General features: G+C 67.2%; 55 protein-coding genes, 1 tRNA gene and 1 pseudogene (1 of these 57 cut by a window edge). 27 read left to right on the top strand and 30 right to left on the bottom strand.

Features of this window, described 5'->3' with window-relative positions:
* Positions 1 to 31: pseudogene (locus RXV88_RS09515) on the bottom strand (transcriptional repressor) (its annotated part extends 146 nt beyond the left edge of the window); the annotation flags it as partial.
* Positions 32 to 69: 38 nt separating this feature from the next.
* Positions 70 to 480 carry a Fur family transcriptional regulator gene (locus RXV88_RS09510; protein ID WP_316292307.1) on the bottom strand — a complete coding sequence of 137 codons (411 nt, stop codon included), beginning with the start codon at positions 478 to 480 and terminating at the stop codon, positions 70 to 72.
* 334 nt (positions 481 to 814) lie between these two features.
* Here RXV88_RS09510 and RXV88_RS09505 point away from each other — a divergent pair, with 334 nt between their 5' ends.
* Positions 815 to 2053 carry a DEAD/DEAH box helicase gene (locus RXV88_RS09505; RefSeq protein ID WP_316292305.1) on the top strand — a complete coding sequence of 413 codons (1239 nt, stop codon included), beginning with the start codon at positions 815 to 817 and terminating at the stop codon, positions 2051 to 2053.
* On the opposite strand, the gene RXV88_RS09500 is transcribed toward RXV88_RS09505, so the two are convergent.
* Both RXV88_RS09500 and RXV88_RS09495 read right to left on the bottom strand, forming a co-directional pair.
* A complete protein-coding gene (locus tag RXV88_RS09500; RefSeq protein ID WP_316292304.1) occupies positions 2050 to 2913 on the bottom strand; it encodes a DMT family transporter in 864 nt (287 codons plus the stop codon). The genes RXV88_RS09505 and RXV88_RS09500 overlap by 4 nt on opposite strands.
* A 64-nt stretch (positions 2914 to 2977) precedes the next feature.
* Positions 2978 to 3832 (bottom strand): DUF533 domain-containing protein, encoded by an 855-nt coding sequence (locus RXV88_RS09495; RefSeq protein WP_316292301.1) that lies wholly within the window; start codon positions 3830 to 3832, stop codon positions 2978 to 2980.
* A gap of 138 nt (positions 3833 to 3970) precedes the next feature.
* On the opposite strand from RXV88_RS09495, the gene RXV88_RS09490 reads away from it, so the two are divergent.
* Positions 3971 to 4864, top strand: coding sequence for a DMT family transporter (locus RXV88_RS09490; protein WP_316292300.1), 894 nt, complete (start codon positions 3971 to 3973; stop codon positions 4862 to 4864).
* A 76-nt stretch (positions 4865 to 4940) separates the two neighbouring features.
* Here RXV88_RS09490 and RXV88_RS09485 read toward each other — a convergent pair whose 3' ends face one another.
* The 5 genes from RXV88_RS09485 to RXV88_RS09465 form a co-directional block, all read right to left on the bottom strand.
* On the bottom strand, positions 4941 to 6359 hold the full coding sequence (locus RXV88_RS09485) for a protein adenylyltransferase SelO (protein WP_316292299.1): 1419 nt from the start codon (positions 6357 to 6359) through the stop codon (positions 4941 to 4943).
* A 39-nt stretch (positions 6360 to 6398) separates the two neighbouring features.
* Positions 6399 to 6845 carry a GNAT family N-acetyltransferase gene (locus tag RXV88_RS09480; protein WP_316292297.1) on the bottom strand — a complete coding sequence of 149 codons (447 nt, stop codon included), beginning with the start codon at positions 6843 to 6845 and terminating at the stop codon, positions 6399 to 6401.
* A gap of 7 nt (positions 6846 to 6852) precedes the next feature.
* Positions 6853 to 7386, bottom strand: coding sequence for a hypothetical protein (locus tag RXV88_RS09475; protein WP_316292295.1), 534 nt, complete (start codon positions 7384 to 7386; stop codon positions 6853 to 6855).
* A 19-nt stretch (positions 7387 to 7405) separates the two neighbouring features.
* On the bottom strand, positions 7406 to 8347 hold the full coding sequence (locus RXV88_RS09470) for a nucleoside hydrolase (RefSeq protein ID WP_316292293.1): 942 nt from the start codon (positions 8345 to 8347) through the stop codon (positions 7406 to 7408).
* 62 nt (positions 8348 to 8409) lie between these two features.
* Positions 8410 to 9357: a radical SAM protein gene (locus RXV88_RS09465; protein ID WP_316292292.1), complete on the bottom strand. Its 948-nt coding sequence runs from the start codon at positions 9355 to 9357 to the stop codon at positions 8410 to 8412.
* 188 nt (positions 9358 to 9545) lie between these two features.
* On the opposite strand from RXV88_RS09465, the gene zwf reads away from it, so the two are divergent.
* From zwf to pgi, 3 genes are read left to right on the top strand one after another with little or no spacing between them, the layout of a single operon-like run.
* On the top strand, positions 9546 to 11000 hold the full coding sequence (zwf, locus tag RXV88_RS09460) for a glucose-6-phosphate dehydrogenase (protein WP_316292290.1): 1455 nt from the start codon (positions 9546 to 9548) through the stop codon (positions 10998 to 11000).
* Entirely contained in the window at positions 10997 to 11674 is a 678-nt protein-coding gene (gene pgl, locus RXV88_RS09455) for a 6-phosphogluconolactonase (RefSeq protein WP_316292288.1), read from the top strand. The genes zwf and pgl overlap by 4 nt, the downstream gene beginning before the upstream one ends.
* 5 nt (positions 11675 to 11679) lie before the next feature.
* Positions 11680 to 13260: a glucose-6-phosphate isomerase gene (gene pgi / locus RXV88_RS09450; protein ID WP_316292286.1), complete on the top strand. Its 1581-nt coding sequence runs from the start codon at positions 11680 to 11682 to the stop codon at positions 13258 to 13260.
* A 33-nt stretch (positions 13261 to 13293) separates the two neighbouring features.
* Here pgi and RXV88_RS09445 read toward each other — a convergent pair whose 3' ends face one another.
* Complete coding sequence (locus tag RXV88_RS09445) at positions 13294 to 13710, bottom strand: cupin domain-containing protein (RefSeq protein ID WP_316292285.1); 417 nt, start codon at positions 13708 to 13710, stop codon at positions 13294 to 13296.
* An 89-nt stretch (positions 13711 to 13799) separates the two neighbouring features.
* On the opposite strand from RXV88_RS09445, the gene RXV88_RS09440 reads away from it, so the two are divergent.
* The 6 genes from RXV88_RS09440 (at position 13800) to RXV88_RS09415 (ending at position 19001) form a co-directional block, all read left to right on the top strand.
* A complete protein-coding gene (locus RXV88_RS09440) occupies positions 13800 to 14423 on the top strand; it encodes a holin-associated N-acetylmuramidase (RefSeq protein ID WP_316292284.1) in 624 nt (207 codons plus the stop codon).
* Positions 14420 to 14944, top strand: a complete 525-nt coding sequence (locus RXV88_RS09435; protein WP_316292282.1) for a holin family protein — start codon at positions 14420 to 14422, stop codon at positions 14942 to 14944. Before RXV88_RS09440 ends, RXV88_RS09435 begins: the two co-directional genes overlap by 4 nt.
* Before the next feature lie 76 nt (positions 14945 to 15020).
* Positions 15021 to 16982, top strand: a complete 1962-nt coding sequence (locus tag RXV88_RS09430) for a heme lyase CcmF/NrfE family subunit (protein WP_316292280.1) — start codon at positions 15021 to 15023, stop codon at positions 16980 to 16982.
* Positions 16979 to 17452, top strand: a complete 474-nt coding sequence (locus RXV88_RS09425) for a cytochrome c-type biogenesis protein (protein ID WP_316292278.1) — start codon at positions 16979 to 16981, stop codon at positions 17450 to 17452. The genes RXV88_RS09430 and RXV88_RS09425 overlap by 4 nt, the downstream gene beginning before the upstream one ends.
* A gap of 174 nt (positions 17453 to 17626) precedes the next feature.
* The gene (locus RXV88_RS09420) at positions 17627 to 18127 is read left to right on the top strand and encodes a DUF2087 domain-containing protein (RefSeq protein ID WP_316292277.1); all 501 of its coding nucleotides are present in this window, start codon (positions 17627 to 17629) and stop codon (positions 18125 to 18127) included.
* A 76-nt stretch (positions 18128 to 18203) separates the two neighbouring features.
* On the top strand, positions 18204 to 19001 hold the full coding sequence (locus tag RXV88_RS09415; protein WP_316292274.1) for an enoyl-CoA hydratase-related protein: 798 nt from the start codon (positions 18204 to 18206) through the stop codon (positions 18999 to 19001).
* Positions 19002 to 19014: 13 nt separating this feature from the next.
* Here RXV88_RS09415 and RXV88_RS09410 read toward each other — a convergent pair whose 3' ends face one another.
* The 3 genes from RXV88_RS09410 to gltX all read right to left on the bottom strand — a co-directional run bounded on the left by RXV88_RS09410 (position 19015) and on the right by gltX (position 23186).
* Positions 19015 to 20208 carry a hypothetical protein gene (locus RXV88_RS09410; protein ID WP_316292272.1) on the bottom strand — a complete coding sequence of 398 codons (1194 nt, stop codon included), beginning with the start codon at positions 20206 to 20208 and terminating at the stop codon, positions 19015 to 19017.
* A gap of 177 nt (positions 20209 to 20385) precedes the next feature.
* Positions 20386 to 21681 (bottom strand): citrate synthase, encoded by a 1296-nt coding sequence (gene gltA / locus RXV88_RS09405; protein ID WP_316292270.1) that lies wholly within the window; start codon positions 21679 to 21681, stop codon positions 20386 to 20388.
* Between the two features lie 101 nt (positions 21682 to 21782).
* On the bottom strand, positions 21783 to 23186 hold the full coding sequence (gene gltX, locus RXV88_RS09400; RefSeq protein ID WP_316292268.1) for a glutamate--tRNA ligase: 1404 nt from the start codon (positions 23184 to 23186) through the stop codon (positions 21783 to 21785).
* A 77-nt stretch (positions 23187 to 23263) separates the two neighbouring features.
* Between gltX and RXV88_RS09395 the strand changes: the two genes are divergently transcribed.
* Positions 23264 to 25336: a ComEC/Rec2 family competence protein gene (locus tag RXV88_RS09395; protein WP_316292267.1), complete on the top strand. Its 2073-nt coding sequence runs from the start codon at positions 23264 to 23266 to the stop codon at positions 25334 to 25336.
* A gap of 7 nt (positions 25337 to 25343) precedes the next feature.
* Here RXV88_RS09395 and lexA read toward each other — a convergent pair whose 3' ends face one another.
* The 7 genes from lexA to RXV88_RS09360 form a co-directional block, all read right to left on the bottom strand.
* Complete coding sequence (gene lexA, locus RXV88_RS09390; RefSeq protein WP_316292265.1) at positions 25344 to 26039, bottom strand: transcriptional repressor LexA; 696 nt, start codon at positions 26037 to 26039, stop codon at positions 25344 to 25346.
* A gap of 85 nt (positions 26040 to 26124) precedes the next feature.
* Positions 26125 to 27291 (bottom strand): gephyrin-like molybdotransferase Glp, encoded by a 1167-nt coding sequence (glp, locus tag RXV88_RS09385; protein ID WP_316292263.1) that lies wholly within the window; start codon positions 27289 to 27291, stop codon positions 26125 to 26127.
* Positions 27288 to 27764 (bottom strand): cyclic pyranopterin monophosphate synthase MoaC, encoded by a 477-nt coding sequence (gene moaC / locus RXV88_RS09380; RefSeq protein ID WP_316292262.1) that lies wholly within the window; start codon positions 27762 to 27764, stop codon positions 27288 to 27290. Before moaC ends, glp begins: the two co-directional genes overlap by 4 nt.
* Positions 27761 to 28564, bottom strand: a complete 804-nt coding sequence (gene trpC / locus RXV88_RS09375; RefSeq protein ID WP_316292260.1) for an indole-3-glycerol phosphate synthase TrpC — start codon at positions 28562 to 28564, stop codon at positions 27761 to 27763. The genes moaC and trpC overlap by 4 nt, the downstream gene beginning before the upstream one ends.
* On the bottom strand, positions 28561 to 29205 hold the full coding sequence (locus RXV88_RS09370) for a uracil-DNA glycosylase (protein WP_316292258.1): 645 nt from the start codon (positions 29203 to 29205) through the stop codon (positions 28561 to 28563). Before RXV88_RS09370 ends, trpC begins: the two co-directional genes overlap by 4 nt.
* Positions 29206 to 29211: 6 nt before the next feature.
* A complete protein-coding gene (gene trpD, locus RXV88_RS09365; RefSeq protein WP_316292257.1) occupies positions 29212 to 30231 on the bottom strand; it encodes an anthranilate phosphoribosyltransferase in 1020 nt (339 codons plus the stop codon).
* On the bottom strand, positions 30228 to 30809 hold the full coding sequence (locus RXV88_RS09360) for an aminodeoxychorismate/anthranilate synthase component II (protein ID WP_316292256.1): 582 nt from the start codon (positions 30807 to 30809) through the stop codon (positions 30228 to 30230). Before RXV88_RS09360 ends, trpD begins: the two co-directional genes overlap by 4 nt.
* A 146-nt stretch (positions 30810 to 30955) precedes the next feature.
* On the opposite strand from RXV88_RS09360, the gene RXV88_RS09355 reads away from it, so the two are divergent.
* Positions 30956 to 32581: a divergent polysaccharide deacetylase family protein gene (locus tag RXV88_RS09355; protein ID WP_316292255.1), complete on the top strand. Its 1626-nt coding sequence runs from the start codon at positions 30956 to 30958 to the stop codon at positions 32579 to 32581.
* Positions 32582 to 32597: 16 nt separating this feature from the next.
* Here RXV88_RS09355 and RXV88_RS09350 read toward each other — a convergent pair whose 3' ends face one another.
* The 3 genes from RXV88_RS09350 to RXV88_RS09340 form a co-directional block, all read right to left on the bottom strand.
* Complete coding sequence (locus RXV88_RS09350; RefSeq protein ID WP_410468812.1) at positions 32598 to 33197, bottom strand: DUF1638 domain-containing protein; 600 nt, start codon at positions 33195 to 33197, stop codon at positions 32598 to 32600.
* A gap of 25 nt (positions 33198 to 33222) precedes the next feature.
* Positions 33223 to 33396 (bottom strand): hypothetical protein, encoded by a 174-nt coding sequence (locus RXV88_RS09345; RefSeq protein WP_316292251.1) that lies wholly within the window; start codon positions 33394 to 33396, stop codon positions 33223 to 33225.
* Positions 33397 to 33493: 97 nt separating this feature from the next.
* Positions 33494 to 34198 (bottom strand): B12-binding domain-containing protein, encoded by a 705-nt coding sequence (locus RXV88_RS09340; RefSeq protein WP_316292249.1) that lies wholly within the window; start codon positions 34196 to 34198, stop codon positions 33494 to 33496.
* A gap of 188 nt (positions 34199 to 34386) precedes the next feature.
* Between RXV88_RS09340 and RXV88_RS09335 the strand changes: the two genes are divergently transcribed.
* Positions 34387 to 35472, top strand: coding sequence for a PA0069 family radical SAM protein (locus RXV88_RS09335; RefSeq protein WP_316292247.1), 1086 nt, complete (start codon positions 34387 to 34389; stop codon positions 35470 to 35472).
* A gap of 147 nt (positions 35473 to 35619) precedes the next feature.
* The gene (locus tag RXV88_RS09330) at positions 35620 to 37683 is read left to right on the top strand and encodes a calcium-binding protein (protein WP_316292245.1); all 2064 of its coding nucleotides are present in this window, start codon (positions 35620 to 35622) and stop codon (positions 37681 to 37683) included.
* 67 nt (positions 37684 to 37750) lie between these two features.
* Here RXV88_RS09330 and bmt read toward each other — a convergent pair whose 3' ends face one another.
* The 3 genes from bmt to RXV88_RS09315 form a co-directional block, all read right to left on the bottom strand.
* Positions 37751 to 38767, bottom strand: a complete 1017-nt coding sequence (gene bmt, locus RXV88_RS09325; protein ID WP_316292243.1) for a betaine--homocysteine S-methyltransferase — start codon at positions 38765 to 38767, stop codon at positions 37751 to 37753.
* A 36-nt stretch (positions 38768 to 38803) separates the two neighbouring features.
* Entirely contained in the window at positions 38804 to 40633 is a 1830-nt protein-coding gene (locus RXV88_RS09320; RefSeq protein WP_316292242.1) for a phosphatidylglycerol lysyltransferase domain-containing protein, read from the bottom strand.
* A 169-nt stretch (positions 40634 to 40802) separates the two neighbouring features.
* Complete coding sequence (locus RXV88_RS09315) at positions 40803 to 41117, bottom strand: DUF1476 domain-containing protein (protein ID WP_316292240.1); 315 nt, start codon at positions 41115 to 41117, stop codon at positions 40803 to 40805.
* Between the two features lie 161 nt (positions 41118 to 41278).
* Between RXV88_RS09315 and purC the strand changes: the two genes are divergently transcribed.
* From purC to RXV88_RS09285, 6 genes are all read left to right on the top strand, one after another.
* Entirely contained in the window at positions 41279 to 42040 is a 762-nt protein-coding gene (purC, locus tag RXV88_RS09310) for a phosphoribosylaminoimidazolesuccinocarboxamide synthase (protein WP_316292238.1), read from the top strand.
* Positions 42041 to 42128: 88 nt separating this feature from the next.
* Entirely contained in the window at positions 42129 to 42359 is a 231-nt protein-coding gene (purS, locus tag RXV88_RS09305) for a phosphoribosylformylglycinamidine synthase subunit PurS (RefSeq protein WP_316292237.1), read from the top strand.
* A 97-nt stretch (positions 42360 to 42456) separates the two neighbouring features.
* Complete coding sequence (locus RXV88_RS09300; RefSeq protein ID WP_316292235.1) at positions 42457 to 42855, top strand: hypothetical protein; 399 nt, start codon at positions 42457 to 42459, stop codon at positions 42853 to 42855.
* A gap of 51 nt (positions 42856 to 42906) precedes the next feature.
* On the top strand, positions 42907 to 43575 hold the full coding sequence (gene purQ / locus RXV88_RS09295) for a phosphoribosylformylglycinamidine synthase subunit PurQ (RefSeq protein WP_316292233.1): 669 nt from the start codon (positions 42907 to 42909) through the stop codon (positions 43573 to 43575).
* 71 nt (positions 43576 to 43646) lie between these two features.
* Positions 43647 to 45410 carry an ATP-binding protein gene (locus RXV88_RS09290; RefSeq protein WP_316292232.1) on the top strand — a complete coding sequence of 588 codons (1764 nt, stop codon included), beginning with the start codon at positions 43647 to 43649 and terminating at the stop codon, positions 45408 to 45410.
* 5 nt (positions 45411 to 45415) lie between these two features.
* Positions 45416 to 46750, top strand: a complete 1335-nt coding sequence (locus RXV88_RS09285) for a sigma-54 dependent transcriptional regulator (RefSeq protein ID WP_316292230.1) — start codon at positions 45416 to 45418, stop codon at positions 46748 to 46750.
* Positions 46751 to 46848: 98 nt separating this feature from the next.
* On the opposite strand, the gene RXV88_RS09280 is transcribed toward RXV88_RS09285, so the two are convergent.
* Together RXV88_RS09280 and rocF are read right to left on the bottom strand one after the other, a co-directional pair.
* Positions 46849 to 47904 carry an ornithine cyclodeaminase gene (locus tag RXV88_RS09280; RefSeq protein ID WP_316292229.1) on the bottom strand — a complete coding sequence of 352 codons (1056 nt, stop codon included), beginning with the start codon at positions 47902 to 47904 and terminating at the stop codon, positions 46849 to 46851.
* Between the two features lie 15 nt (positions 47905 to 47919).
* Positions 47920 to 48843, bottom strand: a complete 924-nt coding sequence (gene rocF / locus RXV88_RS09275) for an arginase (protein WP_316292228.1) — start codon at positions 48841 to 48843, stop codon at positions 47920 to 47922.
* 118 nt (positions 48844 to 48961) lie between these two features.
* Between rocF and RXV88_RS09270 the strand changes: the two genes are divergently transcribed.
* Together RXV88_RS09270 and RXV88_RS09265 are read left to right on the top strand one after the other, a co-directional pair.
* Positions 48962 to 49408: an Lrp/AsnC family transcriptional regulator gene (locus tag RXV88_RS09270; RefSeq protein WP_316292226.1), complete on the top strand. Its 447-nt coding sequence runs from the start codon at positions 48962 to 48964 to the stop codon at positions 49406 to 49408.
* Positions 49409 to 49490: 82 nt separating this feature from the next.
* Positions 49491 to 49619 (top strand): hypothetical protein, encoded by a 129-nt coding sequence (locus tag RXV88_RS09265; protein ID WP_316292224.1) that lies wholly within the window; start codon positions 49491 to 49493, stop codon positions 49617 to 49619.
* Positions 49620 to 49677: 58 nt separating this feature from the next.
* Here the strand turns inward: RXV88_RS09265 and RXV88_RS09260 are convergent, their stop codons facing one another.
* Complete coding sequence (locus tag RXV88_RS09260; RefSeq protein ID WP_316292222.1) at positions 49678 to 50136, bottom strand: disulfide bond formation protein B; 459 nt, start codon at positions 50134 to 50136, stop codon at positions 49678 to 49680.
* The gene (locus RXV88_RS09255) at positions 50133 to 50711 is read right to left on the bottom strand and encodes a YqaA family protein (RefSeq protein WP_316292220.1); all 579 of its coding nucleotides are present in this window, start codon (positions 50709 to 50711) and stop codon (positions 50133 to 50135) included. Before RXV88_RS09255 ends, RXV88_RS09260 begins: the two co-directional genes overlap by 4 nt.
* A gap of 131 nt (positions 50712 to 50842) precedes the next feature.
* Here RXV88_RS09255 and RXV88_RS09250 point away from each other — a divergent pair, with 131 nt between their 5' ends.
* The 4 genes from RXV88_RS09250 (at position 50843) to RXV88_RS09235 (ending at position 54224) form a co-directional block, all read left to right on the top strand.
* On the top strand, positions 50843 to 51883 hold the full coding sequence (locus tag RXV88_RS09250) for a TRAP transporter substrate-binding protein (protein WP_316292219.1): 1041 nt from the start codon (positions 50843 to 50845) through the stop codon (positions 51881 to 51883).
* Between the two features lie 188 nt (positions 51884 to 52071).
* Complete coding sequence (locus tag RXV88_RS09245) at positions 52072 to 52653, top strand: TRAP transporter small permease (RefSeq protein ID WP_316292218.1); 582 nt, start codon at positions 52072 to 52074, stop codon at positions 52651 to 52653.
* Positions 52650 to 54002 carry a TRAP transporter large permease gene (locus RXV88_RS09240; protein WP_316292216.1) on the top strand — a complete coding sequence of 451 codons (1353 nt, stop codon included), beginning with the start codon at positions 52650 to 52652 and terminating at the stop codon, positions 54000 to 54002. Before RXV88_RS09245 ends, RXV88_RS09240 begins: the two co-directional genes overlap by 4 nt.
* 138 nt (positions 54003 to 54140) lie before the next feature.
* A tRNA-Leu gene (locus RXV88_RS09235) sits at positions 54141 to 54224 on the top strand.
* Positions 54225 to 54784 lie beyond the last annotated feature (560 nt).

The raw sequence follows: 54784 nt of genomic DNA, 5'->3' as shown, positions 1-54784 counted from the left end.
CCTCGCCGCAGTTCATGTTGATCAGGTGGTCTGGGGTATACATGACCAGATGAGCAGGGCGGCGGGGCGCTATTTCTTGAGCGGGACGCCGTAGAGTTCGAGGCGGTGGCCCTTGAGCCGGTAGCCCAGTTTCTCGGCGATCTTTTCCTGCAGGGCCTCGATTTCGGGGTCGAGGAATTCGATCACCTCGCCGGAATTCATGTCGATCAGGTGGTCGTGGTGGTCGCGTTCGGCATCCTCGTAGCGGGCGCGGCCGTCGCCGAATTCGACCTTGTCGAGAATGCCCGCCTCTTCGAAGAGCTTGACCGTGCGGTAGACGGTCGCGATGGAGATGCGCGGATCGCGCGCAGAGGCGCGGGCGTAGAGCTCTTCGACATCCGGGTGATCGGTCGCCTCTTGCAGCACCTCGGCGATGATGCGGCGCTGGTCGGTCATGCGCAGGCCTTTTGCCTCGCAGCGGCTGGTGATGGTGTCGGCCATGCGCCGGATGTCCTCGCGTCTGTCGGTCGTCTTACGCTTTTGCCAAATGCGGCGGGCGAGGCCAACACCTCATTGCGTGCATTTCCGCATAGGTGGTTGACTTTGGTACGCGCGCGGCCCATGTCCCTACCAAGTTTCCTGTTGGCCGCGTGAGCCGCCCCAGAGCCTTATGCGGCGGGGATGAGGAAACGCAAGCTTCCAACATCACGCGTGGAGCAGGGGCGGGCGCCCGCGACCGGCACGAGGCCGGCGGGGCGGACATCGCTTTTCCACCGAGACGGCCCGGGGGGCCGTGTGGCCCCGTTTTTCGATACGGGGTAGAGAGAGACGAATTTTGACTGATTTTACCACGATGGGTCTGCCGGATGCAGTGTTGCAGCGGCTGAACGACATGGGGCTGACCCAGCCCACCCCGATCCAGGCGCGGGCGATCCCGCTGGCGCTGGAGGGGCGCGATGTGATGGGGCTGGCGCAGACCGGCACCGGCAAGACCGCCGCCTTCGGCGTGCCGCTGGTCACGCGCATCGCCGAGATGGGCCGCCCCGCGCCGAAAGAGGTTCAGGGGCTGGTTCTGGCGCCCACGCGCGAACTGGCGGGCCAGATCGTCGCCGTGCTGCGCGCGCTTACAGAAGGCACGCGGATGAAGATCGGGTTGGTCGTGGGCGGCCAGTCGCTGAATGCGCAGGCCAACCGGCTGGAGAAGGGCACCGATATCCTGGTGGCGACGCCGGGCCGGCTGATCGACCTGCTTGAGCGCCGCGCGGTGCGGCTGGGCCAGGCGAAATACCTGGTGCTGGACGAGGCCGACCAGATGCTCGACATGGGGTTCATCCATGCGCTGCGTCAGATCGTGCCGCATCTGCCGGACGACCGCCAGACCATGCTCTTTTCGGCGACGATGCCCAAGATGATGGCCGAACTGGCCGGGTCGTATCTGAAAAACCCCGAGCGGATCGAGGTTTCGCCCCCGGGCAAGGCCGCCGACAAGATCACGCAGTCGCTGCATTTCATCGCCAAGGCCGAGAAATCGGCGCTGCTGGTCGAACTGCTGGACAAGCATCGCGACGAGCTGGCGCTGGTCTTTGCGCGCACCAAGCACGGGGCCGAGCGGCTGATGAAGTCGCTACAGAAGGCCGGCTTTGCCGCCGGGTCGATCCATGGCAACAAGAGCCAGGGGCAGCGCGACCGCGCGCTGAAGGCCTTCCGCGATGGCGAGCTGCGGGTGCTGGTGGCCACCGATGTGGCGGCGCGGGGGCTCGATATTCCGGCTGTGCGGCATGTCTACAACTACGATCTGCCGAATGTGCCGGACAATTACGTGCACCGTATCGGTCGGACCGCGCGTGCGGGCATGGACGGGCAGGCGGTGGCCTTTTGCGCGCCTGACGAAGTCAAGGAGCTGCGCGCGATCCAGAAGGTGATGAAGACGGAGATCCCCGTCGCCTCGGGCCGACCCTGGGAGGGTGTCGACACGCCCGCGCCCAAGCGCGGCGGCGCGCCCCGCAGGGACGGCGCCAAGCCTCGGTCCCAGCGGCGCAACCGTCCGGGCCGTGCGCGGCGCAAGGCCGCCTAGCGGCGCAGCTGGCGCGAAAGGTAAAGCGCCAGCGTCACGATCACGACCGCGCCCCCCGCGATCATGCGGGGGGTCGGCGCCTCTCCGGTGCCGAGCCAGACCCAGACCGGGCCAAGCGCGGTTTCCAGCAAGAGCAACAGACTGACATTGGCCGCCGCCGTGTGGCGCGCGGCGAAGGACAGCGAAAAGAACGACACCGGCAGGATCACCAGCCCGGTCACGAGGATCGCCCAGAGCGTGCCTTGGGTCATCTGCGCGGGTCCGGTGGCGAGCCAGCCGGTCGATCCGGCAAGCAAGGCGCCGATGCCGATGGCCAGCAGCAGCGGCACCTCAGGCGCCTGGCGCAGCATGGTGAAATTCGTGGCCAGCGACAGCGCCACGCCCAGCCCGCAGACCGCCCCCGCCAGAGCGCCGGGGCTGACCGCCAGGTCGCCCTTGCCGCTGACGGCGAGGGCAATGCCCGCCAGCACGAAGAGGATCGCGACCCAGGTGGCGCGCGGCGTGCGCTCGCCGAAGATCAGCCCCGACAACAGCGCGGCCCAAACCGGCGCGGTGGCCACGCCCAGCAGCATCACCGCGACCGGCGCGGTGGCGATGCCCACAGGAAACAGCAGGGCGTTGAAATATTGCGCCGCGATCACGATCAGGCCCGGGCCTGTGAGCGCCGCGCGCAGATCGAAGGCACGCGCGCGGCTCGTCATCAGCCAGAGTAGCAGAAAGAGCGTGCCGAGGCAGAGGCCGCGCCAGCCCAGCATCTGCAATCCCGCCATGCCCGACCAGCGCATGAAGAGCGCATCCGGCGTCAGCGTCAGCGCGCCGAAGGTCGCGAGGGCAAGCCCGAAGGCGGGGGTGCGTGTCATGGGCGGTGCGATCCGAAAGACGCGGCCCTAGGGCGGGCCGCGCGCCTGTGTCGTATCGCGGGCGTCAGTTGTAAAGCGGCTGAAGGCCCATCTGCATGTGCAGCGTGTTCACCGTTACCTCGTCCAGCCCCATGGCCCGCGCCAGCGCGTCGAGATATTGCGCCTCGGCGGCGGTGTCGACGCGGATGGTCATCAGCGAGGCGGAATAGACCTGCATCCGCTGCTGCTCGGGTGTGTCGGCGGCGAGCGCGTCGGCATCCACCGGCGCGTCGAGCTGGGCTTTGACGAAAGCGATGTCCTCGGCATCGGCATCGTCGCCCAAAGTGTCGAGGATCCGGGCCTTTTCGGCGGCGTCGATTTCGCCATCGGCCTTGGCGGCCTGGATCATCGCGCGCAGCATCAGCCCGGCGGTGGCCTCGGCCTCGGGGGCGGTGTCGCGGGTGTTGAACTGGTCGAGCATCGCGCCGACGCCCTTGCCCTGCAGCGCCGCCGCGCCGCCCGCCGCGGCCAGAAGGCCCGCAAGCCCGGTGCCGCCGGTCGGAACGCCGGACAAGAGCCCGCCTTTCTGGGCGTCCTGACCCGGTGACGCCGCGCCGCCCATGAGCGACGAAAGGTCGAAGCCCCCGGCCTGCATCTTGTCCATCATCGCGGCCATCGGGTTGTCGGCGCCACCGGCGCCGCCCATCATCGCGCCCAGGCCGTCTTGTTGCATCTGGGCCATCAGGTCCTGCATCGGATTGCCCGAGGCCCCGCCGCCCGACATCGCCTGACCGAGCTGCGCCTGCGCCGCCGCGGTGGGGTCCTTGCCCTTGATCTGCGCGCCGCCGCCCAGCAGGCCCTGCAAGCCGCCGCCGCCCGACAGCCTGTCGACGCCGCGCGCGGCGGCATAGCCGATGGCGACCTTCGCCAGAGTTGACATGAGACCCATTCCTGTTCCTCCCGATCCGGACGCGGCACCTTGCCGACAGCATGACAGATCGGGCGCGGCTGTAAACCTTTGGCCCCCGCGCGGCGTTCCGGGATTGACGCCGCGGCCGCAAGGCAGTCTAGGAGAGGCATGCAAAGACGGAGCTCCATCGATCTGGCGGGCGCGGCGGGGCTGGTGACCTTCGCCACGGTGCTGGCGTTCAACCAGGTGGTGATCAAGGTCACCAACGGCGGCTTTGGCCCGGTCTTCGCGGCCGGGCTGCGGTCGGTGCTGGCGCTGGGGATCCTTTTCCTGTGGGTTTGGGTCCGGGGCAAGCGCATCGCCGGTCTGCGCGAGACGTTCTGGCCGGGGATGATGCTGGGCGGGTTCTTTACGATCGAATTCGTGTTCCTGTTCATTGCGCTCGACCTGAGCACCGTGTCGCGGGTGTCGATCCTGTTTTATTCCATGCCGGTCTGGCTGGCGCTGATCGCGCATGTGGTGCTGCCGGGCGAGACGCTGAGCCGCCGCCGGGTGCTGGGTCTGGTGCTGGCCATGGCCGGGGTGGCCTGGGCGCTGGCCGATCCAGAGAGCCGCGGCGCGGGCGATTGGCGCGGCGATGCGCTGGCGCTGGCGGCGGCGTTTGCCTGGTGTGGCATCGCGCTGACGGTGCGGGTGACCAAGGTGTCGACCTTGCAGCCTGAATCGCAGCTTTTCTGGCAGTTGAGCGTGTCGGCGGTGGGCCTCTGCGCGCTGGCGCCGCTCTTTGGCCCGCTGATGCGCGAGGTGGCGGCGGTGCATCTGTGGGGGCTGGGTTATCAGGCGCTGTTCGTGGCGAGCCTGGGGTTTCTGTTCTGGCTGCGGCTGATGTCGATCTATCCGGCCTCGGACATCGCGGCGTTCAGCTTTCTGTCGCCGGTGCTGTCGGTGCTGATGGGCTGGGCGCTTTTGGGTGAGCCGTTGGGGCCGGGGGTGATCGGCGGGCTGGGGCTGGTGGCGGTGGGGATCGTGCTGATCAACCGGCGCAAGCGCCCGGTGGTATAGCGTGCCGGGGGCGCTGCCCCCGTCGCGGCAGGCCGCGACTCCCCCGGAGTATTTTCGCCAAGAAGAAGGGAAAGGGTCACGTGCCGCAGAACGTGGCGCGCACGACCTCGTCAGGGGCGGGCGGTCGGCGCAGGTCCTCGGCCTCGGGTTGATCGTCGTAGGGGCGGGCGAGGACCGTGTTGAGACGGTGGAAGGGCGCGTCGTCGCCCTCGACCGCGGCGGCGATCATCTGCTCGATACGGTGGTTGCGGGGGATGAAGGCGGGGTTGGCGCGGCGCATCAGCGCCTGCGGATCGGGTTCGGCCCCAAGCCGCGCCTGCCAGCTCTCGGCCCATTGGTCGAAGGCGGCGGGATCGGTGAACTGATCGCGCGCCGTGCCATCGGCAAGCGCACGGAAGGTGTTGGTGAAATCGGCCCCGTTCGCCTGCATCCGCGTCAGCAGATCGGCGATGAGGGTCTTGTCCTCGGGGCGGGGGGCGGAAATGCCGATCTTGGCGGCAAATCGGGCCTGCCATTCGGCGCGGATGAGGTCGGGCATGGCGTGGACCATGGCGGTGAACTCTTCGACCGCGGCCTCTGGGTCTGGCATGAGCGGGATCAGCGCGGTGGCCAGCTGGGCCATGTTCCAGACGATGATGTCGGCCTGCGCGGCATAGCCGTAGCGCCCGAAGCGGTCGATCGAGGAGAACACGGTTTCGGGGTCGTATGCGTCCATGAAAGCGCAGGGGCCGTAGTCGATGGTTTCCCCCGACAATGTGCAATTGTCGGTGTTCATCACGCCGTGGATGAAGCCCAGGCTCATCCATTGCGCCACCAGCGCGGCCTGCCACCGGATCACCCGTTGCAGGAGGTCGGCGGGGCCGTCAGCCTCGGGGTCGTGGCGGGCGAGCGTGTAGTCGTAGAGCGTCTGCAGCGCGCCGGCGTCGCGGCGGGCGGCGAAGATCTGGAAGGTGCCGACGCGGATATGGCTTTGCGCCACGCGGGTCAGCACCGCGCCGGGCAGGGGACCTTCGCGCAGGACCGGATCGCCGGTGCGCACGGCCGCGAGCGCCCGGGTGGTGGGCACGCCGAGTGCGTGCATCGCCTCGGAGACCACGTATTCGCGCAGCACCGGGCCCAGCCAGGCGCGCCCGTCGCCCATGCGGCTGTAAGGCGTGGGGCCCGACCCCTTGAGCTGGATGTCGCGGCGGATGCCGTCGCGGCCCACGACCTCGCCCAGCAGCAGCGCGCGGCCGTCGCCGAGCTGCGGGTTGAACTGGCCGAACTGGTGCCCGGCATATAGCTGCGCCAGCGGCTCGGCGCCCTCGGGCAGGGCGTTGCCGGCAAAGACCGCGGCCAGGCGCGGGTCGTCATGCCCGGCGATGCCCAGATCGGCGGCGAGCGCGTCGTTGAAGGCGACCAGCGACGGCGCGCTGACGGGTGTGGGCGCCTGCCGGCTGAAGAAGCCCGAGGGCAGGCGGGCATAGGTGTTGTCGAAGGGAATGTGCAGCGTCATGGCCCTTATCTAGTCCGGAACGGGCGCGCGCCCAAGGGGTCAGAGCACGCGGCTCATGAACATGTACACGTCGCGCGGGGCAAAGCGGGCGCGGCGGTAGAAGCGCTGCGTGCCCTCGTCGTCGCGCCGCACCTCGAGATGCAGGGCACGCACGCCGCCCTCTTTCAGCGCTTTGGCGATGCCGGCGACCGCCTCGTACCCCATGCCGCGGCCGCGCACGGCGGGGCGGATGAAGAGCTCGTCCATGATCGCGTCCAGCCCGCCGTATTCGATCGACCAGCCGAAGGTCACGGCGATATAGCCCACCGGCGCGCGGCGTGGCCCGATCAGCCACACCGCGCCGTGCGGCGAACCATCCAGCAGGGGCGACAAAGCGGCGCTCAGCGCCTCGGTCTCGGTGTCATAACCCATTTCCGCGTGGAAGGCCGTGACCAGCGGCAGCAGCTTGGCCAGATCGTCGGGCGTGGCGAGGTGCAGCGATCTCATGCGGGGGTCACTCTTCCTCGATCAGGCGGCCTTGAAACCGGCCCGAGACCGCGATCGGCGCGCTGCCCTCGACGGGGACATAGTTCCAGTCCGCATCGGTCTTCATTTCGATCAGCGTGTCGGCGGAGAACGAAAAGCTGAGCGCGCCATCGTCGGTCAGGGCGAAATCGTTCAGGCTGCCGGTCGTGCCGCTGTCGATATTGGCGAAATAGGCCTTGCCGTCGGCACGCCATTCCACGTCGGCCTCGGGGCCGGGCGACGACGAAAAGGGGCCGATCATCACGGTGACGTAAGGCCGGGCCGGCTGGCCGTCATCACCAAGCGCGGCGCCGCTCACGGCGTAGACGGTGAAGGGGTTCATCCTTGTTATGTCGATGAAATCGCGTGATTTTTCAAGATCGTCCAGAGCATAGAGCGTGATCGCCTCGCCCTCGACCGTGACGTCGAAAGTGCCGACGACCGCCCAGCGGTCGTCGAATTCCTGCGCGGCGGCGAAGGGGGCGGCGAGGCAGAGAATGAGGGTATTGAGAACAGTGCGCATGAAGAAAGGTCCTTTAATATCAGAGCCGGGCCAGACGCTCGGTCAGCAGGGTGAAAAAGCCCTCGGCATCCAGATCGCCCATGAAGGTGGCGTTGGCCGGGCGGCCCGAGACGCGCCACCAATCCGCGACGGTCATGCCGAGGGTCAGGTCCGACCGGGTTTCGATTTCGACGTTGATGTGCCGCCCGGAAAAGAGATCGGGGCGGATCAGATAGGCGGTCACGCAGGGGTCGTGCAGCGGCGCGCCGGCGCTGCCGTATTTTTCCTTGTCGAACCGCTCGAAGAAGTCGGTCATCTGCGCGACCGCAGAACCCACCGGCGTGCCCAAGGCGCGGAAGGCGTCGTTGCGCGGGGCGGTGACCAGCGCCTTGTGCGTCACGTCCAGCGGCATCGCCGTAATCGAAATGCCGGATTTAAACACGATTTCAGCGGCTTCCGGGTCGACGTAAATGTTGAATTCGGCCGTGGGCGTGATGTTGCCCACCTCGAAATAGGCACCGCCCATCAGCACGATCTCGGCCACGCGCGGGGCGATGTCGGGGGCCTCGGTCAGGGCGGTGGCGATGTTGGTGAGCGGGCCCAGCGGGCAGAGCGTGACGCTGCCCTCGGGTTCGGCGCGCAGGGTATCGATGATGAACTGCACAGCGTGCAGGTCCTGCAGCGGCATGGTCGGGTCGGGCAAGACGGGCCCTTCGAGCCCGGTTTTGCCGTGCACATGTTCGGCCGTCACCAGCTTGCGTTTCAGCGGCGCGTCGCAGCCCGCAAAGACGCGCATGTCGTGCCGTCCCGCCAGCTCGCAGACGATGCGGGCGTTGCGTTCGGTCAGGTGCAGCGGCACGTTGCCCGCAACGGCGGTGATGCCCAGCACCTCGATCTCTTCGGGGGCGGCGAGCGCCAGCAGAATCGCGACCGCGTCGTCCTGGCCGGGATCGGTGTCGATGATGATCTTGCGCGCGCTCATGCCTGTCTCCTGCCTTTTAGCTGGTGGTCGCATGGGCAGGGACGGGGTTCAAGCCGAATGCGTCAGGCCGAGCAGGAGGCCCCGCCCAGCACGCAGAATTTCGCGCAATGGGGATGGTTGAGCGCGACATCCCGCTCGGCCTCGGCCAGGGTTTCGCCAAGCTCGAATTGCGGATCGTAGGGCAGCAGGGTGCAGGCCACGACGGAGGGGCGGGCGGCGCCCCTGCGCTTGACCACCATGCGCGACGAGCTGCACATGACCGCGTCGGGGGATTTGCCCAGGATGTCCCAGCATTCGGTCGAGATTTCGGCCACTTCGGCGGATTCGTCCATCTCGGGGAAGAGCACGGTCTCAGCGGGGTCGAAGGCGTCGATCCGGAATCCCTCGCGGGCGTAGAGATCGGCGTAGCCCGCGCGCGAGGCGGCCTCGGTGTCGCCCCAGACCGTGCGCCCGGCGACGGCCATGCGAATCCCTGTATCGCGCAGCCAGCGCATCCCCTCGAGCGTCTTGTCGAAGGCGCCCGCGCCGCGCTCGGCGTCGTGCAGGTCAGGGGAATGGTGATCCACCGAGATCCGCAGCGTCAACCGGTCGCCATAGTCCCGCTGCAGCGCCTCGAGGCCCGCGCGCATCGTCTTGCGCATCATCGGGCGCATGGCGTTGGTCAGGATCAGCACCTCATAGCCGCGCGCCAGACAGGTTTCGGCGATGCCGATCATCTCGGGGTTCATGAAAGGTTCGCCGCCGGTAAAGCCGATTTCGCGCACGTTCCACTGCCTGTCGTCGAGCTGGTCGAGATAGTCGTCGACCTCGGCGCGGGTGATATAGACCAGCCTGTCGTTGGACGGAGAGCTTTCGATATAGCAATTGACGCATTCGATGTTACAAAGCGTCCCGGTGTTGAACCAGAGCGTTTCGGGATGGCTCAGTGCGACGGTGGCGCGGGTGTCGCCCTTGGCGGTGACGCGGGGGTCTTGAAACTTGCCGGCATTGGCGGGCGCAGTGTCTTTCATCGGCTCGGGCATCCTGTAACTGGTTGCAGGGATGGCTAGCGCGCAGGGACACGCAAGGCCAGCCGTGTCTTTTCTGCCTGACACCATTGTGAAGTGCGTTGAGAAGGTTAGACTCTCGCTAGATCATCGGGTAAGCCGCACGCGTTAGCGCTAACGACGCCCTCGGGCAAAATGAATGGAGCCTTGTGATGGTATCCCGCGTCATTCCTGTAGACCCCTTCGACCTCGTCATTTTCGGCGGCACCGGCGATCTGGCCCGCCGCAAGATCCTGCCCGGCCTCTATCGCCGGTTCTGCGCCGGGCAGATGCCCGAAGACGCCGCGATCATCGGCGCCGCGCGTTCCGAGATGGACGATGCCGGCTATCGCCAGATGGTGGCTGATGCGATCCGCGAATTCGGCGGCGTGCCGCCGGGCGAGGATGACCAGATCGCCCGCTTTCTCGAGCGGATTGGCTATGAAACCGTAGACGCAACGGGCACCGGCGGCTGGGCGCAGCTCAAGGGGCGGATGCGCGAGGGCTGTGTGCGGGCGTTCTATTTCTCGGTCGGTCCGAGCCTTTTCGGCGCAATCGCCGAGCGGCTGCACAGCAACGGTCTGGCCACGGCGGACAGCCGTATCGTGGTCGAAAAACCCTTTGGTCACGACCTGGCCAGCGCCCGCGCGCTGAACCGGACGCTGGCGCAGCATTTCGACGAAAGTCAGATCTACCGCATCGACCATTATCTGGGCAAAGAGACGGTGCAGAATCTGATGGCCGTGCGGTTCGCCAACGTGCTCTTCGAGCCGCTTTGGAACGCGCAATACGTCGATCACATCCAGATCACCGTCGCCGAGACCGTCGGTGTCGGCGGGCGCGGCGGCTATTACGACAAGTCGGGCGCAATGCGGGACATGGTGCAGAACCACCTGATGCAGCTTTTCTGCCTGATCGCGATGGAGCCGCCGGCGAAATTCGAGCCCGACTCGGTGCGCGATGAAAAGCTCAAGGTGATCCGGGCGCTCGAACCGGTCGATCCGCACCACATCGTGCGCGGGCAATATGCGGCCACCAATGGCGATCCCGACTACCGCGACGATGTCGAGGATCCGCGGTCCACGACCGAATCCTTCATCGCGCTCAAGTGCCATATCTCGAACTGGCGGTGGGCCGGCACGCCGTTCTATCTGCGCACCGGCAAAAAGCTGCGCGCGCGGGCGTCGGAAATCGCGGTGGTGTTCAAGGACGCGCCCCATTCGATCTTCGGGGCCGAGGCCGGGCGGCATCGCAACGTGCTGGTGATCCGGCTGCAGCCGAACGAAGGCATGACGCTGGATGTGACGATCAAGGAACCGGGGCCGGGGGGGATGCGTTTGGTCGATGTGCCCCTGGACATGAGCTTTGCCGACGCGCTGGGGCCCGACGCGCAGGACGTGACCGATGCCTATGAACGCCTGATCATGGACGTGATTCGTGGTAATCAGACGTTGTTCATGCGGGGCGACGAGGTCGAAGCGGCCTGGGCCTGGACCGATCCGCTGATCGAAGGGTGGACCGCGCGCGGCGACGTGCCCAAGCCCTACGATCCGGGCAGCGCGGGGCCCGAGGACGCGCTGATGCTGATGCACCGCGATGGACGCAGATGGCGGGAGATCCGGACATGACCTACGACTTCATCGACTATCCCGATCGCGAGATGCTGGCGATCGACCTTGCCGACCAGCTGGCGGGCGACCTGCGCTCGGCGCTGAAGAACAACGACCGCGTGGCGCTGGCGGTGCCGGGGGGGACGTCGCCGGGGCCGGTCTTTGACGATCTCTGCGCGGTCGATCTGGATTGGGCGCGGGTCGATGTCCTGCTGACCGACGAACGTTGGGTGCCCGAGGACAGCGAGCGGTCCAACACGCGGCTTTTGCGCGAACGCCTGCTGGTGGACCGCGCGGCCGCGGCGCGGTTCCTGCCGATCTGCCAGGGCGAGGACGACCCGGACCGGGTGCTGGCCGCCCTGTCCGAGCAGATCGCGCCGGAACTGCCTCTGGCGGTGGTGCTGCTGGGCATGGGCGCGGATCTGCATACCGCGTCGCTCTTTCCCGGGGCGGACAGGCTGGCGGCGGCGCTCGATCCGCGCGCGCCGGTCCTGGTGCCGATCTCGGCGCCCGGTGCGCCGGAACCGCGCGTCACGCTGTCGGCACGGGTGCTGAACGGGGCGATGGCCAAGCACGTTCTGATCTTCGGTGCCGAGAAACGCGCCGCACTTGAAGCGGCAAAAGGCAAACCCGCGAGCGAGGCGCCGATCAACGCGGTGCTCGACGGGGCGAAAGTACATTGGGCGGAGTGAAACGCATGTGGGATGATCTGAAAAACCTGGCACAAAGCCGTCAAGGCAATGAAATCGCGGCGCTTTTTGCGAAGAACGCCAATCGCGCCAAGGAATTCAGCCTGGAAGCGGACGGCATGCTCTTCGACTATTCGAAGACGCTGATGGACGAACAGGTGCGGGCCGCATTGGTGGCGCTGGCGCAGGATTGCGGGCTTGAGGCCAGGCGCGCGGCCATGTTCGGCGGCGACAAGATCAACGAGACCGAGGGCCGCGCGGTGCTGCACACCGCGCTGCGCAATCTCGACGGCGGGCCGGTTCTGGTGGATGGCGAGGATGTGATGCCGGGTGTGCTCGACACGCTCGACCGGATGGCGCGGCTGGCCGACGAGGTGCGCGCGTCGGATGTGACGGACGTCGTGAATATCGGCATCGGTGGTTCGGACCTCGGCCCGGCGATGGCCGCGCGGGCGCTTTCGCCCTATCACGATGGGCCGAAATGTCATTTCGTGTCGAACGTCGACGGGGCCGACATCGCCGATACGCTCAAACTCTGCGATCCGGAAAAGACGCTTTTCATCGTCGCCTCCAAGACCTTCACCACCATCGAGACGATGACCAACGCCCGCACCGCCCGCGCCTGGCTGCAGAACAAGGGCGTGTCGCTGGAGGGCAAGTTCATCGCGCTGTCCAGCAACAAGGAAAAGGCGGCCGAGTTCGACATCCCCGGGGACCGGGTTCTGGGGTTCGAGGATTGGGTCGGCGGGCGCTATTCGGTCTGGGGGCCGATCGGGTTGTCGCTGATGATCGCCATCGGGCCGGAGGCTTTCCGCGCCTTCCTGCGCGGGGCGCAGGCGATGGATCGGCATTTCCAGGACGCGCCGCTGCACCGGAACATGCCGGTTCTGCTGGCGCTGGTGGGGATCTGGCACAACCAGGGGCTGGGCTATGCGACCCGCGCCGTGCTGCCCTACGACAACCGTCTCGCGCGGCTGCCGGCCTATCTGCAACAGCTCGAGATGGAGAGCAACGGCAAGCGCGTGTCGATGGACGGCGCGGACCTGACGGTCGAGTCCGGCCCCGTCGTCTGGGGCGAGCCGGGGACGAACGGCCAGCACGCCTTTTATCAGCTGATCCATCAGGGCACGCGCGTGGTGCCGTGTGAATTCATGGTCGCCGCGGCGGGGCATGAGCCGGATTTGGCGCATCACCACACGCTTCTGGTGGCCAATTGCCTGGCGCAATCCGAGGCGCTGATGCGCGGCCGCTCGCTGGACGAGGCGCGGGGCATGATGGCCGGCAAGTTCGAGGGCGACGAGCTGGAACGCCAGGCCCGCCACCGGGTCTTCCCGGGCAACCGGCCCTCGACCACGCTGGTCTACCCCAGGCTCGATCCCGAAACGCTGGGCCGCATCATCGCGCTTTACGAACACCGTGTGTTCGTCGAGGGGGTGATCCTCGGCATCAACTCCTTCGACCAATGGGGTGTCGAGCTGGGCAAGGAGTTGGCGACCGCGCTGGGGCCGATCGTGTCGGGCGACGCATCGGCGGACGGCAAGGACGGCTCGACCCGGCAGCTGGTCGACTTCATCCAGCGTAACGGCTGACCCGGTCCCGGACGTGGTCCGGGACCTCGTGCCTCAGGCGATGTCGAAACCCGGCGGTGCGAGGGTGAAGCCCTCGAACCGGAAGCCGGGAGACACCGTGCAGCCCACCAGCGTCCAGTCGCCGGTGCTGCGCGCGGCCTGCCACCACTCGGGCGGCACGATAGCCTGCGGCCGCGCCCCCGCGGCCAGGTCGGGGCCGAGGGTCAGGTCGCGACGCGGGCCCGCCTCGGTTTCCGCCAGCGACAGGATCAGCGGCGCGCCGGCGTAGAAATGCCAGATCTCGGCGGCGTCGACCCGGTGCCAATGGCTCGCCTCGCCGCCCTTGAGCAGGAAATAGATGCAGGTGCCCGCGGGCCGCCCGGCGCCCTCGGCCACCCAGGTCTGGCGGTAATGCCCGCCCTCGGGATGGGGCGCCAGATCGAGCGCCGCGATGATCTCGTCCGCTGTCATCTCTTGCTCCGGCGTTCGGTGCCATGAGGCACGGTTAACCAGTTTTACCGACGCTTCCCGCACCGAGCAGTCACCCGCGAGAGGCCGTCATGTCCCAATTCACCAAATCCGTCCAGCACCTGGCCGAGCAAATCGTCGCCCGCGAGGGCGGTTATGTCAACGACCCCGACGATCCCGGCGGGGCCACCAACCACGGCGTCACCATCCACACGATGCGGCGGCTGGGGCTGGATCTGAACGGCGACGGGGCGGTGACCTCGGACGACGTCCGCCGACTGAGCCGCGATCAGGCGGTCGGGATCTTCGTTCAGCATTATTTCCTGCGCCCCCGCATCGCCGAATTGCCCGACACGCTGCACGCCACGGTCTTCGACATGTATGTCAACGCGGGCGCCAACGCGGTGAAGATCCTGCAGCGGCTGTTGTGCGAGATGGGGCTCGAGGTGGCGGTCGATGGCGTCATCGGGCCGCGCACCATCGCCGCGGCGGCGCGCGCGCAGGCCAAGGCCCCCAACCACCTGGCCGATGCCTATGGCATCGCCCGGCGCAGCTATTACTTCGACCTGGCCGACCGCCGCCCGGCCAGCCGCAAATACGCCCGCAGCCGCGCGGGCGGCAAGGGCGGCTGGATCAAGCGCGCCGAGGAATTCATCGCCCCGCGCTATCACCTGAGCGGCGCGCAGTTCCGCGCGCGGGTGGAGGGCTGGACATGATCGGCCCGCTTTTCAAGCTGCTCTTCGGCGGCGGGCGCAACGTGGTGGCCGAAACCGCCGAGGTCTTTCGCATCAACGCCGAGGCCGAGGCCGAGCGCGGGTTCGGCCTACAGGGCCGGGCGCTGGAGCAATTCGCGGCAGAGTTCCTCAAGGGCCGGCGCACCCGGTTCGACCGCTTCATGGATGCGCTCAACCGCATCCCGCGCCCGGCCATGGCGCTGGGAACGCTTGCGCTTTTCGTCACGGCCATGCTCGACCCGGTGTGGTTCGCCGCGCGGATGAGCGGCATCGCGCTGGTGCCGGAACCGCTCTGGTGGCTGCTGGGGGCGATCGTCAGCTTTTATTTCGGTGCGCGCCATCAGGCCAAGGGGCAGGATTTCCAGCGCGACCTGGCCGCGACGTTGGCGGCCGCACCGGACGTGGCCCGGCGCGTGCGGCAGATCGAGGATCCGGACGCCGGCACGGAGCCGCCGGCCGCGGACAACCCCGCGCTGGCCGAGTGGCGCGCCAAGCGCGGCTGAGCCCCGCGACAAAGTGAACAGGCGGCGGGCCGTTTCGCCATTGGCCCGCCGAATTTCGCCGCCTATACTCTGACGTATGATTACGGAACTCGGACATTTCGCCCTGATCCTCGCCTTCCTCGTGGCGCTGGTTCAGATGGTCGTGCCGCTGATTGGCGCGCAGAAACGCTGGCCCGGCTGGATGGCCGTCGCCGAACCCGCCGCGATGGCGCAATTCCTGCTGACGGGGTTCGCCTTTGCCGCCTTGATGCACGCTTTCATCGTGTCGGATTTCTCGTTGCGGTTGGTCTATCTCAATTCGCATTCCGCCAAGCCGATGCTCTACAAGATCAGCGGCACCTGGGGGAACCACGAGGGCTCGATGCTTTTGTGGGTGCTGATCGTGACGCTTTTCGGGGCGATGGCGGCGGTCTTTGGCGGCAATCTGCCGCCCAGCCTGCGTGCACGGGTTCTGGCGGTGCAATCGGCGGTCGGCGTGGCGTTTTTCGCCTTCATCCTCTTCACCTCGAACCCGTTTCTGCGGATGGCGGTGCCGCCCTTCGACGGGCAGGATCTGAACCCGCTGCTGCAGGACCCGGGTTTGGCGTTCCATCCGCCGTTCCTTTATCTCGGTTACGTGGGCCTTTCGATCTGCTTCAGCTTTGCGGTCGCCGCCCTGATCGAAGGCCGCGTCGACGCCGCCTGGGGCCGTTGGGTGCGGCCCTGGACGCTGGCGGCCTGGGTGTTCCTGACCATCGGCATCGCGCTTGGGTCGTGGTGGGCCTATTACGAGCTGGGCTGGGGCGGCTTCTGGTTCTGGGATCCGGTCGAGAACGCGTCCTTCATGCCCTGGCTTCTGGCCGCAGCACTGCTGCATTCGGCCATCGTGGTGGAAAAGCGCGAGAGCCTGAAAAGCTGGACCATTCTGCTGGCGATCCTGGCCTTCGGCTTTTCTCTGATCGGCACGTTCATCGTGCGCTCGGGCCTGCTGACCAGCGTGCATGCCTTCGCCAACGACCCCGAGCGGGGGGTCTTTATCCTGATGATCCTGGTGTTCTTCACCGGCGGGGCGCTGACCTTGTTCGCCGCGCGCGCGGGCGCGATGGAGGCCAAGGGTGTCTTTGGCGTGATCAGCCGGGAATCGGCGTTGGTGACCAACAACATCCTGCTGGCGGTGGCCTGTTTCGTGGTTTTCGTGGGCACCATGTGGCCGCTGGTGGCCGAGATGTTCTTTGACCGCAAGCTGAGCGTGGGACCGCCGTTCTTCAACATGGCCTTCACGCCGTTCATGCTGCTGCTGGGGCTGGTGTTGCCGCTGGGGGCGATGCTGCCGTGGAAGCGGGCCAAGCTGGGGCGGACGGCGCGCGCGCTGATCCCGGCCTTTGCGCTGGCGGTGCTGCTGATGGGGCTGGCCTGGACCTTGCAGACCGGCCGCAGCATCCTGGGGCCGGTGGGGGTCTTCCTCGGGGCCTGGTTGGTGGCGGGGGCCGCGACCGATCTTTACAGCCGTCTGGGCCAGAGCCGCGACTGGAGCCGGCTGGCGCGTCTGCCGCGCGCCGACTGGGGCAAGGCGGTGGCGCATTCGGGGCTGGGGATCACCATGCTGGGCATCGCCGGGCTGACCGCCTGGCAGCAGGAGGACATCCGCGTGGCGCAACTGAACGCGCCCTTCACCGTGGGGCAGTTCGAGCTGGAGCTGGCGGATGTGCAGAACGTGCAGGGGCCGAATTACACCTCCGTCATGGGTGAGGTGATCGTGCGCCGGGACGGCGAAGAGCAGGTGCGGCTTTTCCCTGAAAAGCGCAACTATCCGGTGGCGCAGATGCCCACGACCGAGGCGGCCATCGACTATCGCTTTCTGCGCGATCTCTATGTGGTGATCGGCGATCCGCAGGATGGCGGCGGCTGGGTGGTGCGCACCTATATCAAGCCGCTGGCCAACTGGATCTGGGCGGGGTGCATCATCATGTCGCTTGGAGGTCTGCTGAGCCTGTCGGACCGGCGCTATCGCGTGGCCGCCGGCGCGCGCAAGACGCCGCAGGCGGTGCCCGCGGAATGAGGCGGGGGCGCCGCTCCTCCGCCCTTGCGGGCGTCCTCGCTGTGGCATTGGCCTTTCCGGTCTTTGCGGTGCAGCCCGACGAGGTGCTGGACGATCCGGTGCTGGAAGAGCGCGCGCGTGAGCTGTCCAAGGGCTTGCGCTGTCTTGTGTGCCAGAACGAGAGCATCGACGAATCCAATGCCTCGTTGGCGCGGGATTTGCGGCTCTTGGTGCGCGAACGTCTGGTGGCGGGCGACAGCGACGACGAGGTGATCGCCTTCGTGGTCGAGCGCTATGGCGAGTTCGTCTTGCTGAACCCCACGACGGACGGCTGGAACTGGCTTTTGTGGGCCGCCGGACCGTTGCTGTTTCTGACCGCTCTCGGCACCGGCGCGGTCTATATCCGCGGCCGGGCCACCGCGACGGCGACCACCGAAGCCGGGCTGAGTGAGGCCGAAAAGGAACGGTTGCGCAAAATCCTCGAGCAGTGATTGCGGCCCGGGCCGGCCCCGGGTATCGTCACGCCAAGGGTCCGCAGTTCACCCAGGTTCCGCCGTTTTCTAAACCTGCTATCCTCATCGCCGATACCGCGTCCCGCGCGGCACCGACGGACAAGGGCGGACCTCCTCCCCCGGCAAGGGGTCCGGTGTCGCTTGGAGGATCGGATGACCCGCGACCTTGTTTCCCTGACGATCGACGACCTGTCGCATTTCGCCAAGACGCTGCGCGCGCAACTGGACGCGCCGCCGTCGCATCTGCAACTGCTGGGCATGGTGGCCCGCGCCGCCGGCTACCGCAATTTCCAGCATCTGCGCGCCGCGCAGACGCCGGTGCCCGCGTTCGACCGCACGCGCGTCTCGCGTGCGCTTAGGCATTTCGATGCCGAGGGGCGGCTGCTGCGCTGGCCGTCGCGCAATGCGATGCAGAACCTGTGCCTCTGGCCCATCTGGGCGGCGCTGCCCGCCCGCGAGACCATGACCGAGCGGCAGATCAGCGCGCGGATCGACGCGCTGACGGCCTTTCGGGACGCCGCCCAGATCCGCCGCGCGCTGGTCGAATTCGGCATGGTCACGCGCAACATCGACGGATCGGTCTACTGCCGCCGCGAACAGGTGCCGCCGCCTGAGGCGCTGGCGGTCATCCGGGGCTTGCGCGGCGCAGGGTGACGCCGCGTTTGGCTTTGCCAAACCGGCCCGCTTGGGTCAATGATGCGCCCGACACGGACAGGAAGGGCGCATCGCCATGCAATACGACACGATCACATTCGACATCACCGAGGGCGTGGCCGTCATCACCCTGAACCGCCCGGACGTGATGAACGCGCTCAACACCCAGATGCGGGCCGAGATCACCGACGCCATGCGCAGTGTCGCGGGCGCGAGCCCCACGGGCGAGCCCAAGGCGCGCGTCGTGGTGCTGACCGGCGGGGGCCGGGCGTTCTGCTCGGGGCAGGATCTGGGCGACCGGGCCAATGCCGCCAACCTCGATCTGGAGCGCACGCTGCGCGACGAATACGTTCCGATGCTGCGGTCGATCTATGAATGCCCGGTGCCCACGATCAGCGCCGTGAACGGCGCGGCGGCCGGGGCAGGGGCCAATCTGGCGCTGGCCGCCGACGTGGTGATCGCCACGGAATCGGCGTTCTTTTTGCAGGCATTCACCCGCATCGGGCTGATCCCGGACGCGGGCGGCACCTGGTATCTGCCGCGCCAGATGGGGCTGGCCAAGGCCATGGGCGCGGCATTGTTCGCCGAGAAGATCACCGCCCGGCAGGCCGACGACTGGGGTATGATCTGGGAGGCGGTGGCCGATGACGCCTTCGACGCCACCTGGCGCGCGCGGGCGGCACATCTGGCCAAGGGGCCGACGGCGGCCTATGCGCGGGTGAAGGCGGCGCTAAAGGCGTCGTTCGACAACGATCTGGAAGAGCAACTGGCGCTCGAGGCCAAGCTGCAGGGCGAATGCGGCAAGACCCGCGATTTCAAGGAAGGCGTGGTCGCGTTCCTGGACAAACGCCCGGCGCAATACGAGGGGCGCTGACGCCCCCCGCTGCTCAGACCAGATCCAGTTCCAGGTCCTCTGCGGGTTCTTCGGCGACCGGTTCCTCTTCGGCGGGGGCCGCCGCCATGACCGAGGTGTAGAAGGCGTCGTATTCGTCTTCGCATTCCACCGGTGGCTTGGGTTCGCAGAAGCCCACCAGCTTGAGCGATCCCTCGCGGCCGTCGTCATCGGTGCCGACCGAGGTCAGGCGGAGGGCAAAGGCCTGGCCGTCGAAATCGTCGAGGCTGAGGCCGTCGGGATGGCTGAGGATGAACGAGGTGCTCTGGATGTCGTCCTCGCTGGCGCCTTGCGTGCCGATCTCGATTCCGCCGTCGAAGGCACCGTATTCATTGACGATTTCACCTTTGATGTTGGCGCCGTTGCCCACATCCTTGACGTCATCGGCGGCAAACTGGCTGTCCGTCACATCCGCCCCGGTGGCCGTCATGTCGTCGAGCTTGCTCTGGTCCTCGATGTTGAAGAAAAAGCCGCGCAGGTCGCCGATCACGGCGTCGCTTCCATCGGGCATCGCGATATCGACCTGCATGTCACCATCGGCGAGCTCGGTCAGGGTGACCGTGACCTCGAGCCCGGATTTGGGATCGGTCATCGTGATTTCGCAAAGCCCATCGTCTTCGGGCCCGGGGTCGGTGCCGTCCTCCGCCACGGCGGCGCCGTCGTGGGGCAGCAGGACCTTGCCCTCGCCGCCGTCGGAATCGACCACGACCGCCAGCTTTTCGAGGTCGATATCCTCGAGCGTCAGCGGCACGCCGCTGTCGCTGTAAAGCGTGAAACCCAGACCCTCGACCGACCCCTCGGTGCTGTCGGGGACGGTGCCAAACTGCAGGCTGACGTCGTAACCCTCGGCCACCATAGCGCCGTTCGACAGCGTCGTCTGGTCGTCGTCGCCGCTGCCGAAACCGGTGATGTCGCCGGTGTTCACAAAGGGAAAGACGGTCAGATCGGCGTCGAGCAGCGCCTCGTCGGCCAGATCGAAAAAGAACCCGTCGAGATCGCTGGGCGCTACGCCGTCGATGTCTTCGAGACGGATGATCAGGGTTCCGTCGGCAACCTCGCTGATGATGACGGTGACCGAAGGCTCACATCCCAGATTGACGGTGACTTCTCTTGTGATGTCATGTGCCGCACTCCCTATGGCTGTCTGGCATCTCTGGATAAGAGTGCGAAGCCGGGAGGTTTGTGGCAAGAAATACGGCGTTTTCGCCAGATTTTCGCCAGAATTACCGTTGTGCCGGGAAACAACCATGGCGGGCGCTTGGTTTTGTTGCCGGTGCGCGTCGGCCACGGCGAGGGGCGAGAGGGGGCATGAAAAAGCCCGCCGGGCGATTCGCGCGGCGGGCCGGGTTTCTTGCTGCAGGATCGCTCAGCGGTTTTCGATATCCACGTAATCGCGCTGCGTGTTGCCGAGGTAGAGCTGGCGCGGACGGCTGATCTTGTTCTGCGGATCGCCGATCATTTCCTTCCACTGGCTGATCCAGCCGACGGTGCGGCTGACCGCAAAGATCGGTGTGAACATCGAGGTGGGGAAGCCCATCGCCTCGAGGATCACGCCGGAATAGAAATCGACGTTCGGGAACAGCTTCTTCTCGGCGAAATAGGGATCGGCCAGCGCCGCCTGTTCAAGCTCTTTGGCCACGGCGAGGATCGGGTTGTTCTCGATCCCCAGCAGGTCGAGCACCTCGTCGGCCGATTGCTTCATCACGGTCGCGCGCGGGTCGAAATTCTTATAGACCCGGTGGCCGAAGCCCATCAGGCGGAAGGGGTCGTTCTTGTCCTTGGCGCGCTCGAGGAATTCGGGGATGCGGTTCGGGCTGCCGATCTCTTTCAGCATCTCGAGGCAGGCCTGGTTCGCGCCGCCGTGGGCGGGGCCCCAGAGGCAGGCGATGCCGGCGGCGATGCAGGCAAAGGGGTTGGCGCCCGAGCTTGAGGCCAGCCGCACCGTCGAGGTCGAGGCGTTCTGCTCGTGATCGGCGTGCAGGGTAAAGATGCGGTCCATGGCGCGGGCGAGGATCGGGTCGACCACGTATTCCTCGGCCGGGACGGCAAAGCACATGTGCAGGAAGTTCGCCGCGTAATCCAGATCGTTGCGCGGATAGACGAAAGGCTGGCCGATGGAATACTTATAGGCCATCGCCGCGATGGTCGGCATCTTGGCGATCAGCCGGTGGCTGGCGATCTCGCGCTCGCGCGGGTTATTGATGTCGGTGCTGTCGTGATAGAAGGCCGACATCGCGCCCACCACGCCCACCATCGTCGCCATCGGATGCGCGTCCCGGCGGAAGCCGCGGAAGAAGTTGTGCATCTGCTCGTGGATCATCGTGTGATGGGTGATCGTGGTCTCGAATTCCTCGAGTTCGACCGCGGTGGGCAGATTGCCATAGAGCAACAGGTAGCAGACCTCGAGGTAATGCGACTTGGCGGCCAGCTGGTCGATCGGATAGCCGCGGTGCAGCAGCTCGCCCTTGCCGCCGTCGATGAAGGTGATGGTGCTGTCGCAGCTGGCGGTCGATGTGTAACCCGGATCGTAGGTAAAGACGCCCGCGTCGGAATAAAGCTTGCGGATGTCGATCACGTCCGGGCCGGCGGTGGGCGAGTAGACCGGCAGGTCATAGCTTTTGTCGCCGATGGTCAGAGTCGCGGATTTCTTTTGTTCAGCCATGCTGGTTCGTCCCTTCGTCAGTGAGGCCGGGGCGCGGGGCGCCCGGGCAGTCTATGTCACATGGCCCGGTCGGGAAACAGGCGGCAGATGTCCGCGCATTCCTACCCTGCCGAGGCCTGTTCAAGCCGGCGGATCGTCTCGTCCCGCCCCAGAACAAGCATCATATCGAATACGCTCGGGGTCACGCTGCGGCCGGCGAGGGCGGCCCTGAGCGGGCCGGCAAGCTTGCCGAATTTGGTACCGGCGTCCTCGGCCACACGGTTCGCAACGTGCTCCAGTTCGTCTCGCGACCAGCTAGCATTTTGCAGCTGCGGCGTCAATGTGGACAGTATACCACGGGATACCGTATCGAGCTGTTTCGCCGCCTTCTCATCAGGCTCGATCGGGCCCTCGGTCAGGATAAAATGCGCTTTTTCAATAAGTTCCGGGAAGGTGCGCGCGCGATCCTTGAGGCAATAGAGCGCACGGTGCAGCCCCTCCCTCTGGCGTTCCGTAAGGGCAGGCAGGCCCGCGGCGTCCAGATAAGCGGCGATTTCATGCAGCAGCGCAGCATCGTCGGAAACCGCGATGTGCTGGCCACAGAGATTCTCGAGTTTCTTGAAGTCGAAGCGCGCGGGGCTTTTGCCGATGCCGTCCAGATCGAACCATTCGATGGCCTGCGCGTCGGTGAAGAATTCGTCGTCGCCGTGGCTCCAGCCCAGGCGCGCCAGATAGTTGCGCATGCCGGCGGCCGGATAGCCCATGGCCTGGTATTCCTCGACCCCCAACGCGCCGTGGCGTTTCGACAGCTTCTTGCCGTCCGGCCCGTGGATCAGCGGGATATGCGCCCAGACCGGCACGTCCCAGCCCATGGCGGTGTAGATGCCCATCTGCCGCGCGGCGTTGTTGAGATGGTCGTCGCCCCGGATCACATGGGTCACGCCCATGTCGTGGTCGTCGACCACCACCGCCAGCATATAGACCGGCGTGCCGTCCGAGCGCAGCAGCACCATGTCGTCAAGCTGGTCGTTGCGGATGCGGACATTGCCCTGCACCCGGTCCTCAATCACCGTTTCCCCCTCGGTCGGCGTCTTCAGCCGGATCACGTAGGGCACGTCGGGGTGGTTGGCGGGATCGGCGTCGCGCCAGGGGCTTTGGAACAGGGTCGAACGCCCCTCGGCCCGCGCCGCCTCGCGGAAGGCTTCGATCTCATCCTGGGTGGAAAAGCATTTGTAGGCCGCGCCCCTGGCCAGCAGTTCATGCGCCACCTCGGCGTGGCGCGCGGCACCGGCGGCCTGGCTGACCGCCTCACCGTCGTGGTCGAGCCCCAGCCAGTCCAGCCCCTTGAGGATTGCCGCCGTCGCCTGAGGCGTCGAGCGCGCGCGGTCGGTGTCCTCGATCCGCAGCAGGAACCTGCCGCCGCGCCCGCGCGCGTAAAGCCAGTTGAACAGCGCCGTCCGCGCGCCGCCGATATGCAGGTAGCCGGTGGGCGAGGGGGCGAAACGGGTGACGATCTGGCCGGACATCGGGCTTTAACCTTTTGATAAGGATGATGGAGCTATTTTCAGGACTTCCTTAACTGTGAGGCACAGAGAGGACAAGCATGGGCCGCGCGTCACGCTGGGTCGAAGCGGTCGTGCTCGGCCAGCGCGGGCACATGTTTCCACGGGTGCCGGTGCTGCTGGCCTGCGGCATCGGCACCTTCTTTCTTTTGCGGTTCGAACCCGCGCCCGCCGTGCTGCTGGGCGTGGCCGGTGGCGGGCTGGCGGGGGTGACGCTGCAACGCTGGCTGCCGCCGGTTCTGGCGATTATCTGCCTGGCGGTGGCGCTCTGGGCGCTGGGGTTCGCGCTGGCCGGGGCGCGGGCGCACCAGGTGGCGGCCCCGGTGCTCGATTTCCGGTACTACGGCCCCGTCGAGGGGCGGATCGTCGCCATCGACCGGTCGGGCTCTGACGCGGTGCGTCTGACGCTGGATCGCGTGGTGCTTGAACGCATGGCCCCGCAGGACACGCCCGCGCGGGTGCGGGTGTCGCTGCACGGGGCGCAGGGGTTCACGACGCCGCAGCCGGGGGCGACGGTGATCCTGACCGGGCATCTGTCGGCCCCCGGCGGCGCGGTCGAGCCCGGAGGCTTTGATTTGCGCCGTCACGCCTGGTTCCAGCAACTGGGGGCGGTGGGCTATACCCGCACGCCCATGCTGCTCTTGCATCCGCCGGACGGCGCGCTGCCGGTCTTTGCGCTGCGCATGGCAATCTCGGCACGCCTGCAGGCGGCGCTGCCGGGTGAAACCGGCGCCTTCGCCGCCGCCGTCACCGCCGGAGACCGCAGCGGCATGGGGCAGGACACGCTGCAGGCCCTGCGCGACACCAATCTGGCGCATCTTCTGGCGATCTCGGGCCTGCACATGGGGCTGCTGGCGGGCTTCGTCTTTGCCACCCTGCGCGTCGGGCTGGTGCTGATCCCGCATGTCGGCCTGCGCTGGCCGGTCAAGAAGATCGCCGCGGGGGGCGCGCTGACCGCCGCGGCGGGCTATCTGGCCTTGTCGGGCGGCAATGTGGCGACCGAGCGCGCCTTCGTCATGGTGGCCGTGGCGCTGGTGGCCGTGATGCTGGACCGCCGCGCGCTGTCGCTGCGCGCGGTGGCCATGGCGGCGCTGATCGTGCTGATGTTGCGCCCCGAGGCGCTGCTGGGCCCCGGTTTCCAGATGTCCTTTGCCGCGACGACCGCGCTGGTGGCGGTCTTTGCCGTGCTGCGCGACCTCGAGACCGAGAGCATCCCGCGATGGGCGCGGCCCTTTATGGGGCTGGTGATCTCATCCGCCGTGGCGGGGCTGGCGACCGCGCCGGTGGCGCTCGCTCATTTCAATCAGATGGCGCATTACGGCCTGCTGGCGAACCTGATGTCGGTGCCGATGATGGGGCTGGTGGTGGTGCCGGGCGCGGTTGCGGCGGCGCTGTTGTCGGTTATCGGGCTTGAATGGGTCGCCTTGTGGGGCATGGGGCTCGGGCTCGACTGGATTCTGGGCGTGGCGCGGACAATCGCCGCCTGGGACGGTGCGGTCGGCCCGGTGGTTGCGCCGCCCGGGGCGGTCCTGCCGGTGCTGAGCCTTGGCGCGCTCTTCGTCTGCCTTTGGCAGGGGCGCGCGCGGGCTCTGGGTTTGGTGCCCGTGGCGCTGGCCATCGGGCTCTGGACCCAGGCGGAACGGCCCGCCGTGCTGGTCGCCGACAACGGCGCGCTGATCGGCGTTATGACCGAGGACGGGCGCGGGCTGAGCAAGACCAAGGGATCGGGGTTTGTCGCCCGCGTCTGGCTAGAGAACGACGGCCGGGGCGGCACCCAGGAAAGCGCCGCCGCCAATTGGCCGGGCAAGATCGAGGACCGCGTCGCCCGGGCGCGGTTGGGCGGGGGCGAACTCCTGCATGTTCAGGGCAAGCGGGCGGGGCGCGCGTTGGCAGGCTGCACCCCCGGCGATGTCGTCGTCAGCAGCGCGCCGCTGCGGCTGACGGGGGGCTGCCGCGTGTTCGACCCCGACAGCTTGCGGCAGACCGGATCGGTCGCGATCTTCGACACGCCCGAGGGCCTGCGGTTCGAGACCGCGCGCGACCGGTCCGGCCAGCGCCTGTGGAGCCTGCCGCCCCGAAACGACCGCAGGCTCGCGGCGCGCGCGGGTCAGTAGGTGCCGGTCAGTAAGTGCGGATCAGCCCTACGAGCTTGCCCTGCACGGTGACGGTGCCGGGGGCGAATTCCATCGGCTTGTAGGCCGGGTTCGCCGCCTCGAGCACGATCTTGCCGTCGCGCCGCACAAAGCGCTTCAGTGTCGCCTCATATCCGTCGGCCTGGGCAACCACGATATCGCCGGTGTCGGCGCTGGAGGTTTCGCGGATCACGACCACGTCGCCATCGTTGATCCCCGCGTCGATCATCGAATCGCCCTTGACCTCAAGCGCGTAATGCCGGCCCTGAGACGACAGCATCTGGGGCGGCACACCGATCTGCGGCGGCGGGTTGTTGATCGCCTCGATGGGCAGGCCCGCGGCGATCCGGCCCAGCAAGGGCAATTGGTTTGCATAAGGATCGGCGACGGCCTCTCCGACCGGTTCCGTCGTGACCGCGGCACCGCCCTCGATCACCTGCGGCACGAAGCCCGCGGGCTTGCCGCCGAGGCTGTCGGGCAGTTTGACGATCTCGATCGCGCGGGCCCGGTGGGCGAGCCTGCGGATAAAGCCGCGCTCTTCCAGCGCGGTGATCAGCCGGTGGATGCCGGATTTCGACCGCAGGTCGAGCGCATCCTTCATTTCGTCGAAACTGGGCGGGACGCCGTCGCGCGTCATCCGCTTGTTGATGAAGTCCAAAAGGTCGAGCTGTTTTTTGGTTAACATGCGTTTCTCCGATCCCGCGTTCGGCTTTGTTCTACGCATGTTCTCGTTTTGTGTCAACAGATTGTGGATAACTCGGGCGGAACCGCTAGAGACGGATGTAGTCCAGCCAGTCCCCGGCCGCGCGCGGGCCGTCGCCCACGGGCCGCACCGCCAGCGCATTCGCCTCGCCCAGAACGCTGAGCAGCGCGCTGTCCTGCCGGTCGAACACCCGCAGCGTGCCATCGCTGATCACTGCGCGCATGTAATGCTCGCGCGGGCCGTTGGCGGGCAGGGCGTGGGCCAGAGGCGCGCTGAGGCGCGGGGCGGGCTGGCGCGGCAGGCCTTGCATGGCGCGGATTACCGGGGCCACGAAGACATGGCCGCAGACCATGGCCGACACCGGATTGCCGGGCAGGCCGATCATCATGGCGTGGCCCAGACGACCGGACATCAGCGGTTTGCCGGGCCGCATCGCCACCTTGTAGAAGGCGCGCTCGAGCCCCATTTCGCCGGCCGCCTGCGCCACCAGATCGTGATCGCCGACAGATGCGCCGCCGATGGTCAGCACCAGATCGGCGTCGTCGGTCAGGCTCAGCACGGTCTGCAGCGACGCCAGGCTGTCGCGCGCGATGGGCAGCATCCGGGGCAACGCGCCGAGCTCTTTCATCAGCGCATAAAGCCCAAAGGTGTTCGACGCCACGATCTGGTCGGGGCCGGGCGCCTCGCCGGGCATGACCAGCTCGTCGCCGGTGGCAATGATCGCTACCCGGGGCTGGCGGACCACAGGCACCCGGGCGATGTTCATCGAGGCCAGCAGCGCGATGTCGCTGGGGCCTAGCCGCCGGGGGGCCGTGACCGCCGCGCCGGCCTTGAAGTCATTGCCGGCGGGGCGGATGTAGGGCCCCTCGTCGGGCGAAGGGCCGATGGTGATCCGGTCGCCATCGCGTGTGACGTCCTCTTGTATGACGATCCGGGTGGCCCCCCCGGGGACCGGCGCGCCGGTGAAGATGCGCACGGCCTGGCCTTTGCCGACCGGGGCATCAAAGCGATGCCCGGCGGCGGCCTCTCCGATGACGTCAAGCGTTTGGCCCGGGACGGCCTCGGCGACCGCGTAGCCATCCATGGCCGATGCGGGAAAGGGCGGCTGATCGCGCCCGGCGGCCATGTCTTGGGCCAGCACGCGGCCCGAGGCCTGCAGCAGCGGGACCTCTTCGGGATCAAGCGTGGGGGTCAGCGCGAAAAGCGCCTCCAGCGCCTCGGAGACGGTGATCATGTCGCCTCGTAACGGCCTGATTTCCCGCCGTCTTTCAGGATTACCCGGATGCCGCCGATCTCCATCGCCTTGTCCACGGCCTTGGCCATGTCATAGACCGTCAGCGCGGCGGTGCTGACGGCGGTCAGCGCCTCCATCTCGACGCCGGTCTGGCCGGTGGTTTTGACCGTAGCGGTGATGCGCAGGCCGGGCAGGTCTGCGTCCGGTTCAAGATCGACGCTGACCTTGGTCACGGGCAGCGGGTGGCAGAGCGGGATCAGATCCGGCGTCCGCTTGGCCCCCATGATGCCCGCAAGCCGCGCCACACCGATCACATCACCCTTCTTGGCGCGGCCTTCGGTAATGATATCAAAGGTTTCGCGGGCCATCTTAATGTAGCCCTCGGCGGTGGCAATCCGCGAGGTCACCGCCTTGTCGGAGACATCGACCATATGCGCGTCGCCTTTGGCGTCGAAATGCGTGAGCCCGCTCATGCCGCCACCGGGTCCTTGAGCAATTGCTTCGTGGCCGCTGTGACATCCGCTTGCCGCATCAGGCTTTCGCCGATCAGAAAGCTGCGCGCGCCGTACGCGGCCATGTCGGCCAGGTCGTCGGGGCTGTTGAGCCCGGATTCCGAGATCAGCAGACGCCCCTCGGGCACGTGTTTCGACAGCTCGCGCGTCGTCTCAAGAGTGGTCTCGAAGGTCTTGAGATTGCGGTTGTTTACGCCGATCAGGGGTGAGCGCAGAGCCAGCGCGCGGTCAAGCTCGGCGCGGTCGTGCACCTCGATCAGCGCATCCATGCCCCAGTCGAAGGCGCAGGATTCCAGCTCGGCCGCCTGGGCGTCGCTGACGCTGGCCATGATGATCAGGATGCAATCGCCCCCAAGCGCGCGCGCCTCGGCCACCTGATACGTGTCGTACATGAAGTCCTTGCGAAGCGCGGGTAGCGACGTGGCGGCGCGCGCGGCGGTCAGGAAGGGCTTGGCGCCCTGAAAACTGGGCGTGTCGGTCAGCACCGAAAGGCAGGTCGCGCCGCCCGCCTCATAGGCGCGGGCAAGCGTGGCGGGGTCGAAATCGGCGCGGATCAAACCCTTGGAGGGGCTGGCCTTCTTGACCTCGGCGATCAGGCCATAGCCGGTGGTCTGGGCGGTTTGCAGCGCGGCGGCGAAGGGGCGCACGGGATCGGCGGCACGGGCCTGCGCCTCGACCTCGGCCAAGGGCACCGCGCGCTTGTCGGCGGCGACCTCTTCCAGCTTGTAGGCCTTGATCTTGTCCAGGATGGTCAGGGTCATGGGTTCGTCCAGTTGATCGGCGTGTCGCCATTGGCTTTAAGCCAGTCGTTGACGCGGGAAAAGGGGCGCGCGCCGAAAAAGCCCCGCCGGGCGGACAAAGGCGAGGGATGCGGGCTGCGCAGAATGAGGTGGCCATCGCCGTGAATGTGCCGCTCGAAGGCTTGCGCAGGCTTGCCCCAGAGCAGAAAGGCGCGCGGGCTGTCGGACAAAGCCGTCAGCACCTCATGGGTCAGCCGCGCCCAGCCCAGTTTTGCATGCCCGCCCGCGTCGCCCGCCGGAACGCTGAGCGCGGTGTTGAGCAAAAGCACCCCCTGCCGCGCCCAGAACCGCAGGTCGCCATCCGGCGGCGTAGCGCCAAGATCGTCCTGCATCTCTTTGAAGATGTTCGTTAAAGACCGTGGAAGCGGGCGCACGTCCGGTTCCACAGAAAAGGCCAACCCGTGGGCGTGGCCCGGCGTGGGATAGGGATCCTGGCCCAGGATCACCACCCGCACCCGATCCGGCGCGCAGGCCTCCAAAGCGGCAAAGCGTTGGTGTTCGGGGGGCAGAATGACCCGGTCCTCTGCCGCCAGCGCCGCGTCGATGCGCGGCAGGACGTTGGTGAAAAAGGGCAGATGCGCCCATGCGGCTGGGGGCTGCATGGCGCGTCAGGCGGTCTGGGTGGCGCGGGCCAATGCCTCGATCTTGGCCTTGGCCGCGCCGCTGTCGATGCTCTCGCGGGCCATGGCGACGCCCTCGCGCAGGTCGGCGGCCTTGTCGGCCACCACCAGCGCCGCCGCCGCGTTCAGCAGCACCGCGTCGCGATAGGCCGAGGGCGCGCCTTCCAGCAGCGCGCGGAAGGCCTGTGCGTTGTCGTCGGGGCTGCCGCCGACGATGGCCTCGAATGGATGCACGGGCAGGCCCGCATCCTCTGGGTGCAGCTCGGCCTCGCGGATCGCGCCGTCGGTTTCCAGCGCGGCGATCCAGCTGACGCCGGTGATGGTCAGCTCGTCGGTGCCGTCAGAGCCGTGCACCAGCCAGGCGTGTTCGGACCCCAGCGCGCCCAGCGTCTCGGCCATTGGGCGGATGAGGTCGCGGCTGAAGGCCCCGGTAAGCTGGCGCTTGACGCCTGCGGGGTTGGTCAGCGGCCCCAGGATGTTAAAGATCGTGCGGGTGCCAAGCTCGGCCCGAACCGGGCCGACATGGGCCATGGCCGGGTGATGCATCGGCGCCATCATAAAGCAGATGCCGACCTCTTTCAGAGCCTTTTCAACCGCTTGCGCACCGATCATCACGTTGATGCCCATCTGGGTCAGCGCATCCGCCGCGCCGGATTTCGACGACAGGTTGCGGTTGCCGTGCTTGGCCACCGGTACGCCCGCGCCCGCCACCACAAAGGCCGTGGCGGTTGAGATATTCAGCGTGCCCTTGCCGTCGCCGCCGGTGCCGACGATGTCCATGGCGCCCTCGGGCGCCTGCACCTTGTTGCATTTCGCGCGCATCACCGCGGCGGCGGCGGCGAATTCGTCGACCGTCTCTCCACGTGTGCGCAGCGCCATCAGAAGGCCACCGATCTGGCTGGGCGTGGCTTCACCTTCAAACAGGATGCCGAAGGCGCGTTCGGCCTCGGCGCGGGTCAGCGGGCGGTCGGCGGCGGCGCCGATCAGAGGTTTCAGCGCATCGCTCATGCGGGCACCTTCAGCAAGTCCAGAAAATTACGAAGCAATGCATGGCCGTGTTCCGACGCGATGGATTCGGGGTGAAACTGCACCCCGTGGATCGGCTTTTCGGCATGGCGCAGGCCCATGATCGTGCCGTCCTCAAGCGTGGCGTTCACAACGAGGCAGTCGGGCAGGGTGGCGCGGTCCACGACCAGCGAGTGATAACGCGTGGCCTTGAAGGGGCTGGGCAGGCCCTGAAAAACCCCGGTGCCGTCATGCGACACCTCGCCCATCTTGCCGTGCACGATCTCGGAGTGCTGTTGCACCTTGCCGCCAAAGGCCTGCCCGATGGTCTGATGGCCAAGGCAAACCCCCAAAAGTGGCGTTCCGGTCTCGGCGGCGGCGGCTGTCAGCGGCAGGCAGATGCCAGCGTGATCGGGATCGGAGGGCCCGGGCGAAAGCAGGATGCCGGCGGGGTTCAGCGCCATCGCCTCCTGCACGTTCAGCGCATCGTTGCGGGCGACTTTCGCCTCGACGCCCAGCTCGCCCACGTAATGGACGAGATTGTAGGTGAAACTGTCGTAGTTATCTATCAGCAGCAGCATGGGATTATTCGCGTATCGGGGGCTGGAAGCGGGGGCGTTGGTCGCGGTATACATGCGCAGGCAGGTGGTGCGGCGTCAAGGGCGGCGCGCCACAACCGGCCCGCCAGAAGGACCGGAACGACGAGGTTGGACGAGAGGGCAGAGCCGTGGCACGTGGATTTCTCTTGGGCGCGATCTGGGGTGGCGTGGTGTCCGCGGCGGCAGCCGGGGCGCTTTCGCTTTATCTGGGGCCGCCGGTCAAGACGCCGACCACCGGGCCTTATCCGGCGGCGGCTCAGCGGCCCTCGCAGCCCGAACCCGACGCCACGCCCGTCACCACGCCCGACCCGGTCGCCGTGGCCCCCGCGCGCCGCCCGGCGGCCGAGACCGGGGTCGAGGCCCCGCCGTCGCCCGGGCTCGAGGCCGCGCCGGAGGCGCCCGCCACCGACGTGACCGCCGACACCGCGCCCGCCCGCGTACCCGAGGCCGCGACCGACACCGCGCCGCCGCCGCAGCCCGCCGCCATTGAAAGCGGCGCGGATGTGGCCGTCGCCGCCGATGCCCCGGTGCAGCCCGGCGCGCAGGCGGCCGCGCCCGTGGCCCCCGAGGCCGAAAGCGATCTGTCGATCTCGACCGACCCCGCGCAGCCGCCCATGCCGCCCGTGCCCGCCGAGGAAAGCGCGCTGGCCCCCGAGGCGGCGGACCCCGTCCTGGAGCCGACGAGCCCGGCCGAGGACGCTGCCGCTGCGTCAGCAGAGGCGGCGGAGGAGGTGCCCGCCCCGGCGGAGCCGGAGGGTCCGGCCGAGGACGCCGCCGCTGCGCCAGCAGAGGCGGCGGAAGAGGTGCCCGCCCCGGCGGGGCCGGAGGACCAGGCCGAGGACGCTGCCGCTGCGCCAGCAGAGGCGGCGGAAGAGGTGCCCGCGCAGGAAGAGACCGAAACCGCAGCGCCCGAGGCCGATGACGCGGCGACTCGGGCCGAGGATGGCGACGCCGATCGCCCGGCGATCGGCACGCCTGCGGTGTCGCTCTTGCAGCGCGACGACGCGGCGCAGACCGGGCGGCTGCCCACGGTCGGGGGGGGCGACGATGCCGCGCCCTCGGCGCAGGACGACACCAGCCCGCTCACGCGCTATGCCGCGCCCTTCGACGTTGCCGACGACCTGCCGCGCATGTCCATCGTCCTGATCGACGACGGCACGGGCCCGCTGGGGGCCTCGACGCTTCAAACCTTCCCGTTCCCGCTCAGCTTCGCGATCTCGCCCGGCCACCCGGATGCCGCGGGCGCGGCCCGCGCCTATCGCGCGCTCGGCTATGACGTGCTGGCGCTGGCCGACATTCCCGAAGGCGCGCGGGCCAGCGATGTCGAGGTCGCCCTGGCCGGTTCCCTCGCCGCGGTGCCCGAGGCGGTTGCGGTTATGGAACAGCCCGGCGGTGCGATGCAATCGACGCGCGACGTGACCGAACAGCTTGCGGCCTATCTGCTGGGCTCGGGCCACGGGCTGGTGATGCTGCCCAACGGGCTCAATACCGCGCAGGCGCTGGCCGCGCGCGAAGGCGTGCCATCGGCCTCGGTCTTCCGTGACTTCGACGGGGCGGGCCAGGATCCGCGCGTGATGCGGCGGTTCCTCGACCAGGCGGCGTTCAAGGCGCGCCAGGAGGGCGCGGTCGTGATGCTGGGCCGTCTGCAGGCCGACACGATCTCGGCTCTGCTGCTCTGGGGCCTGCAGGACCGCGCGGACTCGGTCGCGCTGGTGCCGGTGTCGGTGGTCTTGAAGGAGGCCGGCGGGCTCTAGCCCCCCGGACCCGAGGTCAGCCTTCGGCCCAGCCGCGCAGCGTGCTGTCCAGATCGCCGTAGCCCGTCATCCGCCGTTCAAAGCGCAGACCCAGCCGCGCGGCATGAGCCCGGGCCAGCTCGGTCAGGGCTGCGTCGTCGGTCTGCGCCTGATAGACCAGTCGGTCGTAATGCCCGAAATACATCTCGCGCAGCGCCGGGTGCCGGTCGAGCCCGAGCGGCTTCCAGACGAAAGCGTCGAACTGGCGCACCAGGAAATCGGTCAGGTAAAAGGCAGTGATCTCGTCCCGTTCTGCGAAGGTGTCGTTGCCTTCGAAGAAGCTGTAGCAATGCGGGCCCGCGACCATCTCGACCCCCATCTCGGCGCAGGCCGCCTGCAAGAGCCCGCCGGTGCCGCAATCGGCATAGACGACGTTGATCGTGTCGTACTCCGCGCGGTGCCGTTCGACGGCGTCCCGCACGGCGGCGGTGATCTTTTCGGGGTGGTTGTGCAGGATCGCGGGCAGGCAAGTGAGGTCGAGATGCGACCAGCCGTTACGCTCTTTCAGATCGATAATCTCGCGGGCAAGCGCGCCGCAGGCGATCAACAGAACCCGCCCCTTGCCTCGGGGTGCCATACCTTGGCTTGTCAGCGTGCGGTCGTCAGGGCTTGGGATCGTCATGCGGCACATGCGCCATGGCCCAGCGGGCGGCAAGCGCCAGGACCATGAGCACCGGCAGCACCGTCAAAGCGCCCCAGGCGCTGACGGCCCAGACGGTCAGGGCCGCGGCCATGAGAACCGCAAGGATCAAAAGGGCGAAGGATGTCACAGGCATGTCCGTCTCCTCTCCAGTTCAATATGGAGCAGATTCGGGTAAAGAAAAAGGCCCCTCCGGTCGGAAGGGGCCTTTCCCGGCGGAAATCCCTCAAGGCCTAGCCCGCGGCCATCTGGTTGTGCTTGCGCGACACGAACTCCTTGGCGGTCTCGACCGCCACGGCCGCGTCGCGGCAATAGGCGTCGGCGCCGATGGCCTTGCCGAATTCCTCGTTCAGCGGCGCGCCGCCCACCAGTACGATGTAATCGTCGCGGATGCCCTTTTCGACCATCGTGTCGATCACGACCTTCATGTAAGGCATCGTCGTTGTCAGCAGCGCCGACATGCCCAGGATGTCCGGGCCCTCGGTCTCGATCGCGTCGAGGTAGTTTTCCACCGGGTTGTTGATGCCCAGGTCCACCACCTCAAAGCCCGCGCCCTCCATCATCATCGACACCAGGTTCTTGCCGATGTCGTGGATGTCGCCCTTGACCGTGCCGATCACCATCTTGCCCACGCGCGGCGCGCCGGTCTCGGCCAGCAGCGGCTTGAGGATCGCCATGCCGCCTTTCATGGCGTTCGCCGCCAGCAGAACCTCGGGGACGAAGAGAATGCCGTCGCGGAAATCCTGGCCGACGATGGTCATACCGCCGACGAGCGCCTTGGTCAGCACCTCGTAAGGCTGCCAGCCGCGTTCGAGCAGGATGTTGACGGCTTCCTCGATCTCTTCCTTGAGACCATCGTAGAGGTCGTCGAACATTTGCTGCACGAGCTCGTCGTCGTCGAGTTCCGACAGGATGATATCGTCTTCTTCTTCGGACATTGCACTTATCCTTGATGACGGCGCAGAGGGCTGCGCCGGATGCCGTTGGGAAACCTTTGGTCTGTTTGCGCCCTTGCCAGTTGGCGGATTGCGACATCGGGCGCGATGCAACCGACTTGCGGCAGCCCGAGGGGCGGGGCGCGGCCGGGTGGATTGCAAATGTTCGCGTTCCGTTCTAATTTGGCGATATGCCGTCTTTCGACCGATATGTGGACGCCGATCTGCGTCCGGGCCGGGCCGCCGCCAGCCGTCAGGCGGGACGGTTCGAACGCTTTCGGCGGGTCGATGCGGATGACGGCTGGGACACCCCGGCGGACGAAGGGGTGACGCGGACCGAGGTCAGTGTCGAGCATCCGCGCAGCGTGATCACCTATCAGCGGTCTCCGGATCTGCCCTTCGACTGGTCGCTCAACCCATATCGGGGCTGCGAACACGGTTGCATCTATTGCTTTGCAAGGCCCAGCCACGCCTATCTGAACCTGTCGCCGGGTCTTGATTTCGAAACCCGGCTGATCGCCCGCCCCGACGCGCCAGCGGTGCTGGCGCGCGAGCTGCGCGCGCGGCGCTACCGGGTGGCGCCGCTGGCCATCGGCACCAACACCGACCCCTATCAACCGGTCGAGCGGGACCATGGCATCATGCGCCGCTGTCTGGAGGTGCTGCGCGATTTCAACCATCCGGTCGCCATCGTGACCAAGGGCGCGCTGATCGAGCGCGATATCGACATCCTGGCGCCCATGGCCGAACGCGGGCTGGTGCGGGTGGGCCTGTCGGTCACCACGCTGGACGCAGATCTTTCGCGCCGGATGGAGCCGCGCGCGCCCGCGCCGAAACGCCGCTTGGCGGCGATCCGGCGGCTGACCGGGGCGGGCATTCCGGTGCGGCTCATGGCCTCGCCGGTGATCCCAGCGCTCACCGATCCCGAGCTTGAGCATATCCTGGAAGCCGGGGCCGAGGCCGGGGCGGACGCCGCAAGCTGGATCATGCTGCGCCTGCCGCTTGAGGTCTCCCCGCTCTGGCAGGATTGGCTGGCCGAGCATTACCCCGACCGCGCCGGCCGCATCATGGCGCGGCTGCGCGAGATGCATGGCGGCAAGGACTACGATTCCCGATGGCACCACCGGATGCGCGGGCAAGGGCCCTATGCCCAGATCATCGCGCAGAGGTTCGCCCGTGCCGCGCGCGCCCTGGGGCTCGACCGGGCTGTGCCGGCGCTGCGCTGCGATCTCTTCGCGCCGCCGCCGCGCGCGGGCGACCAACTGGCGCTGTTCTGAACGCGCTGCGGATTTTTGCGTGAAAAATTTTCTATTCAAATCATATAGCTGTGCGAAAATTCCCAAATTTTCCCGCGCCGGGTGAAACTCACCCGCCGCCCGCTCCGTGGATGAGACACGAACCCTAGAACACCAAACGGAGCTTTCATGGCACATCTGGCATCTGACTATTCGTCCTTCGAAACCTTCCTGAACGGGGCCGAGGCGTTCTACGCCGTCGACTTCGCCGCGCTCAACAATTCGGGCGTGACCGGCACGGCAATCGTCGCCGTCGGGGCCCCCGAAGAGGACGGGGCGCAATACATCAACATCTCGATCGCGGTCGAGGGGATGGAGGCGAATGTCCCCGTGCCGCAGCACATCCACGGCCTCTTCGACGGCGACGGCAACCCGGTTGATTCGGTCACCCCGGACATTGGCAGCGACGCGGATGGCGACGGCGTGGTCGAAGTGCTCGAGGGCCTTCCCAATTACGGTGACATCATCCTGACGCTGACCGAGGACGGCGCGGCGCCGATGACCGACGAAAACGGGACGCTGAGCTATATCCAGGCCTTTGATCTGAACGACGGGGACAATTTCTTCAGCCCGGTGTCGATGACCGATTACGACAGCGCGGACCTGATGCCGCTGATCTTCCGCGAGATCGTGCTGCACGGGGTGAACGTGCCCGCGGGTCTCGGCGCCGGAACCGGCGGCGAGGTGGACGGCACGCAGGACGGCTTTGTGCCGATCCTTCCGGCCGCGGCGGGCGAGATCGAAATGATCGGCATGGATGATGCGCTGACCCTGCTCGACGCGCAGCGCGCCATCGCCGGGGTTACGGCGACGCTGGACGACGCGGGCGAGACCGTCACTGGAACCGAGGCCGACGACCGGATCGACGGCGGCGCGGGCAACGACAACGTCGGCGGCTTGGGTGGCGACGACACGATCACCGGCGGCATGGGCGACGATTCGCTTTCCGGCAACGTCGGGTCCGACGTCATCGACGGCGGCATGGGCAACGACACGATCGACGCCGGGGAGGGCGACGACAACGCGTTTAACCTTGCCGATATGGGCCCCTCGGGCGCGCTGCCGCTGTCGCAATACGACAATGGCTATGCCGGGGGTGCAGGTGACGACATGATCACCGGCGGCGCGGGCGACGACATCCTCACCGGCGACGACGACAGCCGGGTGTCCTCCGCCACGGGCGGCACGTTCATGGCCGAGGCCGACGGGTCGGACACGATCTATGGCGGCGCGGGCAATGACGAGATCCACACCGGCAGCTGGTCCGACAGCGACGATGGGCTGGAAAACGCCCAGACCGGCGTGGCCGGCGACATCGCCTTCGGCGGCGACGGCAACGACATCCTGCGCGGCGCGGGCGGTGACGACTTCCTCAAGGGCGATGCGGGCGACGACAACGTCGGCGGCGGCGGCGGTGACGACAGCATCACCGGCGACGCGGGCGACGACGTGCTGGCCGGCAACGGCGGCAACGACGTGATTTCGTCGGGCGCGGGCGACGACACCGCCATGGGCGGTGACGGGGACGACGCGATGGGCGGAGGCCTCGGCGACGACATGCTGATGGGCGAGGCCGGGAACGACGCCATCGGCGGCGGGTTCGGCGACGACATGGCCAGCGGCGGCGAGGGCGACGATGTCGTCAACGGCGGCGCGGGCATGGACGACCTCAACGGCGACGCCGGGGAAGACAGCCTCGGCGGCGGCGACGGCGACGACATGGTCATGGGCGGTGCGGGCAACGACAGCCTTGGCGGCGGCGCGGGCCGTGACATGCTCGACGGGGGCGAGGGCGACGACGCGCTTGGCGCGGGCCTCGGTGACGACATGGCCCTGGGCGGCGCGGGCGACGACTTTGTCGCCGGTGGCGCGGGCAACGACATGCTGGACGGCGGCGCGGGTTCCGACACGCTGAACGGCGGGTCGGGCGACGACACCCTGACCGGCGGGACCGGCGCGGACAGCTTCGTCTTCAACGACATCGTCGCAGGTGAAATGGACGTGATCACCGATTTCGAGGCGGGTCTCGACACGCTGATCCTGCGCGACGGCGCGACGCTGGCGGATGTCACCATCACCGACGCGACGGTCGATGGGGACACGGCGACTCTGCTGGAGGCGGGCGGTCATGGCATCCTTCTGGAAGGTGTGCTGAGCACCGATCTCGGCGACAGCGATTTCCTCTTCGGCTGACCCTCGGCCGGACAGGGCACGGAAGGGGCCGGGCGCGTTGCCTGGCCCCTTTTTCGTGCTTCGGGGATCAGCCCCGGCGGCGTCCGCGCCGCTGGCGCTTGGGCGCGTCGCCGGTATCGCCGGTGCCGTCGCTGTCCGACGAAAACGGGCCGATCTTTGCGGCGATCTCATCGAGCGAAGGGGCCGGGCCGCGGGGCCGGGTTTCCAAAGCCTCGCGCATGGCGCGCAGGTGTTCGGGCATGGTGCCGCAGCAGCCGCCGATGATCCTAGCGCCCGCATCGCGCGCCATCACCGCGTATTCGGCCATCAGATCGGGCGTGCCATCGTAGTGGATATGACCCTCGTGATACTTGGGGATCCCGGCGTTGCCCTTGGCGATGATCGGTAGCCCGGTGTTCTCGGCGGCAAAGCCCAGCACGGTGCGCAAGAGGTCCGACGCCCCGGTGCCGCAATTCGCCCCGAAGGCCAGCGGCGGGTGCGGCAGCTCCTGCACCAGCTGCGCCAGACCCGACGAGGTCACGCCCATCATCGTGCGCCCGGCGGTGTCGAAGCTCATGGTGCCGCACCAGGGCATGTCCACATTGGCAAAGGCCTCGGCGGCGGCGCGGAATTCCTCGGGCGCGCTGATCGTCTCGACCCAGAGCACATCGGCCCCGCCGTCCTTGAGCCCGCGCGCGGTCTCTTCGAACATCTCGACGGCGCGGGCGTGGCTGAGCGCGCCCACGGGTTCCATGATCTCGCCCGTGGGGCCGACCGACCCGGCGACGACCACCTCGCGCCCGGCGGCATCGGCCACCTCGCGGCCCAGCTCGGCGGCGATGCGCGACAGCTCGTAGGCGCGGCCGGCGGCGTTGTGCAGCGCCAGGCGCGAGGCGTTGGCGCCGAAGGAATTGGTCAGGAAGATGTCCGACCCGGCCTCGACCGCGCCACGATAGAGCGCGCGGATGCGGTCGGGATGATCCACGTTCCAGAACTCGGGCGGCTCGCCGGATTCCAGCCCCATGTTGAAGAGGTTGGTCCCGGTGGCGCCATCCGCCATCAGCCAGTCACGCGACGCAAGCAGCCGCGACAGGGCATTTGTCATCTCTCAGACTCCTGTCAGATGTTCGCCTGCGGTGTTTCACAGCTGAGATTGTGAAGCAAATTCATAATCCGCATGATCGTGATGAGCCGCTTTCACATCCTTACGGCTATGCGCGTCGCGCCACAGGTCGAGCCCAGCCAGCACCAGCGCCGCCCAGCCCGGCGCGGCAAAGTAGCGGCGTTCCCATCTGGGCGCGAAACAGGCGTGGCAGCCGTGCCGCCGGTTGCGGGTGCGCGCCCGGCGCCAGCGCAGCGGCACGGCGCCGAGCGACAGGCGCGGCACGTCCTCGGCGGCGGCTTGCCGGATCGCGGTTTCCAAGAGCGCATGGGCGGCGCCTTCGGGGCAGCCCTCGGCCCGGGCGATCCGGTCCAGCGCCCATTCCCGGGGATGGCCGTGAAACGCCGCAAAGGCCACCAGCCTGTCGCCCTGCCAGGCGCCGAAGACGATCCCCGGCGCGGCGTCCCCGGGCCGCTGGTGGAACGGGGACAGGGCGTGGTCGCCGTCACAGCCGCAGTCTTGGGCCGGGGTCGTGCCGATGGCGGCGAGCGCCGCACCTTGCGTGCCGGGGTCAATGCGGCGCACGCGGACACCGGCAGCCTCGGCCTTTTGCAGGGCGTGTCGCAACCCGCTGCGGGCTGGCCCGGCGGTGCTGAAGCCCTGCGGTGCGATCACCGCGTGGTCGGCCACCGGCAAGACCCGCCAGCCCGCGCGGCGGGCGGCGCGGGCATCGCGCGGTGCGATCTTCCACAGGCTGGCGACACGGTTCTCGGCGCGGGCCTGGGCGCGCAGCAGCGGCAAAAGCGGCGCGACGCCGCCATGATCGGCACCGACGATCAGGCAGGCGGTCTGCGGCAGCCGCAGCACTGCCGCAGACTGCCCGTCCTTGTGCAGCCAGACCGCGGAGGCCTCGGTTCCCGCAGGGTCGACGCTTGGCGTGGTAGGTGGGGCGAGCACCTGGGGCAGGTCGCCGCCCTTATACGGGCGCAGGGCGATCCATCCGGCCCAGAGCGCCGGAAGCGCGTAGTAGACCAGGCGGAAGGCCACGATGGCCGAAAGCAGCTCTGCCTCGGGGACGGCGGGCAGCGCGGCGAGCAATATCAGCTCGAACGGGCCGAGCCCGCCGGGCGTGGCCGCCAGCATCGCCACGCCGAGGGCGAGCAGGTAGACCGCGTAGAAGGTGGCGGGATCGGGCCGGCTTACGACGGGCAGGAAGACATAGAGCGCCGCGGCCGCCCCCATGGTGTCGATCAGCGTGATGCCCAGGATCGCCGCACAGGCGGGCAGGCTGAAGAGCCGCTGCGGCCTGCCGAAAAGGCGCGGGCTGGGGTGCAGGAAGACGGCGGCGGCGGCCAGCACAAGGCAGACCGGCACCGCGAGCGCCCAGAATGCGTGCACGCCGGTCAGAACCAGCGGCACCGCGGCCCCGGTCACCAGCGCCAACGCGGTCAGAAATGCCAGCCCGGTCAGGCCGGTCAGCCGCGCGATCTGGCCGGGCGTCAGCCCCGGCAAGAGCCGCCAGCGCATCGCCCCGGCGGTCAGCAGCCCGCCGCCCGCGGCCTGCGCCATGGCGGTGGCGGCGGCCCCGGTCACAAGCGCGCGCCGGGGCGCGACACCGGTGCCCATGTGGCGATGCGCGATGACGTCGAACTGCCCGATGGCTTGAAAACTGATCACCGTCATGCCAAGCGCGATGGCCCATTGCAGCGGCGAGACCTCGGTCAGCAGGACCCCGATGGCGGCCAGATCGACCGTCTGCAGCCGCGACGACAGCAGCCACAGGCAGACGAGGCCCAGCCCCAGCGGCAGACCGCGTCGCAACAGGCCCCGCGCGCGCTGCGCGGATGTTGGTTGACTGATTTCCGACATACCCGCTCCTGACCCATGGTTCCCGGGGCAGGTCTAGGCGGCAGATCATTCCGCAATCTTAACGATTCAAATGCGGCGTAATTTTTCGTTGAGGGCACGCCGTCCGTATGAGAACGCCGCCGGCCCGGGGGACGGCGGCGTGGAATGTCGTGTCACGCTGCGTGCGGCGTCAGCCTTCTTCGAGGATCTGGCCCTTGGCCACCACCAGCAGCTCGTCCATCTTGGCGCGGATCGCCTCGGGGCTGGAAAGCTCGCCCAGATCGCCTGCGACCTTGCGCACCACGTCCTCGTGCCCGGCCTCTTCGAAATCGGCCTTGATGACCTCCTTGGCGTAGTCCGCCGCCTCGGCCTCGGACTTACCCATCAGGTCGGCAGCCCAGAGGCCCAGAAGCTTGTTGCGCCGCGCCTCGGCCTTGAACTTCATCTCTTCGTCATGGGCGTATTTGTTCTCGAACGCATGTTCGCGATCATCGAAGGTGGACATGGCGGCGCTCCTCAGCTGCAAATGTTTCTCAAATGATATGCAGACTGCGCGCCGCGGGTGCAAGCCCCGGAGCTTTGCTTGCGACACTGCCGCCCATGGACTATGACGGCGCCAAGCGTGGGACCGTGTCGAGTCCCGCCTGTTGCCGTGAAAGGGCCCCGATGGCACGCCGCAAGAAGATTTACGAAGGCAAGGCGAAGATTATGTACGAAGGCCCCGAGCCGGGCACCATCGTGCAGTATTTCAAGGACGACGCCACTGCATTCAATGCCGAGAAGAAAGATGTGATCGACGGCAAGGGGGTTCTCAACAACCGCCTGTCGGAATTCTTCATGACCGGTCTCAACGGAATCGGGGTGCCGACGCATTTCCTCAAGCGGCTGAACATGCGCGAACAGCTGGTGCGCGCCTGCGAGATCATCCCGCTGGAAATCATCGTGCGCAATTATGCCGCGGGCTCGATGGCCAAGCGGCTGGGGATCGAGGAGGGCACGCCGCTGCCGCGCCCGATCGTGGAATATTGCTACAAGGACGACAAGCTGGGCGATCCGCTGGTCACCGAAGAGCACATCGCCGCCTTTGGCTGGGCCAGCCAGCAGGACATGGACGACATCCTAAGCCTCGCGTTGCGGGTCAACGATTACCTGTCGGGGCTGATGTATGCGGTGGGTATCCGGCTGGTGGATTTCAAGATCGAGATCGGACGGGTCTATGACGGCGATTTCCAGCGCCTGATCGTGGCCGACGAGATCAGCCCGGACAGTTGCCGGCTTTGGGATATCGAATCGGGCCGCAAGCTCGACAAGGACGTGTTCCGCCGCGATCTGGGCAGCCTCACGGACGCCTATACCGAAGTGGCGCGGCGGCTGGGCGTGATGCCCAAGAACACCGCGCAAATGCAGAAACCCAAGCTGATCAACTGACCGCGGTCGCGTTGGCGGGCGGCGGTTTTTTGAGTATTTTTGCCAAGAAGAAGCAGGGGGTCGGCGCGCCGATCCGACGGAGACCGAGATGAAGGCACGTGTACATGTCATGTTGAAGGTCGGCGTTCTGGACCCGCAGGGGGCGGCGGTGAAGCACGCGCTCGGCAGCCTGGGGTTCGAGGGGGTCGAGGACGTGCGGCAGGGCAAGGTGATCGAGCTGGAACTGGCCGAGGGCACCACCGAGGCCACCGTGACCGAGATGTGCGAGAAGCTGCTGGCCAACACGGTGATCGAAAGCTACCGGGTCGAGCTGCTTTAAGACCGTGGCCGGGCGCTGGGAACCGCCCTAGCATCTGTGGCGCGACCGGCCCGGGGGGCGGGCGGTTACGTGGCGGGTCTGGCTGCTGATCTGGCTGGTGCCGGGAACGTTCCTTTTGGGCGCCGCCGTCAGCGCGGGGCTGGTCTGGTGGGATTTGCAGCGCTCCGAGACGGTCGAGGCGGAGGTGGTGCAGGTCCATTCCTGGCCCGGCGACACGCCCTTCGATTTCTGGACCGAGGTCCATGCACCCGTCTTCGCCTATGCCCGCCCCGACGGGAGCGACGCGCGGGTGTCGGGCGGGATGCGGCATCCGTCGCTGAACCTGCCGCTGGGCAGCCGCCACGTCATACATGTGGTCCCGGGCGAGGACCGCGACGGCATTTACCCCGGCCCGCATATCTGGGCGCATGTCCGGGTGGTGGCCGCGCTGGGGCTGGTGGTCTGCCTGCCCGCGCTCTGGGGCTCGTGGCGGCTGCGTCGCTGGCTCTTGCAATGACGACGTGAAACCGCCAGAAGCACATCCATATCCGCAAAGGAGCCCATGCCCATGAAAGCCGCCGTCGTCGTCTTCCCCGGATCGAATTGCGACCGTGATCTGGAACAGGCCTTTGCCCAGTCCGGGATGGAGGTCGTCCGGGTCTGGCACAAGGAGACGGCGCTGCCGCAGGGCATCGACATCGTCGGGCTGCCGGGCGGCTTTTCCTTTGGCGACTACCTGCGCTGCGGCGCGATTGCGGCGAATTCGCCGATCTGCCGCGCGGTCAAGGGCCATGCCGAGGCGGGCGGCTATGTGCTGGGGATCTGCAACGGGTTCCAGGTGCTGACCGAAACCGGGCTCTTGCCCGGGGCGCTGCTGCGCAATGCCGGGCTGAAATACATCTGCCGGACGGTGGGCCTGCGGGTGGCCACGACGGACAGCATCTATACCGAAGGCTATGCGGCCGGGCAGGAGATCCGCATCCCCATCGCGCATCACGACGGCAATTATCATGCCGACGACGCCACGCTGGACCGGCTGGAGGCCGAGGATCGGGTCGCGTTCCGCTACACCGACAACCCCAACGGCTCGGCGCGCGACATCGCGGGCATCCTGTCGGCCAATCGCCGGGTGCTGGGCATGATGCCGCATCCCGAGCGCGCCGCCGATCCGGCGCAGGGCAACACCGACGGGGCGGCGCTGTTCGCGTCGCTCACCCGCGCGCTGGCCGAGGCCTGAGAGCGCGCCTTTCCGCCCATCGCGCGCAGCCGTGACTTGAGCCCGGCGCGGGCGCGCCGTACTCTGCGCCCATGGTAAGATCGCTGCCCGACACCAAGACCTCGCGCCGCTCCGGCTCGCTGAGCTGGCGCGTGAGGGTGGCGCTTGCCGTTCTGGCCGTGATCGCGGGGATCACGGTCTATGTCACCAACCATCTGCTGACCGACCGGTTCACCGAAACCACGCGCAACCGCGCCGAGCTGCGGCTGGCGCTCTATTCCGGCAACCTGGTATCGGAGTTGCGCCGCAACGCCATCGTGCCGCAGCTTCTGGCGCGGGATCCGGCGCTAATCGGGGCGCTGAATTCGGCCGATTTCGCGCAAAGCTCGCAGCGGCTGATCTCTTATGTCGACGAAATCGGTGCTGCGTCGCTGATGCTCTTGGACCGCGAAGGGCGCACGGTGGCCGCGACCGACCGCAACCGGCTGGGCGAGCAGCATCGCGGCGCGCCCTATTTCGTGGATGCGCTGCGTTCGAACACCACGGTCTTTACCACGCTGGCGCGCGAGGCGGGGGGCTACAGCTTTACCTATTCGCGCAGGGTCGACAGCCAGGGCAGCGCCATCGGCGTGATCGTGGTCGAGGTCGACCTGGCCAAGTTCGAACGCGCCTGGGCGGGAATTTCCGATGCGGTGCTGGTGACCAATTCCGAAGGCGCGATCATTCTTGCGACCGAGCCGCGCTGGCGCGGGCTGACCATCCCCGAGGCGGTGGCGCGGCAATCGCCCGACAGCGCCATCGAACGGGCGATCCAGGCCACCGCCGATTGGACCGCACTGCCCGCCGACGCCTATCTGCGTGGCGAGGCGGTGATGCGCATCGACGGGCGCATTCCCTTTCGCGGCTGGAGCATGGCGACCTTCACCACCTATGCCAGCGTGCGCGAGCGGGTGAACGGGGTTCTGGCGCTGGAAATCATGGGCTTCGCGATTCTCGCGGCGCTGGCGTTTTATGTCCTCAGCCGCCGCACCGCGTTCCGCATGGCGCTTTTCCAGCGCGAGTCGGCAGAGTTGCGCGCATTGAACGCCCGGCTCCAGCGGGAAATCGCCGAGCGCGAGAAGGTGCAAAAGAACCTTGCCGTGGCCGAACAGACGCTTGCGCAAAGCTCGAAACTGGCGGCGTTGGGCGAGATGTCGGCGGCGGTCAGCCACGAGCTGAACCAGCCGCTCGCGGCGATGAAGACCTACCTGGCGGGGGCGCGGCTCTTGCTGCGGCGCAACCGGCCCGACGAGGCGCTGTCGGCCTTTCACCGCATCGACGATCTGATCGAGCGCATGGGCGGCATCACGCGCCAGCTGAAATCCTATGCCCGCAAGGGGCAAGAGGCCTTTTCCCCTGTGGATATGGGCGAAGCGCTGGCCTCGAGCCTGTCGATGATGGAACCGCAGCTGCGCGCGCGGCGGGTCAAGATCACCCGCATTCTGCCCGATCACCCGGTGATGGTGATGGGCGACCGGATGCGCATCGAACAGGTGCTGGTCAACCTGCTGCGCAACGCGCTCGACGCCACCAAGGCCGTCGACGACCCGCAGGTCGAGATCATCCTGGCCAGCGGCGAGACGGCGACGCTGCAGGTGCGCGACAACGGCGCGGGGATCGAGGATCTCGATGCGCTTTTCGAGCCTTTCTACACCACCAAGCAGCCGGGCGACGGGGTGGGGCTGGGGCTTGCCATTTCCTCCGGCATTGTAAACGAGTTGGGCGGGCGGCTGACCGCCCGCAACGCGGAAGGCGGCGGCGCGGTGTTCGAGATGCAGCTGCCGATTCTGACCGAAGGCACTCAGGCGGCGGAGTAAGGTGAATGGCCAACGCTATGAAGATCGCAATCGTCGACGACGAAAAGGACATGCGTCAGTCGATCAGCCAGTGGCTGGCGCTGTCGGGTTACGACACCGAGACGTTTGCCAGCGCCGAAGAGGCGCTTGGCGTGCTGGGCAGCGATTATCCCGGCATCGTGATCTCGGATATCCGGATGCCGGGGATGGACGGTCTGCAGCTCTTGCGCAAGCTGATGGGCAGCGACAGCGCACTGCCGGTGATCATGATCACCGGCCACGGCGACGTGCCCATGGCGGTCGAGGCGATGCGGATCGGGGCGTTCGATTTCCTGGAAAAGCCGTTCAACCCCGACCGGATGTCCGAGCTGGCCAAGAAGGCGACTAACGCGCGGCGGCTGACACTAGACAACCGCGCGCTGCGGCGCGAGCTGTCGGATGGCGGGCAGCTGATGCGCAAGCTGATCGGCGCCTCGCCGGCGATGGAGCGTCTGCGCGAGGACATCCTCGATCTGGGCCAGGCCGACGGCCATGTGCTGATCGAGGGCGAAACCGGCACCGGCAAGACGCTGATCGCCCATGCGCTGCATGCGGTGGGCAGCCGGGCGGGCAAGAAATTCGTGCTGATTTCCTGTGCGGCGATGGACGAGGACGCGCTGATGCAGCGGCTCTTCGGCCCGATGCAGCCCGACGACAGCCGCCTGCCCGCGATAGAAGAAGCGCGCGGCGGCACGCTGGTGCTGGAGGATATCGAATCGCTCTCGGACGCGGCCCAGGCGCGGCTCTTGTCGGTGATCAACGATCAGGGCACGCCGCCCGAGACGCGGATCGTGGCGATCTGCAACCTGCAGGACGAAGGCCGCACCTGTGAGACCGCGCTGCGCCCGGACCTCTATTTCCGGCTGGCCGCGCTCAAGATCGTGGTGCCGCCGCTGCGCCAGCGCGGCGAGGATATCCTGACGCTCTTCACCCGGCTGAGCGAGCAGTTTTCCGAGGAATACGGCTGCGACGCGCCGCAGGTCACAGCGCAGGAGGCCGCGCAGCTCTTGCAGGCGCCATGGCCCGGGAACGTGCGCCAGCTGATCAACCTTGCGGAACGCGCGGTGCTGCAATCGCGGCGCGGCACCGGCACGATCGCTTCGCTCTTGATGAACGATCACGAGGACATGCAGCCCGCCATGACGACCGAGGGCAAGCCGCTGAAAGAGTACGTGGAGGCGTTCGAGCGGATGCTGATCGACAACACGATGCGCCGGCACAAGGGCTCGATCTCGGCGGTGATGGACGAGCTTTGCCTGCCGCGGCGGACGCTGAACGAGAAGATGGCGAAATACGGGCTGCAGCGGTCGGATTATCTCTGACGCGGATTGGTTTTTTGCGGGACCTGTTCGGTGTGTCTCGTGCGGGAGCGAGGGGCCAGCCCCTCGCGCTCCCCGGGATATTTTCGACCAGATGAAGATCAGGCCGCTTTTTCGGCGGCCGAGCGGGTCAGCATGCCGAAAAGATCGCGGGGATCGTCAGGGTCGGCCAGCAGGTCGAGCGGCAGGCAGAGGCCGGTTTCAGCGACCTTGCGGCGGACGTAGCGCAGGGCGCTGAAATCCTCGATGGCGAAGCCCACGCTGTCGAAGAGCGTGATCTGGCGCGGGTCGCGGCGGCCTGTCGCGGCGCCGGTGATGACCTGCCAGAGCTCGGTCACCGGGTGGTCGGGGGCGAGCTGCTGAATCTCGCCTTCGATCCGGGTCTGGGCCGGGTATTCCACGAAGATCTCCGAGCGGTGCAGGATCGCCGGGGCCAGTTCGGTCTTGCCCGGGCAGTCGCCGCCGATGGCGTTGATGTGCACGCCCGCGCCGACCATGTTGTCGGTGAGGATCGTAGCGTATTGCTTGTCCGCGGTGCAGGTCGTCAGGATCTGCGCGCCTTCGATCGCCTCTTCGGCGGTGGCGCAGGATACGACGCGCAAACCGCTGCCCGCCAGGTTCGCCGCGCATTTGGCGGTGGCGGCGGGGTCGATGTCGTAAAGCCGCACCTCGGTGATGCCGCAGATCGCCTGCATGGCGAGGCTCTGGAATTCGGATTGCGCGCCGTTGCCGATCATCGCCATGGTCGTCGCCCCCTTGGGCGCCAGGTGCCGGGCGGCGACGGCGGACATGGCGGCGGTGCGCAGCGCGGTCAGCAGGGTCATTTCCGACAGCAGCACCGGATAGCCCGTGCGCACATCGGCCAGAAGGCCGAAGGCGGTGACCGTCTGCAGCCCCGAGCGGGTGTTGCCGGGATGGCCGTTGACGTATTTGAAGCCGTACATCTCGCCGTCCGAGGTGGGCATGAGCTCGATCACGCCGATGTCGGAATGGCTGGCGACGCGGGGTGTCTTGTCGAAGCTTTCCCAGCGGCGGAAATCCTCTTCGATGGCGTCGGCGATGCCCTGCAGCATCTGGCGCAGGCCGACGCGGTGCACCAGCTGCATCATGTGATCGACCGAGACGAAGGGAACGAGGGCTTTGTCGGAGGGGAACATTGGGGCGGCTCCTTTTTACAGAATGCGCGGGGTGGGGCGGTCGAACACGGTGCGGCCGAAGCCGGAGGCGGCAAGGTCCACCATCAGCTGCGCGGTGCGGCCGCGTTCGTCGAGCATCGGGTTCAGCTCGACCAGGTCGAGCGAGGTCATCAGGTCGCTGTCGTGCAGCATCTCCATGACCAGATGCGCCTCGCGGACGGTGGCGCCGCCGGGCACGGTTGTGCCGACCGCAGGCGCGATGGAGGGGTCGAGGAAATCGACATCCAGCGACACATGCAGCGCGCCGCCGGCGCGGGCGACGGTGTCGAGGAAGGGTGCAAGGCAGGTCTTGATGCCGTTCTCGTCGATGTCGCGCATGTCGTGGCGGCGCATCGGCGTGGCCTCGATCGCGGCGCGTTCGGGCACGTCGACCGAGCGCAGGCCGAGGATGCAGACGTTTTCGAGAGGCACGGGATTCGGCACCGGCGGGAAGCCGTCGAATCCGCTTTGCCCGGTGGCATAGGCCAGCGGCGTGCCGTGCAGGTTGCCCGAGCCGGTGGTTTCCAGCGTATGGAAATCGCTATGCGCGTCGAGCCAGAGCACGAATTGCGGGCGGCCTTCGGCGGCGGCATGGGCGGTGACGCCGTGCACCGTGCCCAAAGACAAAGCGTGATCGCCGCCCATGAAGATCGGCACGCCCTGTGCGATGGCGTCTTGCGCCGCGCGTGACAGCGCCGTGGTCCAGCCGACGGTGCGGGGCAGGGCGACGACGCCTTCGCGGTCGGGCAGGTCGTTGTCGTCGGGCGTCACGTTGCCCAGATCGCGCACCTGATGGCCGAGATCCGACAGCGCGCCCGCGATGCGCGCGGTGCGGTAGGCGTCGGGGCCCATCAGGCAGCCTTGCCGGGCCTTGCCGCAATCCATCGGCGCGCCCACGAGAAGAATCGTCTTGGAGGTCATGTCGGCGGTTCCTGTGCTTGATTACCGCTCATATCGCGCCGTTTCGGGCGCGATTCCAGTTGACAAATTGCCCAATTCGGTAAGTTATTGGCCAAATTGAAAATCTTGGATGGCCATAATGGACAGCACGGATCATCGTCTGATCGCGGCGTTGCGGCACGATGCCCGCGCGTCTCTATCGGACCTCGCGGCGACGCTCGGGCTGTCACGCACGACCGTGCGGGCGCGAATCGAGAAATTGCAGCGGGCGGGCGATATCATCGGCTTCAGCGTGGTGCTGCGCGAGGATGCGGCGCGCGATCCGGTGCGCGCGTTGATGATGATCGGGATCGAGGGGCGCGGGACCGACCGGGTGCTGCGCCAGTTGGGCGGTTTCCCCGAGGTGCGGGCGTTGCATTCGACTAATGGCCGCTGGGATGTGATCGCCGAACTGGGGACCGACAGTCTTGAGAAGCTGGACGAGGTTCTGGCGCGGATCCGGCGGCTCGACGGGGTGGCGACCTCAGAAACCTCGCTGCTGCTGTCGACCCGCAAGGCGGCGCGCCAGCCGGTCGGATCCGCCTGAGTGAAAACAAGTGTTGGAGCCGCGGCAGAGCTGCGCTAACGTGTCGTCATCATAACCATATCAAAACCTGGAGGATTGAGGGATGACAACGACTTGGAAGATGGTGATGGGCGCTCTGGCTCTGACGGTTCTCACTGCCTGCGCACAGCAGGAAGAAGAGGTCATCATGGAAGAGCCGACCTATGACAAATACGGCAACGTCGTAGAGTAATCGACGGCATTCGAATTGGCGCCGGTCGCGGAAATCTCCGGGGCCGGCGTCTTTGCGTTCAGGCCCGCCGCGCGGCGGCGATCCACACTACGGCCAGTGCCAAAGAGGCCAGCATGTTCCAGCTGGCCATGGAAAGGCCAAACATCTCCCACGGGACCTCGTCGCAGCGTACCAGCGGGGCGGACATGATCTGATCCAGCAAATCGTCCGTCGAAAGCCCGCCGATCGGGCCCGAGGTGCAGGTCGTGGGGCCCTCCCACCAGCCGCGCTCGACCCCGGTGTGGTAGCCGCCGATCCCGGCGGTCGTCAGTGCGGCGGCCGCGCCCAGCAGGGGCAGGATCGCCAGCGGCAGGATCAGCGCAACGATGCCGATCAGAACCGCGGCTACATGCGGATAGCGCTGCCAATAACACAATTTGCAGGGCGGCAGCTCGCCCAGGTACTGAAAGCCGAGCGCGCCCAGCAGCAGGGCGGCCGAGCCGCCGGCGGCCAGCAGAATCAAAAGCTTGCGCGTCATAGATGCCTCACCAGATAGAACCCGCCAAGTAATACGATCACGAAGGCGACAAAGACCAGCCCCAGGCGCTTTTCGATGAAGTCGCGGATCGGTGCGCCGAAGGCGCGCAAGAGCCCCGCCACGATGAAGAACCGCAGCGACCGGGCAACCACCGAGGTGAAGAGGAAGGTCGCCATCGGCATCGCGGTCCAGCCCGACATGATCGTGATGACCTTGTAGGGAAAGGGCGTAATCCCCGCGATCAGCACCGCCCAGAACCCCACACCGTTGAAACGCGCGTTGAATTCGGCCATCGCCTCGGCCTTGCCCAGGGCCCCGAGGATCGGCGCGCCGATGCTCTCGTAAAAGAAATAGCCGATGCCATAGCCCAGAAGCCCGCCGGTGACCGACGCCAGCGTCGCCACCCCGGCGATCAGCCAGGCGCGGTGCGGGGCGGCCAGGATCATCGGGATCATCAGCACGTCGGGCGGAATCGGAAAGACCGAGCTTTCCACGAAGGCCACCAGCGCCAGCACCCACAGCGCCCCCGGCCGGTCGGCCTGGGCCATGGTCCAATCGTAAAGGCGTTGCAGCAAATGCGGCTCCTGCGGCTGAGTTGGGGCGAGAGACCATGCAGGCCAGGCGGCGTCAAGGCCGCTTGCATCGGCGGCGCTGGGGTGTACCAATATCCTCAACCGCGCCGGGGGCGCACAAGGGAGGATAAGACATGAAACATCTGCTGATCTCCGCCATGGCCGGAGCCGTGGCGCTGGGGCTGGGCGCGTCCGCCGCCGTGGCGCAAGAGGTCACGCTGCGCTGCCAGCATTTTCTGCCGCCCCAAGGGTCGGTGCCCGCGTTCTTCATGGCCCCCTGGGCCGAAAAGATCGAGGCCGATTCGGGCGGCCGCATCAAGGTCGAGCTTTATCCCGGCATGCAGCTGGGGGGCAAACCGCCCGCGCTTTACGATCAGATCCGCGACGGGGTGATCGACTGCGGCTGGGCGCTGCCGGCCTATACGCCGGGCCGCTTCCCGGAAACCGAGGTCTTCGAGCTGCCCTTCATGTCGGCGATGGACGCCGAGGTCACGTCCAAGGCGGCGTGGGATTTCACCCAGAAATACATGCAAGAACGGCTGTCCGACATCCATCTGGTGGCCGTGCATGTGCATGGCCCCGGGGTGATCCACAAGAAGGGCGAGCCGGTCACCGGCCTTGACGATTTCCAGGGGCTCAAGTTGCGCGGGCCCTCGCGTCAGGCCAACAAGCTTTTGGAAACGCTGGGCGCGACGCCCATCGGCATGCCGGTTCCCGCCTTCCCCGAGGCGCTCTCCAAAGGTGTGGTCGACGGCGGCGTCATCCCGTGGGAGGTGGTTCCGGGTCTCAAGGTGCACGAACTGGCCGAGGCGCATACAGAGATCCCCGGCGACCGCACGCTTTATAACACGTTCTTCATCTGGGGCATGAACAAGGCCAAGTACGACAGCCTGCCCGACGATCTCAAGGCCGTGATCGACGCCAATTCGGGGCTGGCGACCTCGGGCCTGGCGGGGGCCGCGATGGACAAGGGCGACGACATCGCCAAGACGATGATCGCCGAGCGCGGCAATACCATCGTCAGCTTCGACGACGCCACGCTGGCCCAGCTCAAGGAACTGGGCGCGGCCCAGACCGAGGCCTGGATCGAAGAGGCGGGCGCCATGGGGCTCGACGCCGCGGCGATGGTCGAGGACGCGCGTGCGCTGATCGCCAAATACGACGCCGAAAAATAAGGTCGCGGGCCGGCGCGGGCTTCCCGCGCCGGCTTGTCCCTTGCGGCCAGCCGTGCAGCCCGCGCACGGGCAATCCATGAAAATGCGGTTTGACCGTCGCGCGGGGTACAAAACCGTTGCGCAAGCCGCTATCGAGACCTGACGGCACCGCCCACCGCCCGTGGGTGAGACGGCGAAGGGCAGGGATGATGGCATCCGGAATTCTACTGGCGCGGGTCGGCCGCGTGGTCGAAGGCGTCGCCACCGCGCTGGCGGTGGCGGGGGGTCTCGTGCTTTGCGCCATGGCGGTGATGACCATGGTGTCGATCACCGGGCGCATCCTGACGCCCGTCGGGCTTGGCCCGGTGCCGGGCGATTACGAGCTGGTGGCCAATGGCTGCGCTCTGGCGGTCTTTGCCTTCCTGCCGTATTGCCAGCTCAAGCGCGGGCATGTGACCGTGGACATCCTGACCGCGCAATTCCCCGCGCGGGTGCAGGCGCTTTTCGGTCTGGCGGGCGATGCGCTGATCGCGGTCGCCGCCGTGGTCATCTCCCGTCAGCTCTGGTTCGGCTTCGGCGAAAAGTTCCCCTACGGCTCGGACAGGCTGCGCGCCGCACTCGGCATGGGGTACAAGCCGTTCTTCCCCGAAACCACCTATGAGCTGGCGATCCCGGTCTGGGTGCTCTACGGCGCGGCTTTGGTGATGGCTGTGGTCTTTGCCCTTGTCAGCCTCTTTTGCGTCTGGCGTGCGGTGCATTGGCTGCGCCTGGGCCGCGAGGGCGCGGTATGACCGGACTGACCCTCGCCCTGACCGCCTTTGCCCTGATGCTGGGCGGGATTTTCCTGCGCGTGCCGGTGGCGCTGGCCATGGCGCTGACCGGCTTTTTCGGCACCTGGTACGTGCTGGGCGCGCCCACGGCGCCGATGGCCTCGCTCAAAAGCCTGTCGTATGAGACGTTTTCCAATCAGGGCCTGTCGATCGTTCCTTTGTTCCTGTTGATGGGGCAGTTCGCCACGCGCACCGGCATGTCGGCCTCGCTCTTCCGGGCGGCGAGCGACTGGCTGGGGCACCGGCGGGGCGGCATGGCGATGGCCAGCGTCGGGGCCTGCGCGGGGTTCGGTGCGATCTGTGGATCGTCGCTGGCCACGGCCAGCACCATGGGCCACGTCGCACTGCCCGAGATGCGCAAGCGCGGCTATTCGGACGCGCTCTCGACCGGGGTGCTGGCCGCGGGCGGGACTTTGGGCATCCTGATCCCGCCGTCGGTGATCCTGGTGATCTACGCCATCATCGCCGAGCAGAACATCGTCAAGATGTTCATGGCGGCGCTGATCCCGGGCATCGTGGCGGCGTTGGGGTACATGCTGACGGTGGCGATCTATGTGCGGCTGGCCCCCGGGTCGGCCAACGTCGCCGAGAGGGTGCCCTACGGCGCGCGGATGAAGACGCTGACGGCCACATGGCCGGTGCTGGCGATCTTCGGGCTGACCATGGGCGGCATCGTGGGCGACTGGAACTGGGCCAAGCCGGGGCCGCAGGCGCTCTTTACGCCCAACGAGGCGGCGGCTTTCGGCGCGGTGGCGACGGGGCTTTACGGGATCCTCGCCGGGCGGCTGAGCCGTGACGGATTCGTCCAGGCGATCCTCGAGACGGCCAAGGCCACGGCGATGATCTTTTTCATCCTGCTGGGGGCCGAGATGCTCAAGGGTTTTCTAGCGCTGACCCGCGCGCCGGACATGCTGGTCGACTGGATCCTCGCCTCGGGCTATGCGCCGCTGACGATCCTGGCGATCATGTTGCTGTGCTATCTGGTCTTCGGCTGCGTGATGGACAGCCTGTCGATGATCCTGCTGACGATCCCGATCTTCCTGCCGGTGATCAACGCGCTGGATTTCGGCATGAGCACCGAGATGACCGCGATCTGGTTCGGCATCCTGGCGCTGATTGTGGTCGAGGTGGGGCTGATCACGCCGCCGGTGGGAATGAACCTCTTCATCATCAACGGCGTGGCGCGCGATATCCCGATCTGGGCGACCTATCGCGGCGTGGCGCCCTTCGTGCTGTCGGACATCCTGCGGGTCTGCCTGCTGGTGGCGTTTCCATCGATCACGCTCTGGCTGGTGCAGGTGATGTTCTGACGATGCCGTCCCGGGCGTGCCCCGGGACCTCGGATCACACAACGAGGCCCCGGATCGGGGTCCAGGGCTTGTCGCGCATCGGGTCCGCCGCTTTGCCTCTTTACGAGCGCCGGGGCCTTGGCTACATCTGACGGAGTTGCCCAAGTGGCGGAATGGTAGACGCAGGGGATTCAAAATCCCCCGCCTTCGGGCGTGCCGGTTCGAGTCCGGCCTTGGGTACCAATGACTTAGCGGGTTTTGAGCTCGTCCGGTTATTGCTGGGTCACAGAGACACGTTTCGTTTTCGGTCTGAGCGCGCACGTTGTATGACTTCATGAAAATGAAACTCATAGATTATGCCAGTGGACTCATGACAGACCGCAAGACCTTTCCGCAGATTGCGCAGAGACTTCGTGCGGTGCGAACCGCTTATTCAGGTGAAACCCGGAAGGGATGGGCGGCGTTGTGCGGGTTTAACGCGACACAATACACCAATTGGGAAAACGGCCTTCGCCGTATACCGATTGAAGCTGCCGTAAGTCTTTGCACTAGCTACGGCCTAACACTTGACTGGATATACTTGGGTAGGTGGGACGGGCTGTCTGCAAAAGTACGAACTGACCTTCTGGCGCACATGTAGATCAATATCTAAAGTTGCCCTTCCCGTAGCCGCTCGTTCTGACGCGCAGGCTTTCGATCTCGGGGGCGGCGCCCGTGATATCAGCTCTAAAGCGTCATCCTTGAAATCTGAATCGATGGGATTTCCACGGGCCGGATTTTGTGATTCACCATATGTGGAGGTG

It is taken from the genome of Aestuariicoccus sp. MJ-SS9 (assembly GCF_032586235.1).
GTDB lineage: Bacteria > Pseudomonadota > Alphaproteobacteria > Rhodobacterales > Rhodobacteraceae > Aestuariicoccus.
This window is presented reverse-complemented; position numbering and strand designations above follow the sequence as displayed.

Excerpts from the sequence above, each read along its gene's own strand:
- RXV88_RS09495 (WP_316292301.1), bottom strand. The coding sequence starts at position 3,832 with ATGTCAACTCTGGCGAAGGTCGCCATCGGCTATGCCGCCGCGCGCGGC.
- RXV88_RS09420 (WP_316292277.1), top strand. The coding sequence starts at position 17,627 with ATGACCCGCGACCTTGTTTCCCTGACGATCGACGACCTGTCGCATTTC.
- moaC (WP_316292262.1), bottom strand. The coding sequence starts at position 27,764 with ATGAGCGGGCTCACGCATTTCGACGCCAAAGGCGACGCGCATATGGTC.
- RXV88_RS09510 (WP_316292307.1), bottom strand. The coding sequence starts at position 480 with ATGGCCGACACCATCACCAGCCGCTGCGAGGCAAAAGGCCTGCGCATG.
- RXV88_RS09245 (WP_316292218.1), top strand. The coding sequence starts at position 52,072 with ATGGCATCCGGAATTCTACTGGCGCGGGTCGGCCGCGTGGTCGAAGGC.
- RXV88_RS09345 (WP_316292251.1), bottom strand. The coding sequence starts at position 33,396 with ATGCCTGTGACATCCTTCGCCCTTTTGATCCTTGCGGTTCTCATGGCC.
- RXV88_RS09260 (WP_316292222.1), bottom strand. The coding sequence starts at position 50,136 with ATGACGCGCAAGCTTTTGATTCTGCTGGCCGCCGGCGGCTCGGCCGCC.
- pgl (WP_316292288.1), top strand. The coding sequence starts at position 10,997 with ATGACCTACGACTTCATCGACTATCCCGATCGCGAGATGCTGGCGATC.
- RXV88_RS09285 (WP_316292230.1), top strand. The coding sequence starts at position 45,416 with ATGGCCAACGCTATGAAGATCGCAATCGTCGACGACGAAAAGGACATG.
- RXV88_RS09265 (WP_316292224.1), top strand. The coding sequence starts at position 49,491 with ATGACAACGACTTGGAAGATGGTGATGGGCGCTCTGGCTCTGACGGTT.
- glp (WP_316292263.1), bottom strand. The coding sequence starts at position 27,291 with ATGATCACCGTCTCCGAGGCGCTGGAGGCGCTTTTCGCGCTGACCCCC.
- rocF (WP_316292228.1), bottom strand. The coding sequence starts at position 48,843 with ATGACCTCCAAGACGATTCTTCTCGTGGGCGCGCCGATGGATTGCGGC.
- purC (WP_316292238.1), top strand. The coding sequence starts at position 41,279 with ATGGCACGCCGCAAGAAGATTTACGAAGGCAAGGCGAAGATTATGTAC.
- zwf (WP_316292290.1), top strand. The coding sequence starts at position 9,546 with ATGGTATCCCGCGTCATTCCTGTAGACCCCTTCGACCTCGTCATTTTC.
- RXV88_RS09470 (WP_316292293.1), bottom strand. The coding sequence starts at position 8,347 with ATGAGCGCGCGCAAGATCATCATCGACACCGATCCCGGCCAGGACGAC.
- RXV88_RS09500 (WP_316292304.1), bottom strand. The coding sequence starts at position 2,913 with ATGACACGCACCCCCGCCTTCGGGCTTGCCCTCGCGACCTTCGGCGCG.
- RXV88_RS09350 (WP_410468812.1), bottom strand. The coding sequence starts at position 33,197 with ATGGCACCCCGAGGCAAGGGGCGGGTTCTGTTGATCGCCTGCGGCGCG.
- RXV88_RS09315 (WP_316292240.1), bottom strand. The coding sequence starts at position 41,117 with ATGTCCACCTTCGATGATCGCGAACATGCGTTCGAGAACAAATACGCC.
- trpD (WP_316292257.1), bottom strand. The coding sequence starts at position 30,231 with ATGAGCGATGCGCTGAAACCTCTGATCGGCGCCGCCGCCGACCGCCCG.
- RXV88_RS09425 (WP_316292278.1), top strand. The coding sequence starts at position 16,979 with ATGAGGCGGGGGCGCCGCTCCTCCGCCCTTGCGGGCGTCCTCGCTGTG.
- RXV88_RS09475 (WP_316292295.1), bottom strand. The coding sequence starts at position 7,386 with ATGCGCACTGTTCTCAATACCCTCATTCTCTGCCTCGCCGCCCCCTTC.
- gltX (WP_316292268.1), bottom strand. The coding sequence starts at position 23,186 with ATGTCCGGCCAGATCGTCACCCGTTTCGCCCCCTCGCCCACCGGCTAC.
- RXV88_RS09445 (WP_316292285.1), bottom strand. The coding sequence starts at position 13,710 with ATGACAGCGGACGAGATCATCGCGGCGCTCGATCTGGCGCCCCATCCC.
- RXV88_RS09415 (WP_316292274.1), top strand. The coding sequence starts at position 18,204 with ATGCAATACGACACGATCACATTCGACATCACCGAGGGCGTGGCCGTC.
- purQ (WP_316292233.1), top strand. The coding sequence starts at position 42,907 with ATGAAAGCCGCCGTCGTCGTCTTCCCCGGATCGAATTGCGACCGTGAT.
- RXV88_RS09320 (WP_316292242.1), bottom strand. The coding sequence starts at position 40,633 with ATGTCGGAAATCAGTCAACCAACATCCGCGCAGCGCGCGCGGGGCCTG.
- RXV88_RS09270 (WP_316292226.1), top strand. The coding sequence starts at position 48,962 with ATGGACAGCACGGATCATCGTCTGATCGCGGCGTTGCGGCACGATGCC.
- RXV88_RS09480 (WP_316292297.1), bottom strand. The coding sequence starts at position 6,845 with ATGAGATCGCTGCACCTCGCCACGCCCGACGATCTGGCCAAGCTGCTG.
- RXV88_RS09465 (WP_316292292.1), bottom strand. The coding sequence starts at position 9,357 with ATGAAAGACACTGCGCCCGCCAATGCCGGCAAGTTTCAAGACCCCCGC.
- RXV88_RS09340 (WP_316292249.1), bottom strand. The coding sequence starts at position 34,198 with ATGTCCGAAGAAGAAGACGATATCATCCTGTCGGAACTCGACGACGAC.
- RXV88_RS09370 (WP_316292258.1), bottom strand. The coding sequence starts at position 29,205 with ATGCAGCCCCCAGCCGCATGGGCGCATCTGCCCTTTTTCACCAACGTC.
- RXV88_RS09240 (WP_316292216.1), top strand. The coding sequence starts at position 52,650 with ATGACCGGACTGACCCTCGCCCTGACCGCCTTTGCCCTGATGCTGGGC.
- trpC (WP_316292260.1), bottom strand. The coding sequence starts at position 28,564 with ATGACCCTGACCATCCTGGACAAGATCAAGGCCTACAAGCTGGAAGAG.
- RXV88_RS09250 (WP_316292219.1), top strand. The coding sequence starts at position 50,843 with ATGAAACATCTGCTGATCTCCGCCATGGCCGGAGCCGTGGCGCTGGGG.
- RXV88_RS09335 (WP_316292247.1), top strand. The coding sequence starts at position 34,387 with ATGCCGTCTTTCGACCGATATGTGGACGCCGATCTGCGTCCGGGCCGG.
- RXV88_RS09360 (WP_316292256.1), bottom strand. The coding sequence starts at position 30,809 with ATGCTGCTGCTGATAGATAACTACGACAGTTTCACCTACAATCTCGTC.
- bmt (WP_316292243.1), bottom strand. The coding sequence starts at position 38,767 with ATGACAAATGCCCTGTCGCGGCTGCTTGCGTCGCGTGACTGGCTGATG.
- RXV88_RS09395 (WP_316292267.1), top strand. The coding sequence starts at position 23,264 with ATGGGCCGCGCGTCACGCTGGGTCGAAGCGGTCGTGCTCGGCCAGCGC.
- RXV88_RS09435 (WP_316292282.1), top strand. The coding sequence starts at position 14,420 with ATGATCGGCCCGCTTTTCAAGCTGCTCTTCGGCGGCGGGCGCAACGTG.
- RXV88_RS09485 (WP_316292299.1), bottom strand. The coding sequence starts at position 6,359 with ATGACGCTGCACATTCCCTTCGACAACACCTATGCCCGCCTGCCCTCG.
- RXV88_RS09290 (WP_316292232.1), top strand. The coding sequence starts at position 43,647 with ATGGTAAGATCGCTGCCCGACACCAAGACCTCGCGCCGCTCCGGCTCG.
- RXV88_RS09440 (WP_316292284.1), top strand. The coding sequence starts at position 13,800 with ATGTCCCAATTCACCAAATCCGTCCAGCACCTGGCCGAGCAAATCGTC.
- RXV88_RS09490 (WP_316292300.1), top strand. The coding sequence starts at position 3,971 with ATGCAAAGACGGAGCTCCATCGATCTGGCGGGCGCGGCGGGGCTGGTG.
- lexA (WP_316292265.1), bottom strand. The coding sequence starts at position 26,039 with ATGTTAACCAAAAAACAGCTCGACCTTTTGGACTTCATCAACAAGCGG.
- gltA (WP_316292270.1), bottom strand. The coding sequence starts at position 21,681 with ATGGCTGAACAAAAGAAATCCGCGACTCTGACCATCGGCGACAAAAGC.
- RXV88_RS09280 (WP_316292229.1), bottom strand. The coding sequence starts at position 47,904 with ATGTTCCCCTCCGACAAAGCCCTCGTTCCCTTCGTCTCGGTCGATCAC.
- RXV88_RS09330 (WP_316292245.1), top strand. The coding sequence starts at position 35,620 with ATGGCACATCTGGCATCTGACTATTCGTCCTTCGAAACCTTCCTGAAC.
- purS (WP_316292237.1), top strand. The coding sequence starts at position 42,129 with ATGAAGGCACGTGTACATGTCATGTTGAAGGTCGGCGTTCTGGACCCG.
- pgi (WP_316292286.1), top strand. The coding sequence starts at position 11,680 with ATGTGGGATGATCTGAAAAACCTGGCACAAAGCCGTCAAGGCAATGAA.
- RXV88_RS09430 (WP_316292280.1), top strand. The coding sequence starts at position 15,021 with ATGATTACGGAACTCGGACATTTCGCCCTGATCCTCGCCTTCCTCGTG.